This window comes from Kitasatospora sp. NPDC036934 (assembly GCF_055608425.1).
The window spans coordinates 114,356-159,487 of sequence record NZ_JBVJQR010000018.1 but is presented as its reverse complement, the minus strand read 5'-3'; the positions used below and the strand labels follow the sequence as shown (position 1 = coordinate 159,487).

At 73.6% G+C, this 45,132-nt stretch carries 29 protein-coding genes and 3 pseudogenes (1 of these 32 running past the window's edge); 14 read left to right on the top strand and 18 right to left on the bottom strand.

Translation table 11 applies throughout. From position 1 onward, the window contains the following. The 3 genes and pseudogenes from ACZ7BZ_RS26625 to ACZ7BZ_RS26615 all read right to left on the bottom strand — a co-directional run. A pseudogene (locus tag ACZ7BZ_RS26625) lies at nucleotides 1–273 on the bottom strand (DUF4232 domain-containing protein); the annotation flags it as partial. Between the two features lie 127 nt (nucleotides 274–400). Further along, nucleotides 401–3,127 carry an AfsR/SARP family transcriptional regulator gene (locus ACZ7BZ_RS26620; RefSeq protein WP_470360500.1) on the bottom strand — a complete coding sequence of 909 codons (2,727 nt, stop codon included), beginning with the start codon at nucleotides 3,125–3,127 and terminating at the stop codon, nucleotides 401–403. 864 nt (nucleotides 3,128–3,991) lie between these two features. Beyond that, nucleotides 3,992–4,096 (bottom strand): annotated as a pseudogene (locus ACZ7BZ_RS26615) (IS5/IS1182 family transposase); the annotation flags it as partial. Here ACZ7BZ_RS26615 and ACZ7BZ_RS26610 point away from each other — a divergent pair. After that, entirely contained in the window at nucleotides 4,051–4,410 is a 360-nt protein-coding gene (locus tag ACZ7BZ_RS26610) for a sensor histidine kinase (RefSeq protein WP_470360508.1), read from the top strand. The pseudogene ACZ7BZ_RS26615 and the gene ACZ7BZ_RS26610 sit on opposite strands and share 46 nt — an antisense overlap. After that, nucleotides 4,377–4,824: pseudogene (locus tag ACZ7BZ_RS26605) on the top strand (LuxR C-terminal-related transcriptional regulator); the annotation flags it as partial. The gene ACZ7BZ_RS26610 and the pseudogene ACZ7BZ_RS26605, both read left to right, overlap by 34 nt. 250 nt (nucleotides 4,825–5,074) lie before the next feature. On the opposite strand, the gene ACZ7BZ_RS26600 reads toward ACZ7BZ_RS26605, so the two are convergent. Next, nucleotides 5,075–6,355 carry a helix-turn-helix domain-containing protein gene (locus ACZ7BZ_RS26600; protein WP_470360499.1) on the bottom strand — a complete coding sequence of 427 codons (1,281 nt, stop codon included), beginning with the start codon at nucleotides 6,353–6,355 and terminating at the stop codon, nucleotides 5,075–5,077. Between the two features lie 266 nt (nucleotides 6,356–6,621). On the opposite strand from ACZ7BZ_RS26600, the gene ACZ7BZ_RS26595 reads away from it, so the two are divergent. After that, nucleotides 6,622–7,866: a L,D-transpeptidase gene (locus tag ACZ7BZ_RS26595; RefSeq protein WP_470360498.1), complete on the top strand. Its 1,245-nt coding sequence runs from the start codon at nucleotides 6,622–6,624 to the stop codon at nucleotides 7,864–7,866. Between the two features lie 607 nt (nucleotides 7,867–8,473). Here the strand turns inward: ACZ7BZ_RS26595 and ACZ7BZ_RS26590 are convergent. Further along, complete coding sequence (locus ACZ7BZ_RS26590) at nucleotides 8,474–11,257, bottom strand: ATP-binding protein (RefSeq protein WP_470360497.1); 2,784 nt, start codon at nucleotides 11,255–11,257, stop codon at nucleotides 8,474–8,476. A 1,006-nt stretch (nucleotides 11,258–12,263) separates the two neighbouring features. Between ACZ7BZ_RS26590 and ACZ7BZ_RS26585 the strand changes: the two genes are divergently transcribed. The 3 genes from ACZ7BZ_RS26585 (at nucleotide 12,264) to ACZ7BZ_RS26575 (ending at nucleotide 21,952) form a co-directional block, all read left to right on the top strand. Then, entirely contained in the window at nucleotides 12,264–13,181 is a 918-nt protein-coding gene (locus ACZ7BZ_RS26585; RefSeq protein WP_470360496.1) for a class I SAM-dependent methyltransferase, read from the top strand. A 213-nt stretch (nucleotides 13,182–13,394) separates the two neighbouring features. Next, nucleotides 13,395–21,077, top strand: a complete 7,683-nt coding sequence (locus tag ACZ7BZ_RS26580; protein WP_470360495.1) for an SDR family NAD(P)-dependent oxidoreductase — start codon at nucleotides 13,395–13,397, stop codon at nucleotides 21,075–21,077. Then, nucleotides 21,074–21,952, top strand: coding sequence for a thioesterase II family protein (locus ACZ7BZ_RS26575; RefSeq protein WP_470360494.1), 879 nt, complete (start codon nucleotides 21,074–21,076; stop codon nucleotides 21,950–21,952). Before ACZ7BZ_RS26580 ends, ACZ7BZ_RS26575 begins: the two co-directional genes overlap by 4 nt. A 138-nt stretch (nucleotides 21,953–22,090) precedes the next feature. Here ACZ7BZ_RS26575 and ACZ7BZ_RS26570 read toward each other — a convergent pair whose 3' ends face one another. The 3 genes from ACZ7BZ_RS26570 to ACZ7BZ_RS26560 all read right to left on the bottom strand — a co-directional run bounded on the left by ACZ7BZ_RS26570 (nucleotide 22,091) and on the right by ACZ7BZ_RS26560 (nucleotide 24,746). After that, nucleotides 22,091–22,471 carry a CBS domain-containing protein gene (locus ACZ7BZ_RS26570; RefSeq protein WP_470360493.1) on the bottom strand — a complete coding sequence of 127 codons (381 nt, stop codon included), beginning with the start codon at nucleotides 22,469–22,471 and terminating at the stop codon, nucleotides 22,091–22,093. Between the two features lie 195 nt (nucleotides 22,472–22,666). Continuing rightward, complete coding sequence (locus ACZ7BZ_RS26565; RefSeq protein WP_470360492.1) at nucleotides 22,667–24,202, bottom strand: DEAD/DEAH box helicase; 1,536 nt, start codon at nucleotides 24,200–24,202, stop codon at nucleotides 22,667–22,669. 340 nt (nucleotides 24,203–24,542) lie between these two features. Continuing rightward, nucleotides 24,543–24,746, bottom strand: coding sequence for a cold-shock protein (locus ACZ7BZ_RS26560; RefSeq protein ID WP_030918248.1), 204 nt, complete (start codon nucleotides 24,744–24,746; stop codon nucleotides 24,543–24,545). A gap of 501 nt (nucleotides 24,747–25,247) precedes the next feature. On the opposite strand from ACZ7BZ_RS26560, the gene ACZ7BZ_RS26555 reads away from it, so the two are divergent. Further along, nucleotides 25,248–25,475 carry a hypothetical protein gene (locus ACZ7BZ_RS26555; protein WP_380452792.1) on the top strand — a complete coding sequence of 76 codons (228 nt, stop codon included), beginning with the start codon at nucleotides 25,248–25,250 and terminating at the stop codon, nucleotides 25,473–25,475. A 198-nt stretch (nucleotides 25,476–25,673) separates the two neighbouring features. On the opposite strand, the gene ACZ7BZ_RS26550 is transcribed toward ACZ7BZ_RS26555, so the two are convergent. Beyond that, nucleotides 25,674–26,327 (bottom strand): pyridoxamine 5'-phosphate oxidase family protein, encoded by a 654-nt coding sequence (locus ACZ7BZ_RS26550; RefSeq protein WP_470360491.1) that lies wholly within the window; start codon nucleotides 26,325–26,327, stop codon nucleotides 25,674–25,676. Between the two features lie 27 nt (nucleotides 26,328–26,354). Continuing rightward, nucleotides 26,355–27,398, bottom strand: coding sequence for a zinc-dependent alcohol dehydrogenase family protein (locus tag ACZ7BZ_RS26545; RefSeq protein ID WP_470360490.1), 1,044 nt, complete (start codon nucleotides 27,396–27,398; stop codon nucleotides 26,355–26,357). A gap of 197 nt (nucleotides 27,399–27,595) precedes the next feature. Here ACZ7BZ_RS26545 and ACZ7BZ_RS26540 point away from each other — a divergent pair, with 197 nt between their 5' ends. Then, on the top strand, nucleotides 27,596–29,341 hold the full coding sequence (locus ACZ7BZ_RS26540; protein ID WP_470360489.1) for a sensor histidine kinase: 1,746 nt from the start codon (nucleotides 27,596–27,598) through the stop codon (nucleotides 29,339–29,341). A gap of 3 nt (nucleotides 29,342–29,344) precedes the next feature. Here ACZ7BZ_RS26540 and ACZ7BZ_RS26535 read toward each other — a convergent pair whose 3' ends face one another. The 5 genes from ACZ7BZ_RS26535 to ACZ7BZ_RS26515 form a co-directional block, all read right to left on the bottom strand. Next, nucleotides 29,345–30,322: an Acg family FMN-binding oxidoreductase gene (locus ACZ7BZ_RS26535; RefSeq protein ID WP_470360488.1), complete on the bottom strand. Its 978-nt coding sequence runs from the start codon at nucleotides 30,320–30,322 to the stop codon at nucleotides 29,345–29,347. 21 nt (nucleotides 30,323–30,343) lie between these two features. Continuing rightward, nucleotides 30,344–30,640, bottom strand: coding sequence for an SHOCT domain-containing protein (locus ACZ7BZ_RS26530; RefSeq protein ID WP_470360487.1), 297 nt, complete (start codon nucleotides 30,638–30,640; stop codon nucleotides 30,344–30,346). Between the two features lie 113 nt (nucleotides 30,641–30,753). Next, entirely contained in the window at nucleotides 30,754–31,431 is a 678-nt protein-coding gene (locus ACZ7BZ_RS26525) for a response regulator (RefSeq protein WP_470360486.1), read from the bottom strand. A 225-nt stretch (nucleotides 31,432–31,656) separates the two neighbouring features. Then, nucleotides 31,657–32,343, bottom strand: a complete 687-nt coding sequence (locus tag ACZ7BZ_RS26520; protein WP_470360485.1) for a CBS domain-containing protein — start codon at nucleotides 32,341–32,343, stop codon at nucleotides 31,657–31,659. A 6-nt stretch (nucleotides 32,344–32,349) separates the two neighbouring features. Then, on the bottom strand, nucleotides 32,350–35,073 hold the full coding sequence (locus ACZ7BZ_RS26515) for a bifunctional acetate--CoA ligase family protein/GNAT family N-acetyltransferase (RefSeq protein WP_470360484.1): 2,724 nt from the start codon (nucleotides 35,071–35,073) through the stop codon (nucleotides 32,350–32,352). Nucleotides 35,074–35,295: 222 nt separating this feature from the next. On the opposite strand from ACZ7BZ_RS26515, the gene ACZ7BZ_RS26510 reads away from it, so the two are divergent. Both ACZ7BZ_RS26510 and ACZ7BZ_RS26505 read left to right on the top strand, forming a co-directional pair. After that, a complete protein-coding gene (locus ACZ7BZ_RS26510; RefSeq protein ID WP_470360483.1) occupies nucleotides 35,296–37,656 on the top strand; it encodes a glycoside hydrolase family 65 protein in 2,361 nt (786 codons plus the stop codon). A gap of 40 nt (nucleotides 37,657–37,696) precedes the next feature. Continuing rightward, a complete protein-coding gene (locus tag ACZ7BZ_RS26505) occupies nucleotides 37,697–38,296 on the top strand; it encodes a cation efflux transmembrane domain-containing protein (RefSeq protein WP_470360482.1) in 600 nt (199 codons plus the stop codon). A 15-nt stretch (nucleotides 38,297–38,311) separates the two neighbouring features. On the opposite strand, the gene ACZ7BZ_RS26500 is transcribed toward ACZ7BZ_RS26505, so the two are convergent. Beyond that, nucleotides 38,312–38,926: an Rv1733c family protein gene (locus ACZ7BZ_RS26500; protein ID WP_470360481.1), complete on the bottom strand. Its 615-nt coding sequence runs from the start codon at nucleotides 38,924–38,926 to the stop codon at nucleotides 38,312–38,314. 204 nt (nucleotides 38,927–39,130) lie between these two features. Between ACZ7BZ_RS26500 and ACZ7BZ_RS26495 the strand changes: the two genes are divergently transcribed. Together ACZ7BZ_RS26495 and ACZ7BZ_RS26490 are read left to right on the top strand one after the other, a co-directional pair. Next, complete coding sequence (locus tag ACZ7BZ_RS26495; protein ID WP_470360480.1) at nucleotides 39,131–39,361, top strand: DUF1918 domain-containing protein; 231 nt, start codon at nucleotides 39,131–39,133, stop codon at nucleotides 39,359–39,361. A 173-nt stretch (nucleotides 39,362–39,534) separates the two neighbouring features. Further along, entirely contained in the window at nucleotides 39,535–40,800 is a 1,266-nt protein-coding gene (locus ACZ7BZ_RS26490) for an APC family permease (RefSeq protein ID WP_470360479.1), read from the top strand. Nucleotides 40,801–41,066: 266 nt separating this feature from the next. Here the strand turns inward: ACZ7BZ_RS26490 and ACZ7BZ_RS26485 are convergent, their stop codons facing one another. Then, nucleotides 41,067–42,053, bottom strand: a complete 987-nt coding sequence (locus ACZ7BZ_RS26485) for an Acg family FMN-binding oxidoreductase (protein WP_470360478.1) — start codon at nucleotides 42,051–42,053, stop codon at nucleotides 41,067–41,069. 208 nt (nucleotides 42,054–42,261) lie between these two features. Further along, entirely contained in the window at nucleotides 42,262–42,993 is a 732-nt protein-coding gene (locus ACZ7BZ_RS26480; RefSeq protein ID WP_470360477.1) for an SDR family NAD(P)-dependent oxidoreductase, read from the bottom strand. A gap of 95 nt (nucleotides 42,994–43,088) precedes the next feature. Here ACZ7BZ_RS26480 and ACZ7BZ_RS26475 point away from each other — a divergent pair, with 95 nt between their 5' ends. Both ACZ7BZ_RS26475 and ACZ7BZ_RS26470 read left to right on the top strand, forming a co-directional pair. After that, nucleotides 43,089–43,940: a LysR family transcriptional regulator gene (locus tag ACZ7BZ_RS26475; RefSeq protein WP_470360476.1), complete on the top strand. Its 852-nt coding sequence runs from the start codon at nucleotides 43,089–43,091 to the stop codon at nucleotides 43,938–43,940. A 121-nt stretch (nucleotides 43,941–44,061) separates the two neighbouring features. After that, a protein-coding gene (locus ACZ7BZ_RS26470; protein WP_470360475.1) for a cytochrome P450 family protein crosses the window boundary here: on the top strand, nucleotides 44,062–45,132 show its 5' portion. Its footprint extends 111 nt past the window's final position; 1,071 of the gene's 1,182 nt are visible here — the first part of the coding sequence; the start codon lies at nucleotides 44,062–44,064; the stop codon falls past the right edge of the window.

Sequence of the window (45,132 nt, the reverse complement as noted above, 5' to 3'; positions counted from 1 at the left end):
GCCGCCCCCGCCGGTACCGGCGGACGAACGGCCTCCACCGCTCGCGCTCGCCTTGCCCCCGGACGGCGCCGAGGCCGAGGTGGAGACCGGCGCCGGGGAGGCCGCAGCCGACGCCGGCGCCGAGGTGGAACCCGACGGGGCCGCCGCTGACGCGCCGGTGCCGGCGGCGCCGCTGCCCTGCGTGCCGCTGTCGTCGTTGCAGGCGGTCAGGGTCAGGGCGAGCGTGGCGACGGCGCCGACGGCGAGCAGGACGGGACGGACGGTGGTGCGCATGGCTGGTTCCCCCGGTTCACGTTCGTGGGTCGCGATCCTGCAAAAGATCGTTTCCCCTTACTCGAACGAGGGTGTTGCCGCACGCTGGCAGATCACTAACGTGCGCGCTGGCGCCACTAACGCACGGCTAACGCGACCGGATCCTGGCGTGCGCCGCCGCGTGCCGTCGCCGCAGTTCGGGCAGTGCGTCCTGGTCGGCGATGAGCAGCAGGGCATCGAGCGCGGTGACGGCGCCCGCGTCGAAACCGGTCCGCTCGGCCTCCAGCGCGGCCTGCGTGAGACGGTGCCGCCCGGCCGTGGTGTCGCCGAGCCCGGCCAGCGCCTCGCCCTGCCAGGTCCGCAGGAGCACGCGCCGGGCGACCGCCTCGTGCTCGGGGCCGAGGCCGAGCGCCACCTCAGCCGCCTCGTAGGCCTGTTGGTGACGGCCCGCGCCGAGGTGGATGCGGGCCAGGTGCTGGAGCGCGAGCATCCGGGTGTGCGCGTCGTCGACCTCGGTGGCGAGGGCGAGGGCTCGGGTGCAGGCCGTTTCGGCGGCGCAGGGTTCGTCGTCGGGGAGGACCGCGGCGAGGTTGACCAGGGCGGTGGCCTCGCCGAGCACGTCGCCTGCGCGGGCCGCGAGTTCGGGTGCGGCGCGCAGGTGCCGGAGGGCCTCGGCGGTGCGGCCCTCCTCGGCGAGCACCCAGCCGAGCAGGGTCAGGACCCGGGCCTGCGCAGAGGGGTCGGCGCAGGCGCGGGCGTCGGCGAGGGCGGCCTCCAGAGTGGGCACCCAGTCGGCGAGGACCCGCCAGACCACGAACGGCCACTGGGTCACGGCGATCCGCCAGGCCCGCTCGGGCCGGGCATCGGCGCGGGCCGCGGCGGCGATCAGGGCGAGATCGTCGCGTTCGGCGGCGAACCAGCCGAGCGCCTCCTCACGGCTGGTGAAGTCCCGCACTGCGGAAGGCTGATGAAAGTCATCGGGCTGCATGAAGGCGGGCTCCCCGCCAGGTTCCGCGGCTTCGGACGCGGACAGCGCGGTCGCCACGCAGTGGTCGTACAGGCGCAGCCGGGCCGCGGTGCGGGCGGCCGGGTCGTGACTCCGGCCGCGCGCGTAGAGCCGGACCAGGTCGTGCAGGACGTAGCAGCCGGGGGCGGTCTCGGTGAGCAGGTGCGCGGCGACCAGGCGGTCGAGGGCGCGGGCCGCATCCGGCGGGGTCGTGCCGGCGAGCGCGGCGGCGCTGAACCGGTCGACGTGTGTGCCCGGGTGATGGCCGAGCGCGGTGAACAGCTGCGCCGCGTCAGCGGGAAGGTGGGCGGTGGTGAGCCGCAGCGCGGAGGCGACACTGATGTCCTCGGCGGCGAGCAGCGCGAGCCGCTGGCGCTCGTCGGCGAGCCGGTCGGCGAGGGAGGCAAGGCCGAGGGCGGGGAGTTCCACGAGCCGGGCGGCGGCGACCCGCAGCGCGAGCGGCAGCCCACCGCACAACTCGGCCGTACGGCGGGCCGCTTGGGGCTCGGCGGCGGTGCGGTGCTCGCCGAGCACACGGGCGAGCAGAGCCACGCCGTCGTCGGTGCCGAGGACGTCGAGAGCGAGGACGCGGGCGGCGTCGGAGGCGACGAGACCGGCGAGGCGGGCCCGGCTGGTGACGACGGTGACGCAGCCGGGCCCCGTGGGCAGCAGCGGGCGGACCTGGGCGGAGGTACGGGCGTTGTCGAGGACGACGAGCAGCCGCAGTTCGGCGGTGAGCGAGCGGAACAGGGCACCGGCGGCGTCCGCCGACTCGGGCATCCGGCGCGGTGGAACGTCGAGAGCGGCGAGGAACTCCCGCAGCAGCTCGGCCGGTTCGGGGTCCGAGGTGTCGCTGAACCCGCGCAGGTCGGCGTAGAGCGTCCCGTCGGGGAAGTCGGAGCACCGGTCGGCCGCCCAGTGCACGGCCAGTGCGGTCTTGCCGACCCCGGCGGGCCCGGTGACCACGACGACCGGCCCGTCAGGTCCGGCCGCGGCCGCGGCCTCGGTCAGCGCGGCGCTCTCGGCGGTGCGGCCGTGGAATCCGCGCGGGGTACGAGGCAGCAGGTTGGGCCGGACCCGCACCGGCTCCGGGGCGGGTCGGGGCACGTCGGCCCGGGCCGCGGGGGCGCTGTCGGGGCCGAGGGCGAGGGTGAAGGCGGCGGTCAGCTCGACGCCCGGACGGACGCCGAGCTCGTCGGCGAGGACCTGGCGGGCGCGGTGGTAGGCGTCCAGGGCCTCCGAGGAACGCCCCGCGTGGTGCAACGCCTCGACCAGCCGGGCGGCCAGCGGCTCGCGCAGCGGATGGGCCCCGGTCTCCGGCCGCAACAGCTGGACAGCGCGCTCGTGTTCACCGCCCACGACGTACGTGTCGGCGAGCAGCTCGACCGCGGCGAGCCGCGCCTCGTCCAAGGTGTGCGCGGCGGAGCGCAGCAGCGGCGACGGGTAGGCGCCGGCCAGCGCGGGGCCCTGCCACAGGGCGAGCGCCTCGGTGAGCAGCGCGGCCCGGTCACCGGGGTCGGCGGCGCGGCGGGCCAGCGCCACCAGGCCCTCGAAGCGGTGGGCGTCGAGCAGAGTCTCCGGCAGTTCCAGGTGGTACGCGGCGCCGCGCGTACTCAGCTCGACGCCGTACGCCGATGCGCCGACGTCCGCCAACAGTGCCCGCAGGCGCGAGACATGGCCCTGGATCACGGTGCGGGCGTGCAAGGGGGGTTCGTCGTCCCACAGCGCCTCGGTGAGCGTGTCCACGGAGACCGCGACGTTGGCCCGCAGCAACAGCATCGCGAGCAGGCTGCGCCGCTTGGCGGGCCCGAGCGGCAACGGCCCGCCGCTCCCGCTGACCGACACGGGGCCGAGGACCTGGAACTCCATGAACCGAACCCTATCTCCCGGGGGCTACTGGGCATCGGGACGTCGAACCGGGCCGGTCGGCAGCGTAGCCGATGGCACGAGGGATCAGGGCCCGGCGGTGGCTTCGACGCACCGACCCGGGCGGCGCACCCAGTGGGTGTCGTGGCCGCCTCCGTCGCACATGTCGCGATCCTCGGCCCCCCGACGGTCAGCCAGTCCGCCCCGACGAGTTCCCCGGTCTGTTCAAGGCCTTCCACCAGTTCTGCGAGGACCGCGGCCAAGCCGCCCAGCGACGCGGATCCGTCGATTTCGTGGAGGAAAGCACGGCTCTGCTCTCGGACATGACGACCGGCCTGCCCACCCGCCCGGATGCTGCGCCTGCTCGCTGAACTCCCCGCTTGCTTCGACGAGCAACGAGCTGGGAGTCGAGAGCGGGGCCGGGGAACTTCGAGCGTTCATCAGCCTGCGGGGCCCGGCCGACCAGTACCGGGTCGGCCGACAGCGCGGCGGCACCGGGCGGCGGGAAGGCCGTGATCACGCCTCTGCGCGTGCCGACGGCGTAGCTCAGCAGGGTGGAGCAGGGCCCTGCCAGAGCGGAGTGGCGGGGAACCGGAGGCGAACGACCCCTCCCCCGTCGTCACCGGGCAGCCGGCCTTGGCACTGCTGGCTGTTCCCGGTTCGGTGTTCAACGACGGCGACCAGCGGGCTTCGGGTGCGGGCCATGAGGGCGGCGATCTCGATGGCGGTGTCGTCCGCGTCGGCCGCGGCTGGGGCAGGGGCGTCCTTGGGCAGGCACTCGCGCACCGGCAGGCCCCGGAGGCCTCGCAGAGCCGGTCGGCGTGCGCTTCGTCGATCACCGCGGCCAGGTTCGGATCCTCGAGCAGCGGCGAGGCGGTGGAAGGAGTTCTGCCGGGCGTGGGTGCGCTCGACGTGCCACCGCCGGATTGCCCGCCGAGGCCCTGGCCGACCTGCGCGACGTCCTCGGCGCCCTGCGCGACCCGGACGCGGCGCAGGGCGCGGCGCTCGCACCCGCGATACGAGACGTACGGGAGCTGGCCGCAGAGGCACGCGCGGCCGGGCAGCACGTGGAGCTGACCGTCGACGGCGTTCCCGAGCAAGCCCCCACGACCCACCGGCTGGCCGCGTACCGCATCGTCCAGGAGGCGCTGACCAACGTCCGCAAGCACGCGGGCGGCGCCGCGGTGACCGTACGGGTCGACTACCGGCCGCCCGCCACCCTGATCGACGTCACCAACACCCCCGGCGTCCCCGGCTACGAGCCCTACCCCACCCGCCCAAGGTGATCACCCTGACCACCTTCGACCTCGACGAGTACGTCTACAACGCGCTCGCCGCGGGAGCTGACGGGTTTCTGCTCAAGGACACCGATCCCGCCGAGATCCTGCGTGCCGTCCACCTGGTGGCAGCCGGCTCCGCCATGCTCCACCCCGCCGCGGCCCGCCGGCTCATCGACCGCTACCACGCCGGCACAGCCGAAGGCCACCGCCGCGCGGGCCCTACTGGAGGGGCTCACCCCCCGGGAGCTGGACGTGCTGGCCCTGGTCGCCGAGGGCGAGACCAACGCTGGCATCGCCACCCGCCTCGCGATGCGGGAAAGCACCGTCAGAGCCCACGTCAGCCGCATCCTCACTGCCCTGGGCGTCACCGACCGCGTCCAGGCCGCCCTCCTGGCCCGCGACGCGGGACTGCCCACCTGAGCGAGCGGGCAGGTACTGAAGGAGGTTGGGTCACTGACCTCATCGACGGCCGGTGACGGACTCACGGTCGCCGAAAGACCAGGACCTCGAAGATCCCGGAAGCTGCTCCTTGACCTGACCGTCAAGGCCGCTGCGCGCCCCGGAACAGCAGCGGGTCCGCCCGGGCCACGCACGGGGCGACTCGCCGAAGCGTCGGCCCGGCTCCGAGAGGGCGGACAGCGGGGCCCGGTGGCAGGACCCCGCTCGGCCGTCACTGCTGGAAGGGGCTGGGCTCCCACGCCTTCCCGCCGATCGGGTAGCTGTAGAGCGGTCGGCCCTTGACCGCGCTGGTGCGGAAGGGCTTTCCCGCGCCGGAGCCGATGGTCAGCGTGCCCTTGCGGTGGCCGCTGGTCCACTCCAGTTCCAGGTACCAACTGACGTCGTGGGAGGTGGTCTCGGCGGTCACCTCGATGACCTCCGGGTCGCGCTCGCTCACCTTGAGCGGCAGGCCGGTTCTGCCCTCGATCACGACCGGACGGGGGCGGGCCGCGTCCAGGTCGAGGTCGAAGGAGTGGACGTCGACTCCGCCCCCGCAGCCGTCAGCCATGGAGTAGGCGTTCCAAGGCAACGGGGCCGCGATCCGGGCGATGCGGACGTTGAGGGCGGTCAGCACCACGGTCTCGCTGCCGGTGCCCTGCACGGTGAGCTCGATCGACTGGTAGTGGCCGGGGACCGCGCCGACCTGGGAGACCCAGGCCGGGACATCCACCGGCGCTGGCGGGCGGGGGACTTCGGACGGCGGACGGTCGACCACGTACCGGTCGCACTCGGCGTCCCAGCGCGAGGGGTGGACCGCGACGGCGATCGGGGCGCTCGCGCCCGGGTCCGCGGCGCCGGTCGGCCCCGGCTGGGTCGCGCCCGCACTGGTGGAAGCGGCGGCGGAGTCGGGTCGGTCGGGCACGGAGGCGGGCGGACCGTCGGAGTGGGTCTCAAGGCCGGTGGCGACGGCCCCGATGGTGGCGAGCACCGCTGCGGCCGTCACGGCGGCGAGTGCGCCCCGGCGCACGCGCCGCCGCGGCGGTACGGCGGGGGCACGCTCCGAGGCGGCCGCGCCGGCCCCGGTGGCGCCCCCCGTGGCCGGTTCCTCCGCCGGTCCCGGCGCGTCAGGGGTGTCCGGCACCGTCCGCGCCACCGTGGCCGCTGACGGAGCCTCCGCCGCAGGTGCGGGCTCCGGTTCGGCCGCGGGGTCCGGTACGTGTGAGGGGGCGGGTGCGGAAGCCTGCCGGTTCGCCCGCACCGCGTGGGCGGTGTCCCACAGCCGGTAGAGCTCGGTGCGCTCCTCCGGAGTCGCCCGGCACAGCCGCGCGAGGCGCTCCAGCGGGGCGAACTCCACCGGCATCGCCTCCGCGTTGCAGTAACGGTGCAGGGCTGACGTGCTCACGTGCAGTCGCTTCGCCAGCGCGCCGTAACTGAGCCCCGACCGACTCTTCAGCTCCTGGAGCAGCCGCGCAACCTCGTCCGCTTCCCGCAAGTCCCCGGCCCCCTCTGGCACTGTTCCTCCCCCGGCTCGCGAAGCCCCTCGGCGGCGCCCCCGGCTCCGGCAGACAACCACGCCGCAGGCCCTCCCACGGTTCCCCCGAGGGCACCTCCGGAGCCGGCCGCGCCCTCCCCGAGCTTCGCGAACGCGTCCCAGGCAGGTTACGTCTTCCCAGTTCAAACCGGGTAACGGCGTCCCCGCGTCCCTGATCACCGTCCCACTGTTGCGGCCGGGACGAACCGGCGGACAGGCTGCCGGCGAAACACCGAGAGGGAGCACCTGTGAGCACTGTTCGGGCGGCCCGGGCCGCGATACCCACCAGCGACCGTCTCCACCGCGGCGCGGTGGCACTGGCGATGGGCGGAGTCCTGCTGATGACCGCGGCCTGCGGCGACGGTCAGGGCGGGGGCGGCGGTGACGCCGCGCCAGCCGGCACCGCCACCTCCGGAGCCGCTTCCGCGGGGGCGACGCCGAGGACGTCGGCCGCGATGCTGGACGTGGAGCCGAAGGACGGGACCCAAGGGGTCGCCCCGACCGCGCTCCGGGTGTCCGCCTCCCACGGCAAGCTCACCGCCGTCGACGTGACGGACAAGGACGGCAAGCCCGTCCAGGGCTCGATCTCCCCGGACGGCACCAGCTGGAAGCCCGCCGCCGCACTCGCCCCCGGCACGGCTTACACGGTGAACGCCCAGGCCACGGACGCCGACGGGCTGGTCGCCGCGGCCACCAGCGCCTTCACCACCGCCGCCCCCGGCAAGAAGATGTCGGCCAACGACAACATCGCCGACGGCCAGACCTACGGCGTCGGCATGATCGTGAAGGTGGACTTCAGCGGCAAGGTCGTGAACAAGGACGCCGTCGCCAAGGCGATCACCTTCGAGACCGACAGCGGCACCGAGGTGAAGGGCCACTGGTTCGGCGACAACCGGATCGACTTCCGCCCGGCCGAGTACTGGAAGCCGAACACCAAGGTCACCATCCACTACCGGCTGAAGAACGTCGAAGTCGCCCCAGGCGTGTGGGGCGACATCGACAAGGACGAGCCGTTCACCATCGGCCGCTCCCAGGTCTCCACCGCGGACGCCGCCACGCACCAGCTGACGATCGTGCGGGACGGCAAGTCCACCACCGTGCCCGCCACCCTCGGTGACGACCAGCACTCCTCCTGGGGCGGCACCATGGTCATCATGTCCAAGGAGCCGGTCACCCACATGAACTCCCAGACCGTCGGCCTGGGCAACGAGTACGACATCCCCGCCGTCCCGCACGCGATGCGGCTGACCAGGAGCGGCACCTACCTCCACGGGAACTACTGGTACAAGGGCGACCCGTTCGGCAAGGCCAACACCAGCCACGGCTGCGTCGCGCTCAAGGATGTGGAGGGCGGCAGCAACACCTCCCCCGCCGGATCGTTCTACAACAGCTCGCTGATCGGCGACGTCGTCAAGATCGTCAACACCAAGGAGAAGACCGTCGCCCCTGACAACGGCCTCGGCGGCTGGAACCTCCCCTGGGCCACCTGGTAGCCCGCTGGACGGCCTACCCCGGCACGGACGCGGGGCTCGTGCCCGGCCGCCGGACCCACAGGCTGGACGAACGCGTGCGAACGGGCGACGAGCCCGCTCCAGCGGCCAGCGGCGGGCCCTGTCACGGGTGGCCGCCCCCCGACCGTTCCGCCGGCGCAACTGGCTCCCGGGGCTGTGCACCACACCGCGGTCCGTACCGGTCCGCCCTCTGTCACCGCGCCAATCCCGGTCGGCGGACAACATGCTAGCCACGGCGACGGCCGGCACAAGAGGGCCATAGGGCCGCGCAGGAGGCTCCGCCGCGGCCGCTGGCCCCCGGCCGCGGCAGCGGACTTCGGCATGGGGCTTGACCTGGGCATATGACCGCGGGGCAGGCGAGACGGCGACAGGCGCCACCCCCCTTGGGCACGCACACGCCCGATGACCACCGTTCGTCGCTTCACGAGAGCATCGGAACCGTCCTGCTCCTCGGCGCGGGCACCGTCCGGGCCACGCCCCTTCTCCTGCACGCCGGGTCCAGCGTTTGGCCGTCCGGGCCGATGCAACGGAGCGAGGCCGGGGCCGCGCCGCCCGGCCCGCCCGGCTCGCGCATCGCTCGCGGGCTCGCTCAGCCGCCCGTCCCCGCGCTCAGAAGGTCGCGGGCCCGGGCCGCCAAGCCGTCGGCGCCGCAGTGGACGGCCAGTTCCAGGCCCCGGGTGAGCGTGCTGCGGGCAGCCGGGGCCGAGCCCAGCGCCTCGCCGAAGTCGACCAGGGCGATCGCGTGCTCGTAGCGGGCCGGCGAGCGCTCCAGGTGCCGCACCGCCTGCGCCAGCAGCTCGGCCGCGCGCGGCGCCTCGTGCACCGCGGCGCACAGCCGCAGGGCGCTGCCGACGGCCGAGTCCGTCCGGGACTCCCGGGCCCGGCGCACTCCCTCCTCGGCGAGGTCGCGGGCCCGCTCCGGCTGGTCGGGGGCCACCGCGCGCGCCAGGTGCCCCAGCCACGGCGCCCACACCGTGTTGCGCCATCCCCGCGCGTCCAGGGCCGCGCCGGCGGCCGTCAGCACCTCGACCGCGCCCGGCGCGTCGCCCCGGGCCAGTAGCAGGCGGCCGTACAGCGTGGGGGCGTCCGGCAGCACCATGACCGTCGGGTACGGCGGACCGAAGGCGTGCTCGCGGGCGAGCTCCAGGGCCTCCCCCAGCCTGCCGCGCGCGGCCAGGGTCTCGGCCAGCGCCCCGACCGCGTCCCAGTGCAGCGGGGTGTCCGGGCCGATCCGCCCGGCGGTGCGCAGGGCCCGGCGCAGGTAGTCCTCCGCCTCGGCGAGCGCGCCGCAGCGGAACCGCAGCATGCCGGTCAGCAGGTAGGCGAAGCCGAGGTGGCCGCCGCTCCAGCCGGCGACCTCGTAGGCGCGTACCGCCTCCGTGAACAGCTCCTCCGCCAGGTCGACGCGGTCGGCGTACAGGTAACTGAGGCCCAGGATCCCGGGCAGTTCGAAGCCCCAGGTGGTGTTGGTCCAGCCGAGGCTGCGGGGCAGCCGGCCCTGCGGCAGCGCGGAGTCGGCCAGCGCGAGCGCCTGCGCGCGGTCGGTGCCGCGCAGTGTGAGGTCCCAGCAGCGCAACACCGCCACCGCGTGGGCGAGGCCGTCGTGTTCGAACACGGCCTTCAGCGACACCGGCGCGTCCGCGTCCGCGCCGGTGTCGGCGTCGGTGTCGGCGTCGCTGAAGGCCAGTCCGACCGTGCCCAGCATCCGGTGGAACTCCGCCAGCCGCCGGGAGCGGCCGGGGCCGTCCTCGTCCTCGGACTGGAACGCACCGAACATGAAGTGGGCGACCTCCAGGCGCAGTCGCCCCGGCCCGGGCGGGGTGCGCGCGGCCTCCTCGGCGCACAGCGCGGCGGCCTCGCCGACCCGGTTGCTGTGGGCGAGGGCCTGGGCGAGCCGGAAGACCGCGTCCACCCGCAACCCGGGGGCCAGCCCGTACGGGTCGACGAGCGCCAGGCGCAGCTGGTTGACCGTGGTCGCGGGGTCGGTGAGCAGCGCCGAGCAGCCGAGCTCGTAGAGCACCGAGGCCCGGTCCTGGTCGGCGGGCGGCTCGCTGATGGCGCGGCGCAGGCAGCGCTGCGCGGCCTCGGGCGCGCCGATGGCCAGGTGTTCGCGGGCCGCCCGGCGCAGCTTGTCGACGATGGCGCCGTCGCCTTCGGGCAGGATCTCCAGCAGGTGCCGGGAGGCCGCCAACAGACCGAGGCCGGCGTTCTCGACCTCGACGGCGGCGACCCCGTGCATCCCGGTGCGGGTGGCCGGCGACATCGACTGGTAGACCGAGGTGGCGACCAACGGGTGGACGAACTCCAGCCGGCCCCCCGGTGCGCTGGTCAGCACCCGGTGCCGGCGCAGTTCCCGGACGGACTGGGCGGCGGCCTCCGGCCCCTGGGCGCAGATGGCGGCGGCGAGTCCGGGGCGGATGTCGGTGTCCAGTACCGACGCTGCCCAGGCGAAGCGCAGCGCGGTGGGGCCCAGTCGGTCCAGCCAGTGCCGCAGCGTCATCCCCCGGGCGGTGGCGGCGATCTCGCGCAGCAGACCGCTGCTCTCCTCGACCGGGTCGAGTCGCTGGTCGGCCACCTCGTGCAGCAGGGCGGCGGTCTCGTACGGGTTCCCGGCGGTGACCGCCCAGACGTGGCGGCAGAAGGCGTCCTCGGCCTGGGTGCCCAGGGCGGCCCGGACCAGGTGCGCGATCGAGGCGGGCTGGAGCGGGCGCAGTTCGTGCCGGCGGTCGGCCCGGTCGGTGAGGAGCCGTTGCAGGGCCAGCGTGTCGTCAGGGAACTCGTCACGGCAGGCGAGCACCACCAGGGCCGGCAGCTCCCGGGCTCGGACCGCGAAGCCGGCCAGCCAGCCCAGCGACTCCGGGTCGGCCCAGTGCAGGTCGTCGACCAGCACGGCCACCGGCGAGCGCAGCTGCACGAGGCGGGTGAGGACGAAGTCCAGTCCGTCCCGCACCCCCTGCGGATCAAGCTGCCCGCCGGGCGGCAGCAGTCCGGCCGCGGGGCCGACGACGTCCTCCCACGGCCCGAAGACCCGCGCCCGCTCGTCGTCGGACAGGGCCGACAGCACCGGCCGCACCAGCTGGCGCACCACGTGGAAAGGCTCGTGGCACTGCCGCTGCCCGCCCCGGGCGAACAGCACCGTGCAGCCCACGCGTTGCGCCGCCCGCCGCACCTCGGTCAGCACCGCGGTCTTGCCCAGCCCGGCCGCGCCGGTGTACAGCAGCAGCTCCCCGACGCCGGTACCGGCGGGCGCGGTGAGCGCCTCGATCGCCTGCGCCGCCGACCGGATCTCGGCCTCCCGCTCGTGCAGCGTCCCGCCGCCCTTCCCGGCCCCGGCCCCGGCCCCGTTGCCGTTCCCGGCCTTCCCCTCCGCCACCCGCCGCCTCCGATTCGCCCCGCCAGGGCAGCTGTTGCCCGGTCCGTCGTTGTCCGTCCCGCCGTCACAGAGGGCCGAGGCTACCGCCGAATGGCTGGATGCAGTGCGAACTTGACAGATAGTCAGTTCACGCCCCCTTCCCGCCGCCGCGCGAGCAGCGGCCTGCCGCAGAACCCGTCCGAGGACCCGTGCCGGACGGGCGAGCACCTCGGCCGGGCGACGCCCGGTGCTGATTGTCGCCAGACCTTCGACGTTGTGTCACGGGGCCGTAACCGGCGTTCACCTGGGAGGTTGCGTGTGTCAAGGTCGTTGCAGTCACCACCGATCGTCGTCCTCCGAGGGGCGGACCGGACAGTGCCGCCGGATGGGGGACGACGATGTCGAAAGCGATGAGGGGTATGCACGCCTGCGCACGAAGACCGGTTACCGCGCTCCTCGACGCCGGGCGGGCGCTGACCGTGTGCGGTCCCAAGGGCTCGGCCGACGCCTGAGCCCTGCCCTAAGTGCGCGGGGCCGGGGCGCGGACTTCCTCCTCCGACGGCTCGAATGCCACACGGTCGGTCCTCCAATGGGAGTACGACCTCCGCCTCGAACGCCGACGGCAACGCCGCCTCCCAGACGACGGACCCCGTGGGCGCGGGCGACCGCATCCTCAGCGGGATCGCCCTTGCCGAGTTCGGCTCCGCGCCATCGCGGGCGTGAAGCCGGAAGCGGACCGGCGGGAACGGTTGGAGACCGGTTTCCCGCCGCGTGCGGGGCATTCGTAGCGACCGGCCGCTCCGCCCCGAGAGCGCGCCGGGCGGCATCGGAACCGCGGCGCCTGTCGAGGACCCGGTGGATTCGGGTGTCGATGGCGGTGTTCCCGCGCAGGGCCGGCGTTGCGGTCGCCGCGGGGACGGGAACGGTCGGCGCGCCGGGCGCGGGTGCGGGCGGGAGCGGGAAGGGGCTTGCCCGCGGTACGGGTTGATCCCGGGTGAACCGGCCCGCAGCCCGCCGGGAGGCGGCCGTGCTCCTGCCGGCCCGCCGAGGAGTGGCTGCGACCAGAACGTCCGATACTCAGCCCAGGAGGGCCACGACCTTGACCAGATCCAATCCCACGACCGGGCGCGGGCCCGGATCCCAGGCGGCATCCGGCTACAAGGCCGGGGCCTTCGGCCATCAGAGGACCGGTGAGCAGGGTCGGCTGCGTGCGCTGGAGGACCTGTGGGACCCGTTCACCGAGCACTACCTGGAACAGGCAGGCGTGCCCGCCACGGCCCGCTGTCTGGAAGTCGGGGCAGGCGCTGGGTCGGTGGCCCGGATGCTGGCCCGGATCTGCCCGGACGGTGACGTCACCGCGACGGACATCGACACCCGTTTCTTCGAGGAACTCGCGGCCGAGGAGCGCATCACCGTCCTGAGCCACGACGTGACCCGGGACGGCTTTCCCGCCGGCTCCTTCGACGTGATCCACGCCCGGATGGTCCTGTGTCATCTGGCCGACCCCGCGAGGGCGTTGGCCGCCATGGCCGAGTGGCTGCGCCCCGGTGGACTTCTCCTGGTCGAGGATCTCGACCTGGGACCCGCCGATGCCTCTCCCCACCCGGTGATGCGTCAGGGTCTGCTCGTCGCCGAGCGTACCCTCGGGGTCTCCCAGGGCAGCGATCTCCGCCTGGGCCGACGGTTGCAGGCCCTGGTGACCGATGGCGGCTTCACCTTGGGCGGCATGGCGGTGCAGCCGGTGATGATCGGTGACGGCGGCTTCGCCGACGAGTTCTGGCGTCTGTCGTTCGCGCAACTCCGCGACTTCCAGGCCCGGAACGGCTCCCCGCTGGCCGAGGAGCTGGACGCGGCACTGTCCTTGATCGACCGACCGGACTTCACGGATCTCGGCATGCACGCCGTTTCCGTATGGGGTCGCAAGCCCGTGCAGCCGACCGGCTAGCCGCCCGGACAGCCGCTCGGCCCGACGACTCCGGGAGTGGACGCCGCGGCCCCGGTTCGCCCACCCCCTCGGCGCTTGAGCGCTGACCCGACACGCCCCGTCGTCGCCTCACCATCCCCGTGATTCGAACCCGTGCCGCTTATGTGGAGGGACCCCATGGCTGAACCCCGTCCATCCTCTCCGTACACGTCCTCCGACGTCGACCGTCCCCCTGTGCCCGCTGACGCGGTGGCCGTGATCGGGGTGGGCCTGCGTCTGCCGGGCGGCATCCACCGCCTGGACCAGCTCGGGCAGGCCCTGCACGAAGGACGCGACCTGGTCGGCCCCATGCCCCCGGACCGCTTCGACATCAGTGCACACCAAGCCCGTCGCTCGGGACGGCCGGGCAAGTTCAACTCCATCGCGGGCGGCTTCCTGCCCGAACCGGAGATCACCGGCTTCGACACCTCGTACTTCGGCATCACTCCCAAGGAAGCCTCCCGCATCGATCCGCAGCAGCGTCTGCTCCTCGAATGCGCGGTCGAAGCCCTCGACGACGCCGCCCTCGACATCCGCGCCTTGGCCGGCACCGAAACCGCCGTCGTCACCGGTGTCTCCAACCACGACTACGCCGACCTGCAGGCGCGCCGCCTGCGTTCGAGCAATCCCTACACCACGACCGGCGGACTCCTGTCGACCACGGCCAACCGGGTCTCGTACGAACTGGATCTGACCGGACCGTCCAGCGCCGTGGACAGCGCCTGCTCCTCCGGTCTGACCGCGCTGCACCAGGCGTGCGAGCACCTGCGCACCGGCCGCAGCCCGCTCGCCCTGGCAGGCGCCGTGAACCTGATGCTGGCGCCGGGCCCCTTCGTCGGCTACGCGCAGGCCGGAGTGCTCTCGCCGACGGGGCGCTGCCACCCCTTCGGAGCGGCGGCCGACGGCTTCGTACGCTCCGAGGGTGCCGTGATGCTCGTCCTGAAACCCCTGGCCGCCGCCCTCGCCGACGGCGACCGCGTGCATGCCGTCATCCTGGCCACCGCACTCAACTCCGACGGCCGCACCGTCGGCCTGTCCGCGCCGAGTTCACGCACCCAGGCCGCTCTGCTGCGCCGTGTGTACGCCGCCGCCGGCATCGACCCGCGCGACGTGTCCTATGTGGAGGCACACGGCACCGGCACCCTGGTCGGCGACCCCGTCGAGTGCGCGGCGCTGGGCGAGGTGCTCGGCAGCCGCCGTACCGACGCCCCGCTTCCGATCGGTTCGATCAAGTCCAACCTCGGGCACCTGGAAGCGGCGGCCGGGATGGCGGGAGTACTGAAGTCGCTGATCGTCATCAAGTCCCGTTCCATACCGAGGACTCTGCACGCCGATCCACCCAACCCGAAGATCGACTTCGACCGCCTCGGTCTGCAGCCGGTACTCGCCGCCCGTCCCGTTCCCGGCGACAGCCGTGTGGTGGTCGGCATCAACTCCTTCGGTATCGGTGGTGCCAACGCGCACGCCGTCCTGGCCGGACCGCCCGTGTTGTCGGCGCCACCGGCCCGGCCTGTCGGCACCGACGCCGACGCGCCGAGCGACACCGCCGTCGCCGCGCCGAGCGACGCCGACGCGCCGGTCGTCGGCACTGCGGCGCGGCCGGTGCCGGTCATCGTCTCCGCCCACACGGCCCAGGCGCTGACCGCCGCCCTGGAGTCCTGGGCGGAGCACTTCACCGCGATGGCCGCCGACTCCTCGCAGGGGCCCGACGCCCTGTACGACACCGCCTTCACCTCGTGCCGACGACGGACCCGGCGCCGCCACGGCATGGCGTTCTTCGCGACCGGTCCCGCCCAGGCCGCAGAGGTCCTGGCCCGGGCCGCACGGGGGCAGGAAGCCGCCACCGCCACCGAACGTCTGGTGAGCGGAGGCCGGATCGGCTTCGTCTTCTGCGGCAACGGATCGCAGTGGGCCGGCATGGGGGCCGAACTCCTCGGCCAGGACCGTGCGTTCACCAGCGAAGTCGAAGCCGTCAGCGACGAGCTCGGGCCCCTGCTCGGCTGGAGCGTGCTCAAGGAGATGGCCCGCGCCGATGCCTCCCGTTGGGACCGCACGGAAGTCGCGCAGCCGATGCTGTTCGCCGTGCAGGCGGGCCTGGTCGCCGCCTTGTCCGCCCGGGGCGTCGATCCGCACGCGGTCATGGGACACAGCGTCGGGGAAGTGGCCGCCGCGTACTGTGCGGGTGGCCTCACCCGGGCTCAAGCCTGCCGCGTCATCGCCGCCCGCAGCCTGGCCCAGGCCGCCACGGCGGGATCGGGAGGCATGGCCGCGGTGGGCCTGAGCGAACACGCCGCCGGGGAGAGGCTCAAGCAGGCTCAGCTGACCGGCCGCGTGGAGATCGCCGCGATCAACTCCGACCAGGACGTCACCCTCGCGGGCCCGCACGAGGACCTCGCGGCCCTCGGCGCCGCACTGGATTCCGACGGCGTCTTCTTCCGGGACCTGCGCCTCGACTACGCCTTCCACACCGAAGCCATGGAGCCCGTGCGTGACCAGTTGGCCCGTGCGCTGGAGTCCCTGGCCCCCGGGTCCTTCCGCATTCCGATGGTCTCCTCGGTGACCGGCCGCCTTGAGTCAGGGCAGGCGCTGGACGCGGGGTACTGGTGGGCCAACATCCGCCGCCCCGTCCGCTTCCACCAGGCCGCCACCGAACTGACGGCCGGGGACGCCGCCTGCGACGTCCTGGTCGAGGTCGGCCCCCACCCCGTGCTGACCGCCTACCTGCGGCGTGCCACCGCCGGCACCCCCGCTCCCGGCGTGGTCGTTCCCACGCTGTCCCGGACGTTCGCCACCGTGGACGCGCTGCAACAGACCGTGCTGCACGTACTCGCCGCCGGGGCGGCGGTGGACTGGGACAGCCACTTCCCCCGTCCCGGCACGGTGGCCGACCTGCCGGCGGTGGCGTGGCAGCGCGAGCGGCACTGGAACGGCGACGCGTCCTGGTGGCAGGAGGACGCCCCCGGTGAGGACGCCGCCGGTCCCCACCCCCTGCTCGGATCCCGCCAAGCCGGGCCGGAGGCCGCGTGGTTGAACCGTCTGGACGCCGACCGGCTGTCCTGGATGGAGGACCACCGGGTCGCGGACGCCGTCGTCTGGCCCGCCGCCGGCTTCGTGGAAATGGCGTTGGCCGCCGCACGGAGCCGACACGACGGACCACTCGAAATCACCGGCCTGTCCATCGACCGGGCCCTGACCCTCGACTGGAGCACCGACTCCGCGAGCCCCGTGGACGGGGACGACGTCCAGCTGGCCACCCACCTCTCCCAGGACGGCAGGCTCATCGTTCGAAGCCGCACGGGCGAACAGGACTGGACCGAGCACGTCCGCGCCGGCGTGCGGAGCCTGCTGCGCCCCCAGCGCCCCCCTCTGGACGTCGCGGCCCTGAAACGCCGGCTGCCGAACCGGCATCCCGCCCCGGAGCACTACGCAGCCGCCCAACGGGCCGCTCTCGACTACGGGCCGGCCTTCCGGACCGTCACCCACCTGCACACCGGGGCGGAGGAGACCGTAGGACACTACGAGTTCACCGCGTCGAGCCGCCCCGAGCCCGGAATCATCGCCCACCCCACGCTGGTGGACGGAGCCCTGCAGACCTGTCTGCCGCTGATGTTCACCGCGGACCGACCCGCCCCGTTCCTGCCCGCCCGCATCACCACCGTCCGCAGCTGGCGGACGCTGCCCTCCTCCGGCTTCAGTCACGTCACCCGCGCCACCGGCCCCGAAGGCCTGTGGGACATCGCCGTGTGCGACGACGACGGTGAGGTGTGCATGGAACTGCTCGGCTGCGAACTGCGACGCTTCGAAACCGTGACCGCCGAGGAGCAGGACCGGCTCACCGAAGTCCTGCGCGCGGTGCCCCTACCCGGCCAACCCGGGCCCGGCCGGAGCCCGCTGCCCGCCCCGCGGTCACTGCCGGAACTGGTCAGGAGGCAGAACGACGCCCGACTGGACCGGCTGCACCGGATCAGCGACGCGCTGCGGCCACGCCTGCTCGACGTCTGCGCCCACTTCACCGCCCGGGCCGTGCGCCACCTGCTCCCAGCCGCGAAGCACTCCTCGTTCGGCCTGGCCGACCTCATCGAGGCGGGAGTCAAGGCCAAGCACGCGCGGCTCCTCGACGTCCTGCTGCCCCAGGCCGTCAGTGCCGGCGTCCTCACCGCCACCGGGCCCGGCGTCTGGAGCAGCACGGCCGCACCACGCCCCGAGGCACTCTTCAGCCGTCTGCTCGAGGACTGTCCCGGCCAGTCCGTGACCGTCCTCGCCTACGGTGTGTGCGGGGACCGCCTCGCCGATGTCCTCACCGGTGACGCCGACCCCCTGGAGCTCCTCTTCTCCGACGCCGACAACCTCGCCCAACGGTTCTACGAGGCCAGCGCCTTCTTCGCCCCGCACACCCGTGCGCTCGTCGGGTGGATCCGCAGCATCGTCGCCGGCTGGCCCACCGACCGTCCGCTGCGCATCCTGGAGGTCGGTGCGGGCACCGGCGCCACCACCGCGGCCCTGCTGCCGCACCTGCCGCCGGAGCGGGTCCACTACACCTTCACCGACGTGTCACCCGCGTTCTTCCCCGCCGCCGAGAAGCGCTTCCACGCCTACGACTTCCTCACCCACCAGGTCCTGGACGCCGGCAGCGACCCCGTGGCCCAGGGCTTCGAACCAGGTGCCTACGACCTCGTCATCGCCTCGAACGTCCTGCACGCCACCGGCGACATCTCCCGCGCGCTGCGCGGCATGGCCACCCTGCTCGCGGACGGCGGCCACCTGATCGCCCTGGAGACCCACAGCACCGAACTCCTGGCTCCGGTGTTCGGCCTGCTGGACTCCTTCTGGCTCCCCACCGACCAGGACGTCCGGCCCGACGGTCCCCTGGTGCCCTACGACCGCTGGCCCGACCTGCTCGCCGACTGCGGCTTCGCGGCCACCGGACAGTACGACGACACCGCCGCCGACCGGCCCTACGTGTCCCTCGTCGTCGCGGAGCGCCGTGCCCGCGCCGTCCCCGACGGGGCAACGGACCGTACTCCTCCTGGCGCCTCGGGCGGGCGACGGGCCTCCGCAGCCGCGACGGCGCTCGACCACGCGACGCAGCGGACCTGGCTGCTGAGCACGCCTACCGCCGACGCCCCCACCGAGTTGGCGCACCGACTGACCAGGGCCCTGCTCACCGCATGCCCCCAGGGCCGCGTCCACCACGTCGCGGCGGCCGGCGGTGCGGACTCCTGGGCCCGCGAACTGACCGCTGCGGCGGACGGGGCCGAGGAACCCCGACCGGTGAGCGACGTGCTCCTCCTCGCCGAACCGGTCGGCGAAACAGGACCACGGCGACGCACCGCCCACGGCGTGCGGCAGCTCGCCGCGCTGCGTGACCTCACCCGGGCCTGGAGCCGGAGCGCGCGGTCGTGCGGAGGGAACCTGCGTGTCTGGATCATCGACGCCGACAGCCAGCAGCCACCCACCCCGCCGCCCTCGCCCCACGGCGCCCCCCTGTGGGGCGCCGCGCGGAGTCTGGCGAACGAACACCCCTCGCTGAGCGTACGTCGCATCGCCTTGACCGAGCCCGGCGACGACGACACGATCGAGCGCCTCCTGCACGAACTGCACCACCTCCACGGCAGCGCAGCGGCGCCGGGCAGCCCCGAGGAGTTCGTCGACGACGAGGTGGTCCTCACGCCGCGAGGGCGGTTCGCCACCCGGGTCACCACACTGCCCGCCACCGGGGCCGCATCCGGATCCGAACCCCACTACGCACTGCAGGTCGACGCCTCCGGACGAAACCCCGTCCTCACCTGGCGCTCCACCACCGCGCTCCACCCGGCCGAAGGACAGGTGCTCATCCGTACCGCGGCCGCGGCGCTGAACCACCACGACCTGCTCACCGCGACCGGCAGCAGTCCCCTGCCCGCAGCCCGGCGCCACGGATTCCTCGGCCTCGGCCTGGACTGCGCGGGCACCATCACCGCGGTCGGCCCCGGTGTCACCCGTCTCGCACCGGGCGACCGCGTCGCGGCCATGGCCCACACCGCTCTGGCCTCCCATGTCCTGGCTTCCAGCGATCACGTCGTACCGCTGCCCGACGCGATGGCGTTCACCGCGGCCGCCACCCTGCCCACCGCGTTCCTCACCGCGCACCACGCCCTCCAGCAGTGCGCGGGCCTCACCGAGGACGACACCGTCCTCGTGCACGGCGCCGCCGGGGGCGTCGGGCTGGCCGCCCTGCAACTCGCGCGGCACGCCGGCGCGCGCGTCATCGCCACAGCCGGCACCCCCGCCAAGCGGAGCATGCTGCGCCTGCTGGGCGTCGAGCACGTGCTGGACTCGCGCACCCTGGACTTCGCCGAACAGGTCGCGGACCTGACCGACGGCCGCGGCGTCGACGTCGTCCTCAACTCCCTGCCCGGGGAAGCCCGTCTGCGCAGCCTGCACCTGCTCGCCCCGCAGGGACGTTTCATCGAACTCGGTCGACGCGACGCGGAGCGGGACGATCCGCTGCCGGTTTCCCCGCCGGCCCGCAACGTCTCGTTCTTCGAGGTGGACACGCTGGACCTGCACGATCGGCGGGCGCCCGTGGTCCGGCGCCACTTCACCGCGCTGGCCGAAGCCGTCACCACCGGCCGCTGGATGCCGGTGCCCCATCACACGTTCCCCGCGGACCGCTTCGGGGAGGCGTTCAGCCTGCTGAGCCACGCCCGGCACATCGGGAGGATCGTCATCACCTTCGACGCCCCACCACCGGTCGTCGACTCAGCGCCCGCGAGCGCACTCGACGCCGACGCCGCCTTCGTCATCACCGGAGGCCTCGCGGGATTCGGTGCCGCCACGGCCCGTCACTTCGCCGCACGCGGCGCCCGCCACCTTCATCTCGTCGGCCGCCGAGGCGCCCGGACTCCCGGCGCGGCGAGACTGCTCGACGAGCTTCGCGCCATGAAGGTCGAGGTCACCGTGCACTGTGTCGACGTCACGCTGCCCGGCGCCCTCGATCCCGTGCGCGCCGCCCTGCGGGAACGGCGCCTGGGCGGTGTCGTGCACGCCGCCATGGTCCTCGCGGACGCTCCCTTCACCGACTGCACCGACACCCAGCTGGAGACCGTCCTCGCCCCCAAGATCGCCGGACTCCACGCACTCGACGCTCTCGCCGAAGAGCACGATCCCGACTTCTTCCTCGCCTACAGTTCGGTGGCCGCCCTCGACGGCAACATCCACCAGGCCCCCTATGTCGCCGCCAACGCTGCGATGGAAGCGCTGATCCGAGCCCGCCACCGAGGCGGCAGCCCCGCCCTCGCCGTTCAATGGGGCGTCATCGCGGACGCCGGATACGTCCACCGCACCGGACGCATCGACGAGATGGCCTCCTACGGCATGGCCCCCGTCGCCGCCACCGACGCGCTCACCGCGCTCGACCGGCTTCTCGACACCCGAACGGGACCGGTCGTCGCACTGGGCCGTTTCGACTGGGACAGCATCAGCCGCGTCCTGCCCGCTCTCAAAGCGCCCAGGACCGGCGCACTGCTCCGACAGCACCACGTGAGCACCGACCGCCCCACCTCCTTGCGCAGCGAGGTGGCCGTGCTGAGCGACGACGAGGCCATCGTCCTGATCGAGGACGAGGTCGCCGCGCTCGCCGCCGCCGTCCTGCACACCCCGGTCGACCGCCTGGACCGCACCAGCCGCCTCGACCTGCTCGGCATCGACTCCCTGATGTTCCTGGAACTCTCCGCGGCACTGCGCCAGCACCTCGGCTGCGACATCCCCACTCTGGAACTGATGGGCGCCGCCCACCTGCCCGACATCGCCAAGCGAGCCCTGTACCGCCTCCGGCAGCCGGGCCACGCCAACCCCACCAAGACCGTCACCGACCCGGAGCGGAGTGAACACGCGTGAACGCCCCTGCCGCGGGCAGCAGTTCGGCCCACCTGACCGCCGCCATCGACCAACCCGACTTCGTCGCACTGAGCCCGGCCACCGGTGACGGACACCTCCTGCGCCTCTACTGCATGCCGCCCGCGGGAACGAACGCCACCTACTTCCAGTCCTTCACCGCCCACCTGCCGACCACCGTCAGCCTGCACGCCCTGCAACTGCCCGGACGTGGACGCGCCATCGGCACGGCGGTGCACACCGACCCGCACCGCCTCGGACAGCTCCTCGCGGAGCGCATCCGTCAGGGCGACAACGGCCACCCGTACGCCGTGTTCGGCCACAGCGTGGGAGCCCTCGTCGCCTACGAGACCGTCAAGTGCCTCATTCGGCAGGGCCACCGCCCGCCCACCCTGCTCGCCCTGTCCGCCATGGCCGCCCCCCACCACCCCGAGTTCACCACAAGGGCTCCGGACGTCCTGCTCGGCGGCCGGGAGGGAATCGAGAAGCTCTTCGGCCGCCTGCCCGACCACGTCGGCCACGACCCCAGGGCACTGGTCAACACGTGGATCCCGATGCTCGCCGATCTTCTGCTCGCCCTGCAGTTCCCGCCCCACCAGGGACCACCGCTGGACACCCAACTCGCCCTCTACGGAGGCGAGGACGATCCCGTCATCTCCCCGGCGGCCTTGGCCGGCTGGAACGACATCAGTAGCCGACCGGCCACCCCACGCCTCTTCCCCGGCGATCACACCTACCCCCTCGACGACGTCGCGGCGCTCGGTTCCCGGCTCACCGTCGACCTCGTCACCTCCCTTCGGGGGTGGAAGTGTCCGATCGGCGGCTCCGGCTCACCTTCGGGGGAGTGTCCGGTCGCCGACCTCCGCGCTCCGCGGTGACGCGGGTGGGAGGTCCGGGGGGAGCCCGGTCCCGCCGGACCTCCCACAGGGACGGACCGGAGGGCGGCGCGCCACCACCCGGGGCCTGGAGCAGGGCGGGGGCAGCACCCGAGGACCGAGCACGACGCCGCACACGCCCTAGAAGCTGAGCAGCCCGATGACGTGGCCGTCGTGGTCCACGACGGGCCACGCGTCCAGGCCGCGGGCGAGCATGGCAGCGGCCGCGGTGGCGGCGGGCATGCCGGTGGTGGCGAACGGCTCGCGGTCGAAGACGATGTCGCGCACCGGGGTGCGCTCGGTGTACCAGGACCGGGCCTGGAACGGCGCCAGCTGCAGGCGGGTCAGCAACCCGGCGCAGCGGCCGTCCTCGTCGCGGACCAGCAGGTGGTCGGCGCCGGAGCTCTGCAGGATGTCCATCGCCGTGTCGACCATGACATCGTCGCTGATCTGCAGCTCCGGGTGTCGCATGAGGTCGCCGACCGTGGCGGTGGTCGCGGGGTGTTCGAGGGCGATGGTCATGGGCTGACTCCTTCGTCTCTCCCGCCGGGTCCGGCGGTGATCAGGGCACGGGCGGTGGGACGCCGGTGGCGGTCCGCCGGCGCGGGGCGCGGCACTGCTGACGAACCGCGCGTGCGGCCGTCGCGGGAAACCGCTGCCGCTGAGGCGGCGGACCGCGCGGGCCCGGTGCGCACCGCGCACCGGGCCCGACGGGTGCTACGCGGCGAGGCCGACGCGCTGTTGCGCGCGGCGGCGGCCGGAGGAGCCCCGGCTGCCGCGGCTGGAGGCTGCCCGGGTCTCGCCGGCGGTGGCGGTGGGGCGGCCGCGGCGGCCGCGGCCGGTGGACTGGCTACGGCGCGGCCGCTCGACGACGGGGTCGGCGATCACGGTGGGGATGCCGGTGGGCACCCGGGCGCCGGTGATGCGGGCCAGGTCCTCGTCGCCGGAGCTGACCCTGGTGGTGATGGGGGTGATGGCGGCCGTGGTCATCATGCGGGCCATCTCGCGGCGCTGGTTGGGCAGCACGAGGGTGACGACGGTGCCGGACTCCCCGGCCCGGGCGGTGCGCCCGCCCCGGTGCAGGTAGTCCTTGTGATCGGCGGGCGGGTCCAGGTTGACGACGAGGTCGAGACCGTCGACGTGGATGCCCCGGGCGGCGACGTTGGTGGCGATCAGCGCGGTGACCTGGCCGGTGCGGAACTGCTCCAGGGTGCGGGTGCGCTGGGGCTGGGACTTGCCGCCGTGCAGCGCCGCGGCCTTCACCCCGTTCGCGAGCAGCTCCTCCACCAGACGGTCCGCGCCGTGCTTGGTGTCGATGAACATGATCACCCCGCCGTCGCGGGAGGCGATGTGGGCGATCGTGGCGCTCTTGTCGAAGGCCTGCACGTGCAGCACGTGGTGCTCCATGGTGCTGACGGCTCCTGCGGAGGGGTCCACCGAGTGGGTGACCGGGTCCTTGAGGAAGCGCCGCACCAGACGGTCGACGTTGCGGTCCAGGGTCGCGGAGAACAGCATCGTCTGGCAGCCTTCGGCGACCTGCTCCAGGAGCTCGGTGACCTGCGGCAGGAAGCCCATGTCGGCCATCTGGTCGGCCTCGTCGAGCACCGTGATGCCGACGCCGTCCAGTTGGCAGTCGCCGCGCTGGATCAGGTCCTTGAGCCGACCGGGGGTGGCCACCACGACGTCCGCCCCGCGGTTCAGCGTCTGAGCCTGGCGACCGATCGACACGCCGCCCACCACGGTCGCCATCCGCAGGCGCACCGCGTGGGCGTAGGGGGTGAGGGCCTCGGTGACCTGTTGCGCGAGCTCACGGGTGGGGACCAGCACCAGCGCCAGCGGGCGGCGCGGCTCGGCCCTCCGCCCGGCGGTGCGGGCCAGGACGGCCAGGCCGAACGCGATGGTCTTGCCGGAGCCGGTCCGGCCCCGTCCGAGGACGTCGCGGCCGGCCAGCGAGTTCGGCAGCGTCGCGGCCTGGATCGGGAACGGCGCGGTGACGCCCTGGCGGGTCAGCACGGACAGCAGTGCCTTCGGCATGTCCAGCTCGTCGAACGCTTCGACGGGCGGCAGCGCCGGGGTGGTGCTCACCGGCATCGCGAACTCCCCCTGCGGGGAAGCACCCTGACGCGCGCCCCGACCCTCGGAGCGCCGACCGCCGGCAGGCCGGTCGCCGTAGAAGGAGCTGCCGCCGGAGCGGGAGCCCGCGCGGGAACGGGAGTTGGCGTTTCGGTACGAGGAGCGACTGGAGGAGTTCATCGACAACCTTCCTGGACGGCACGTCGCGGGGCGGCTCCGCGGCGCGCGGCGCCGGCAGGAGATCGCAAGTCAACGGGCCGAAGTGTGGGGAGCGGGGCGTGGACGGTGAAACCGTGCGGCACGTCACCTCAGGCCGGAGATCCTCGAACTGTGGGATGTCACGGCAGGGCGCCGATCCGGACGCGACGCTGTGCGTCTCGCGTGGGGATGGCCGCCGGCGGCGGAGCCAGGGGGCCTGAACGGCCGGGGATGTGCGTCGTGGCGCAATGCCGAGGGGCCCGCACCGTGCATGTACTCGGTGCGGGCCCCTCGCTGCTAGGCGGGTGCCTTGACAGATGAACTACAGCGGACGAATGTTCTCGGCCTGCGGGCCCTTCTGGCCCTGCGTGACGTCGAACTCGACCTTCTGGCCCTCGAGCAGCTCACGGAAGCCGTTGGCGTTGATGTTCGAGTAGTGGGCGAAGACGTCGGGGCCGCCACCCTCCTGCTCGATGAAGCCGAAGCCCTTCTCCGCGTTGAACCACTTCACAGTGCCATTAGCCATAAAGAAATCTCCTTCAAGGGGCTTTCCGAAGCACGCACAGCGCGGGCTTCGAGTCGCCGCGATGAGCACCCACCCGGGAAAGAACCGGGAAACGAAAATACGCCTGCGAAACATCAGCAGGCGCACACAAAATTCATGGGAACCACTACTGCAACCAAGGCGACTCTAGCAGACCAAGGCCCGCCGTGGCGGAATATTTCACCCCCGGTTCCGCGAGAGCCTGCCCCAGGGCATCGGACCCGAGCCGACAGGAGCCTTCAACACACCTGCAAACCAAGCCGATTGAGCACGCATCCGCACCCCTCGGCGCCGACGTCTCCCAGGAGGGCGTTTCCCGCGACCGGGAGCGCCACGGTTGCTCCACCAACCCCGCAAACTCGACTCACCGGGCCCGTCAGGTATTCCGGGGGCGCACCCGGACGGCGTACACGGCATTCCAACCCCAGAAATCGATCGCCGGAAAGACCCCGCGCCCGCCTTTTCCGGCGCATACTGGAGGGAATGACGAAATCTGCAGCAGTCCGCCGCCACCTGCCCACCAGCCCCTTCAAGGTCCGAGTGGAGGCGCCGCGCAAGCACTTCATCGTCGGCGACCGGGTCTCCCACGACAGGTACGGCCTCGGTCGGGCCATCGGCGTCGAGGGCGACAGCGACATCGCGGTCCTCGTCGACTTCGGATCACGGCAGGAACGCATCACCCCGCCGTACACCGCCATGTTCAAACTCTGACCGAGCGCGGCCCGGCGGACGGCCGAAATCGCCCGGTCGTCAACGACGCCGGCCCGCTGTCCGACGGACGACACCGTCGGACAGCGGGCCGGTCCGGGGTGGCGTCGGGGGCGCCCCGCGCCCCGATCGTCAGACGACTCGCTGACCGTGAAGGTGGTGCGGGGGCCTGACCAGGCGGTCGCCGGCACGGTGCAACGGTCACCCCGTGCCGATGCGGCGCCCGGTGATTCCGTCCGGCCGGACGCGCACCCACAGCGGGCGGGAACCGCCGGCCCAGGGGGTGGAGCCGGGAAGGGACGCGAGGTGCTCTTCTTCGCCCGGGGTGTCGACGTGGTGGGCCTCGCCGAGGATGAGGACGCTCCAGCCCTGGCTGCGGTGGTCGTCGATGTGGTCCACCTCGAAGGAGACCGGCGAGCCCTCCCCCGGGGCGGCGGGGCCCCGGGGAGCCGTGCGGTAGGCGATCGTCCGGGCGTCCACCACGTAGTTGACCGGGAGCACGACGGGCGCCGAGGATCCGGGCAGACCGATGCGGCCGATGCCGTGGGTGCCGAGCAGGTCCCAGCACTGCGGCTCGGTGAGGTGGAACAGGTGGGGGCGCGGGTCGGCGTCGGCCAGCCCCGGTGGGGCGTCGGGGCGTCGGCCCGACAGCAGCTCCGGCCAGGTCATCCCGAGCACGGCGGCCACCCGAACGAAGCCCGGCGGGTCGAACTCCGGTCCTGACTGCAGGAGTTGCCGCAGGTAGGCGGGCGACATGGCGGCCCGGTGGGCGAGCGCCCCTTCACTCATGCCGAGTTGGTCGCAGCGCCTGGCGACCCGGCTGGCGAGTTCGCCGGGATCGGGACGACTGGTCATGATGGCGACTCCTCCGAACACGGTCGGTCACGTCCGGAAGAGCGCGACCTTGAGCGCCCCGGTGCCGGCCGCGTCGGCGAAGACGTCGTACGCGTCCTGCATCTCGTCGAGGCCGAAGCGGTGGGTGACCAGCCCGGCGACGTCGAGTCGGCCGACGGCCAGCATGTCGAGCAGCAGCGGGGTGCTGTCGGTGTCGACGAGCCCGGTGGTGATGGTGACGTCGCGGATCCAGAGGTCCTCCAGGTGGAGCACCGCCGGCTTGCCGTGCACTCCCACGTTGGCCACCCGGCCGCCGGGGCGCACCAGGCGGGTGCAGAGTTCGAAGGACTCGGGGACGCCGACCGCCTCGATGGCGACGTCCACGCCGAGTCCGTCCCGGCTCAGGGTCCGGACGGCCTCCGCGGTGGCCTCGGCCACGGTCAGGGTCGTGTCGGCGCCGAAGCGCTCGGCGGCGTCCAGACGGTTCTGCGCGAGGTCGATCACGATGATGCGGGAGGGGCTGTACAGCCGGGCGGTGAGGATCGCGGCGAGCCCGATCGGCCCGGCACCGACGATCGCGACGGTGTCGCCCGGCCCGACCCGGCCGTTGCGGACGCCGACCTCGTAGGAGGTGGGCAGGATGTCGGCGAGCAGCAGCGCGTCCTCGTCCCGGACGCCGTCGGGCAGTTTGTACAGCGAGGTGTCGGCGAAGGGGGTGCGGACGTACTCGGCCTGGCAGCCGTCGATCAGGTGGCCGAGGATCCAGCCGCCACCGCCGGTGCACTGGCCGTAGCCCGCGGCGCGGCAGTAGGCGCAGCGCCCGCAGGCGGAGATGCACGAGACCAGCACCCGGTCGCCGGCCGTGACGGTGCGCACGCCCGGCCCGGTCTCAGTGACGGTGCCGACGGCCTCGTGGCCCAGGATGCGGCCTTCGGTGACCTCGGGGACGTCGCCCTTGAGGATGTGCAGGTCGGTGCCGCAGATGGTGACCGCGTCCACCCGGACGACGGCGTCCTCCGGGTCGCGGACGGTCGGGTCGGGGACGTCGCGCCAGGTGCGGCGGCCGGGTCCGTGGTAGGTGAGCGCTTTCATGCTGCGGTCACTCCTCTCCGAGAGCGGAGCGGGCGGTTCCGCTCGCTACCAGCCTTCTCCGTGGCCGTGGCCGCCGCCAATGGGTCCGGTGGGTGCCCTCACTGGGCCGATGGGCCCCTTCGTGCGCCCGACGGACCGTGGCAGACGCGCCTACCCTGGTCAAGTGAGCAGCGGGGGCCGAGCCGCGGAGGATCCCCTTGGGCAGCGCATCGGAGTCCAGTGCATCGGAGACCAGCGCATCGGAGACGGCCGCCCCCGTACCGAAGCTGCGACTGGACGAACTCCTGGAAGAGCTCCAAGCCCGCCTGGACACCGCCCGCGGCACCCGGGACCGGGTGCACAGCCTGCTGGAGGCGGTGCTGGCGGTCGGCCGCGACCTGGAGCTGACCCAGGCGCTGCAACACATCGTGGAGGCGGCCGTCACCCTGGTGGACGCCAAGTACGGCGCGCTCGGCGTGATCGGCGAGGACCAGCGGCTCTCGCAGTTCATCCCGGTCGGGGTCACCGACGATCAGGTGAAGCTGATCGGCGACCTGCCCTCGGGGCACGGCATCCTCGGCGAGCTGATCCGCCACCCCGAGCCGCTGCGGCTCAGCCGGATCTCCGACCACCCGGCCTCCTACGGCTTCCCGGCCCGCCACCCTCCGATGCGCAGCTTCCTGGGGGTGCCGATCCGGATCCGGGACAAGGTGTTCGGCAACCTCTACCTGACCGAGAAGCGCGGCGGCGGCGACTTCGACGCCGAGGACGAGTCGGTGCTCGCCACCCTGGCCGTCGCCGCCGGGGTGGCCATCGACAACGCCCGGCTGTACGACCGGGCCCGCCAGCGGCAGCGCTGGCTGAAGGCGAGTGCGGACGTGACCAGCAGCCTGCTGTCGGGCAGCGCGGAGCAGGAGGTGCTGGACCTGCTGCTCGCCCGCGCGGCCGAGCTCGCCGGCGCCGACCTCGCCGCCGTGGCCGTACCGCTGCCGGAGACCGGCGAGCTGGAGGTGCGGATCGCCGTCGGCCTCGACGAGCGGGAGCACCGGGGTCTGGTGCTCCCGGTCGAGGGCTCGTTCATGGGCGCGGCCTTCCGCACCGGCGGGCTCGTGGTCAGCCCCGATGTCCAGAAGGACCCGAGGATCACGGTCGGCCCGCCACGGTGGAAAGGTCTGGGCCCGGCCGTCGCGGTACCCGTGGGCACCGCCGAGCGCGGTATCCGGGGCGTACTGCTGCTGGCCAGGGCGGCCGGGTCGCCGCTGTTCGAGGAGGGCGAGTCGGGGCCGCTCCTGGGCTTCGCCGGCCAGGCAGCGGTGGCGATGGAGCTCGCGGAGCGGCGCCGGGACTCCGAGCAGGTCGCGTTGTTGAAGGAGCGCGACCGGATCGCCCGCGATCTGCACGACCTGGCCATCCAGCGCCTCTTCGCCACCGGGATGACGCTGCAAGGCGCGACCCGCTTCATCGAGCATCCCGAGGCCACCGAGCGCGTCCTGCGGGCGATCGACGACCTGGACGAGACGGCCAAGACCATCCGCGCCACGATCTTCGGCCTGCGCCTGCGCGAGCGCGGCCCTGCCGCGGTCGGCCTGCGCACCCGCGTCGTCGAGGTCGTGGAGCGCGCCACCCGCTCCCTCGGCTTCGCCCCGGCGCTGCGGATGACCGGCCTGCTCGATGTCGGCGTGCCCGCCGACATCGCGGACGCGGCCGTCGCCGTCCTGGAGGAGGCCCTGTCCAACGCCGCCCGCCATGCCGGAGCCGACGCGGTGGAGGTCACCGTGGCCGCCGGCGAGGAGCTGACCGTGACGGTCGCCGACGACGGGGCCGGCCTCCCCGAGGGTGGCCGCCGCAGCGGCCTCGCCAACCTCGCCGACCGGGCCACCGCCCTGGGCGGTACCTTCACCGCTCGTACCCGCCCTGAGGGCGGTACGGCGCTGGTCTGGCGGGTCCCCGTGCCCGAAGGCTAGGGCCTAGGGGTCCGTCACCGCACCGGGGGCCAGGCGGGGTGTCGGGGCACCCTCGGGGCCGTAACCGAGGCGGAGCAGGATCTGCACGTAGCCGGGGCCGTGGTGCGGGTCGCGGGCTTCCCAGCGCAGGTAGGGCCATTCCATGGCCTGGTGCAGCAAGGAGGCCCGGACGCCTTGGACGGTGGCGGCGAGCAGGACGTGTTCCAGGGCGAGGCCGGCACGCAACCAGTCCTGCGGGGTGTCGTGCTCAGTGGTGAGGACCGCGATGCGGGGCTCGGCTTCGAAGAGGGCGGGGGCCTGGTGCTCGGCGGCGTGGATGGCGGAGAAGTCGCGCATCGGCAGGTGGCCGGTCAGGTCCTGCGGGCCGAGTGCGCTGACCGGGATGCCGTAGGGCGGTGCCTCGCCCGTGCGGATCCAGTTGCGGCTCTCGGTGCGCTGGGCGTCGTCCGTGATGTTGCGGCGTTCGGCCTCTGCGGTGAGGTGCAGCAGCCGGGCGGTCTCCGTGTGGCCGGGCAGGAGGAGTACGGCGTCCTCGGCGAGCGCGGCGGTGGCCAGTTCGTCGAGGACGGTCGGCGGGACCGGCTTGCCGGTGAACGGCGTGCGGATGGAGTGGCGGCGCCAGATCGCCTCGTAGAGCTTCTCCGCACCCGGGGCCGGTGCTGCGGCAGGGGTGTCGAGCCGGACGGCGGCGAACAGTTCGGGGTCGGCCGGATCGGGCAGCAGGCGCACGTCGGGCGCCCAGCCCAGGTGGCGGGCGGCGACCCGCAGGTTGAGCACGGCCGCGCCGACGGAGATGTGCAGGGCCCGGCCCTGCGGGTCCGCAGCCGGGACGGCCCGGCTGCGGTCGGCCCGGACCTCCAGGTCCGAGGTGTCCGGCTGGAGCCGGAACCGCCAGGGCTGGCTGTTGTGGATCGAGGGTGCGGCCACCGCCGCGGAGACGAGCTTCTCCAACGCGACGGCGTCGAGGGCGAGAGTGGACATGACCGGCTCCTCAGTGCGTCGTCAGCCGGAGGCGGGCGGATCGCCGCCGCCGCGCAGGGTGTCCAGACGGGTGCGGTACTCGTCGGGGTCGATCTCGCCGCGGGCCAGGCGTTCGGCGAGCAGCTGTTCCGGGGTCGGCCGCTGAGACGGTGGCGCGGCAGGCGGGCTCGGTACAGCCGGGTCGTGCGGGGTCGTCCGGCCCAGGTGCCGGACCAGGGCGACCACGCCGAGGACGACGAGCGCCCAGAAGAGCAGCATGCTCACGGTCATCAGGCCGATGCCCCAACCGTTCATGCCGTGATCGTTCCAGTACATCATCGCCGTCTCCTCAGCCGTGACGGGAGGTCGATCACCTCCACCGTGCGGCCGGGGACCGACGAGCCGCTTGGGCCGTTCGGCTCTACCTCCGGGCCCGCTCGGACCGTGGCGGCTCAGTGCGGGCGCTGGTGGTGCTGCTCGGGCTGTTCGGCGTGGGCCGCGAGGACGGCGGCTTGGAGGCGGCGCTCGACACCCAGCTTGGCGAGCAGGCGCGAGACGTGGTTCTTCACGGTCTTCTCGGCGAGGTAGAGCTCCTGACCGATCTGGCGGTTCGTCTTGCCCTCGCCGACCAGTGCAAGGATCTCCCGTTCCCGCGGGGTGAGCCCGGCGAGTGCGGCGTCGGTCTCGTCCTCCTCGTGGTGGCGCAGGCTCTCCATCAGCTTGTGGGTGGTGGCCGGGTCGAGCATGGACTGGCCGGAGGCCACCGTCCGGACCGCGCTGACCAGGTCGGCGCCCTTGACCTGCTTGAGCACGTAACCGGCCGCTCCGGCCATGATCGCGTCGAGCAGGGCGTCGTCGTCGTCGAAGGAGGTCAGCATCAGGCAGGCCAGACCGGGCATCCGGTCGCGCAGCTCGCGGCAGACGGTCACACCGTCGCCGTCCGGGAGCCGCACGTCGAGCACGGCGACGTCCGGGCGTAGCGCGGGCACCCGGGCCAGGGCCTGGGCGCAGCTGCCGGCCTCGCCGACGACCTCGATGTCGGCCTCGGCCTCCAGGAGGTCGCGGACGCCCCTGCGGACCACCTCGTGGTCATCCAGCAGGAACACCCGTACGGGCTGGGGCGTGTCCATGGCGTGCTCCCTGGGGTGCGCTCGGTGACACCACCGATTCTGCGCGTCCGCGTCGAGCCGCGCACCGCGTCGGGTGCGCGGGACGACGGCCACCGGGCAGTGGGCGCCGGCAGTGGGCGCCCGTGGATCACCACCCTGGTGACCGGGCCCGGGGGGTGCCCGGTGCGGTCGAGCACCAGAAGCGCGGCCGAGGCTGCGGCGGCCACGATCCCGGCACGTGCGTGCTCAGCGGCCGGGCGCCGGACCGATGTCGTCCTCGTCCCACGTGAGGTGGTCGGCGAGGCCGTTGAGGCCGTCGATGCGGGCGAGTTGGAGGATCAGGGAGGCGGCGTCGCCACGCGTGCGGGTGCGGCCGGTGAGCGCGAGCAGGCCGCGTTCGCAGCGGACGTGCAGGGAGCCGGGAACGACTCCGCTGCCGGGTGTGAGGGCGAGGGCGAGGGCCTCGGAGCGGATGGCCTCGTCCTCGCGGCGCAGGGCGTCGAGCAGGTCGTGGGTGGAGAGCAGACCCGCCAGCCGGCCGTCGGCGTCCACCACCGGCAGGTGGTGCAGGGCGTGTTCGGTGAGCAGGGCCGCCGCCTCGGTGACGCTCGTGTCCTCGGTGACGGTGACCACCGGGGTGGCCATCAGGTGGCGGGCGGGCAGTTCCTGCTCGGGGTCCTCCTCGGCGTAGGCGGCGAGCAGGTCGGACGCGGCGATCACCCCGGTCACGGTGCCGTCGTCGGACACGACCGGCACGATGCCCCGCCGGGAGGCGCTCAGTACGGCGGCGACGGTGGCGAAGTCGGTGCCGGGGGTGACGGCGACGCCGGGCCCGCTCATGCAGTCGCGGACCGCCGTGCGGCCGGGTGACCGTACGGGTTCGGAGGCGGGGAAGGTGTCGGCCTCCGTGCCGTCGAGGATGCTGTGCTTCATGGCGGTTCACTCCGCTTCGGCGGCCGCCGGGCGCCGCAGCCGCCGCAAGTAGGGGTCGAAGGACGGCCGGCGTTCGAGGCGGACCCGGGCGTCCACGCAGAGCGCGCCGTCGGCGCGGACGATGACGGGATTGAGATCGGCCTCGACGAGCTCGGGGAAGTCGTCGGCCAGCCGGGACAGCCGCGTGAGGACGGACCGTACGGCGGCGAGGTCGACGGGAGGCGCTCCGCCATTGCCCAACAGCAGGGGTGCGCCGCGCAGTTCGGTGACCATGGTGGTCAGGTCGCGCTCGCTGAGCGGGGCGAGCCGGGCCACCCGGTCGGCCAGCACGTCGGCGGCGGTCCCGCCGAGGCCGAGGACGACCAGCGGGCCGAAGACCTGGTCCTGGACGACACCCGCGAGCAGCTCCAGGCCGGGTGCGGCCATCGGCTGGACCACCGCTCCGGCCAGTTCGGCACCGAATCGACGGGTGAACTCCCGGTAGGCGGAACGTACTTCGGCATCCGCGCCCAGGCCGGTGCGGACGGCGCCGGCGGCGCTCTTGTGCACCTGTCCCGGCCAGTAGGCCTTCAGGGCCACCTTCCCCTCGTGCCCGAGCCCGCGCAGGCCGGCCGCGGCGACGGACGCCGCGTGTTCGTCGCGGGCCCACACCGAGGTGGTCAGCGGCAGGCCGTACGCCTCCAGCAGGTCGGCGGTGGAGAGCGGGTCGAGCCAGCCGCCCTCGGGGTGGGCGGTCAGGTAGCCGTCGACCAGGCTGCGGGCGCTGCGCGGGTCGCAATCCGGTGCGTCGGCGGGCTCGACGGGCGGCTCGGCGAGCCGGCGGGCACGCTCCCGGGCGTGGGCGAGGGCGCGGGCGGCGGCAAGGGTGTCGGAGTAGGCCGGGAGCATGCCGCCGTCGGCGCAGGTGCGGTAGCGGACGGGGACCTGCTGGTCCAGCAGCACGGCGGCGATCGGGACGCGGCGCCGGGCCGGGCCCTCCAGCAGGGCGTGTACCGGGTCACGGTCGGGGGTGGTGCCCAGCGCCGTCGGCACCAGGCACACCAGGATCGCGTCGATGGCCACCTCGTGCTCCAACGCCCTTAGGAAATGGGTGAGTTCGACGGGAGTCACCACCGCTGTGGTGTCCACCGGGTTACGGACGGAGGCGCCCGGCGGGAGCAGCTTCCCCAGCTCGGCCGGGAGTTCCGGAAGCACCAGCCCGGCCTCGACACAGGCGTCCGCGGCCAGGATGCCGATGCCGCCCGCGTTGGACACCACGGCCACCGCGCCGCGCGGGGCGGGCAGCGGCTGGGCGTGCAACAGGGCGGCGGCCTCGACCAGCTCCTCGATGCTGCGGGTCGCCGTGATGCCGGCCTGCCGGAACAGTGCCTCCCGGGTGACGGTGGGGGTGGCGGCGGCCGCGGTGTGCGAGGCGGCGCCCCGACGGCCGGCGGTGGAGCGCCCGGCGTCGACAGTGAGCACCGGGATGGTGCGGGTGACGCGGCGGGCGGTCCGGGCGAAGGCACGCGGGCCGCCGAAGGACTCCAAGTGGAGCAGCGCGAGGTCGGTGCGGCCGTCCGCCTCCCACCACTGGAGCAGGTCGTTGCCGCTGACGTCGTACTTGTCGCCGAGCGAGACGAAGCTCGACACCCCGATGCCCAGCCAGGCCAGCCGCTGCAGCAGGGCGATCCCCACGCCGCCGCTCTGCACCGCGACCCCGGCGCTGCCGGCCCTGGGGAAGGCGCCACCGAACTCGGCGTCCAACCGGACGGCGGGATCGGTCTGGGCCAGGCCCAGGCTGTTCGGCCCGACCAGGCGCATGCTGTGCCGGCGGCAGGCCCTCATCAGCCCACGGGCCTCCTCCGCCCCGAGCCCGGAGGTGAGCACCACCAGCGCCCGCACCCCGGCGGCACCGCACTCCTCGGCCGCCCCGGGGACGGCTCCCGCCGGCACGGCCAGCACGGCGAGGTCCGGCACGGCGGGCAGCGCACGGACGGACGGGTACGCGGGCTCGCCGTCGATCTCGTCGGCGTGCGGGTTCACCGCCCAGACCGCACCCGCGAAGCCACCGTGCCGGATCTTCCCGAGAACGGTCCGCCCGACCGAGCCCGACCGTCTGGACGCCCCGACCACCGCGACCGAGGCCGGGCGCAGCAGGGTTGCCATACTCGCGACGTCGGCCCGGCGTCCGCGTTCCTCCACTGCCGAGCGGTAGCGCTCGTCACCCTCGTCCAGCGGTACCCGGATCCTGACCTCGCCCTGGGTGTAGCGGCGCTGCACGGGTAGCCCGAGGTCGGCGAAGACCCGGTGGACCGCCCGGTTGCCGAACAGCGTGTCGGCTTCGAAGAAGCGGATTCCGGCGGCCCGGGCGGCGTGCACCAGGTGTTCCAGCAGCAGGGTCGCGACGCCCCGGTGGTGCCAGCGGTCGGCCACCGCGAGGGCCAGCTCCGCGGTCTCCGGGGGCTCGTCCAGCAGCTCGCAGTCCGCCTCGCCGACCAGTTCCTCCCCGACCCAGGCACCGAGCGCCAGCAGGCCGGTCTGCGGCGACCCGCACAGCCGGTCGGCGGTTTGCTTCGGCGCGTTGCGGCTCACCCCGAAGAAGCGCATCCGGCGGCTCTCCTCGGACATCCCGGCACCGTGCAGGCCAAGCACCGCTTGGTGGTCGCCCGGCCCGAGCGGCCGGAGCTCCACCGTGGTGCCGTCGGCCAACAGGGCCTCTGCAGTGGTGTGCGGCGGGTGGACGGTGGACATGGCGCCTCCTCGGCCGTCGCCGTTCTACCCCTCCATCCTCCGCGCCGGCGCCGCTCGCCACGAGGGCCGACCGGCCCCGCCCGGCACGCTGGTCAGCCCGGCGCGGAGCGGTGCACGGACCGGGCGGCGAGCGGCTCGGCGGCGTCGTGCGCAGACTGGAGGAAGGCCATTCGGCACGGAGGTCACCTCGTGGCACCAGACCCGCCGGCGGGGTATCCCGACATGCCGGACCCGTGGACGCTCCGCTACCAGGGCTACGACCCCGGTGGGGAGGGGCTGCGCGAGGCGCTGTGCGCCGTCGGCAACGGCTACCTGGTCAGCCGGGGGGCCGCGCCGGAGTCCGTCGCGGACGGCGTCCACTACCCGGGGACGTACCTGGCCGGCTGCTACGACCGGGCAGAGTCGACCGTCGCGGGCCTCACCGTCTCCAACGAGGACCTGGTCAACAGCCCGAACTGGCTGCCGCTGACCTTCCGCCCGCCCGGCGGCGCCTGGTTCACCGGCCCCGCGGCCGAACAGACCCTGGAACTGGATCTGCGCCGGGGCGTACTGACCCGCAGGGCGCTGGTGGTCGACGGGCTGGGCCGGCGGACCGGGCTGGTGCAGCGCCGCCTCGCCAGCCAGGCCCAGCCGCACCTGCTCGCGCTGGAGAGCACGTTCACTCCGGAGAACTGGTCCGGGCCGCTGGAGGTCCGCTCGGGCCTGGACGGCTGCGTCACCAACAGCGGCGTCGCCCGCTACCGGGGGCTGACCGAGCACCACCTCCGACCGGCCGGTCAGGGAGTGGACGAGGACGGGCTGCTGTGGCTGGAAGCGTCCGCCGCCAACTCGCCTCTGCGGATCGCGCTCTGCGCCCGGACGAGCGGCGACCCGACGAAGGTGTCGACCGAGGGCCGCACGGGTTGGGCGGCTCATGTCCTGACCCTGGACGCCGAACGCGGCCGGCCGGTCACGGTGGAGAAGACCGTGGCGGTCTACACCTCCCGCGACCGGTCGATCGAGACCCCACTGCGCGCCTGCCGTCTCCTCGCCGCCGAGGCGGGCGACTTCGAGCAGCTGCTGGCCGAACACGCCCTACGCTGGGACGAGTTGTGGCGCCGCTGCCGGATCGAGGCCGACTTCGACGGCCTCGGCCCGCTGCACCTGAACCTGTTCCACCTGCTCCAGACCTACTCCGAGCACTCCGTCGACCTGGACGTCGGCATCCCGGCCCGCGGGCTGCACGGCGAGGCGTACCGGGGACACGTCTTCTGGGACGAGCTGTTCGTCCTGCGGCTGCTCAACCTGCGCTTCCCGGAGCTGGCCCGCGCTGTGCTCCGCTACCGCCACCGCCGCCTCGACGTCGCCCGCCGCCAGGCCCGGGAGGTGGGCCTGCGAGGGGCGATGTACCCGTGGCAGAGCGCGAGCGACGGCCGCGAGGAGTCGCAGCAGTTGCACCTCAACCCGCTGTCCGGCCGCTGGCTCCCCGACCACAGCCACCTCCAGCGGCACGTGGGCTCCGCCGTCGCGTACAACATCTGGCAGTACTACCAGGCCACCGACGACCGGGGCTTCCTCGCCTCGGCGGGCGCCGAGACGCTGCTGGAGATCGCTCGCTTCTGGTCCTCCGCCGCCACGTACGACCGGGACCGGGAACGCTGGTCGATCCGCGGGGTGCTCGGCCCCGACGAGTACCACGACGCCTACCCGTGGGCGAACCGGCCGGGCCTGGACGACAACGCGTACACCAACGTACTGGCGTCCTGGGTGCTGGCCCGCGCCCAGGACGCCCTGGACGTCCTACCCGGCTACCGACGGGACGAGCTGCGCGAGCGCCTGGCCCTCGACGACGCGGAGCTCGACCGCTGGCAGGACGTCAGCCGCCACCTCCACGTCCCCTTCCACGAGGGCGTGTTGAGCCAGTTCGACGGCTACGAGCGGCTCACCGAGCTCGACTGGGAGGCCCGCCGGCGCCGCTACCCCGACCTGCGCCGGCTGGACCGCATCCTGGAGGCCGAAGGGGACACGGTCAACCGCTACAAGGTCTCCAAACAGGCCGACGCGCTGATGCTCTGGTACCTCTTCTCCGCCCGCGAGGTCCGCGACCTGCTGCGCCGTCTCGGGTACCCGGCGCACCACGAACTGCTCCGTCGCACCACCGCCTACTACCTCCGGCGCACCGTCCACGGCTCCACGCTCAGCTCGGTGGTGCACGCCTGGGTGCTCACCCGCTCCGACCGCCGCGCCTCCTGGCGCCACTTCCGCGACACCCTGGTCGCGGACCTGCGGGACAGCCAGCACGGAACCACCTCCGAGGGCGTCCACCTGGGCGCGATGGCGGGCGCGGTCGACCTGCTGCAGCGCTGCTACACCGGCCTGGAGGTCCGCGAGGACGCCCTCTGGCTCGACCCCCACCTCCCCTCCGCGCTCGGCCGGCTGGAGCTGGACCTTCGCTACCGGGGCCACTGGGGCCTCACGATCACCGTCGACCGCCGGACCGTCACGGTCGGCCTGCGCCAGGACCGCCAGGAACCCGTCCGCATCCGCCTGCGCGGAACCGAGGCGACGATCCGCCCCGGAGAGTCCCGGCGCTTCCACCTCTGACGCCCTCGGCGGCAGTGTCCGGCTCTGGAAGAATCCGGCCGTGACCGACATCAACCAGAGCCTCCGCCACGCCCTGCTCCGCCGGGGATTCGCCCTCGAGTACACGACGCTTGGCTGGAACGTGATCGGCATCGTGGTCCTCGCGGTCGCCGCGATCGACGCCCGCTCGGTCGCGCTGGCCGGCTTCGGCCTGGACTCCCTGATCGAGATCGGCGCCTCCACCGTCGTGCTCTGGGAGCTGTCCGGCAGCGGCGAGGAACGGCAACGGCGGGCGCTGAGACTGATCGGGGCCGGCTTCGCGCTGCTCGGGCTCTACCTGCTCGCGCAGTCCACGACCGTCCTGGTCAGCGGGTTCCACCCGCACCACTCCCCCCTCGGCATCGCCTGGACGGCCGTCACCGCCGCCGTCATGTTCGCCCTCGCCCGTGGCAAGGCGCGCACCGGCGCCGCCCTGGACAACGCCGTCCTCAGGGCCGAGGGCCGGGTCACCCTCATCGACGGCCTGCTCGCCGCGGCGGTCCTGCTCGGCTTGGTCCTCAACAGCACCCTCGGCTGGTGGTGGGCGGACCCCGCGGCCGGCTACGTACTCGTCTACTACGCCGCCCGCGAGGTCCGCGAGATCTTCTTCGGCGACCACTGAACCAGCCGGCCGCCGTCACCGGCGCCCGGACCAGCGCGGCTCCACCTGCTCCCAGGAGGCCTCCCAGCCCTGCTCCGCCCGCCGGTCCAGCGCGTGGCGGCGCAGCGCGACGGCGCCCTCCGCGCCGAAGCCGAGCACGATCACCGTGCCGAGGCCGACCAGGGCGGCGTCCGTGATGATCAGGTCGGTCGGCTTGGGCCCGCCGACGGGGTTCCCGGCGTCGTTCAGGCTGACCCGGACGGGCGTCCCGACGAGGGTGCCCTCCGGTACGGGCACGCTCCCGGTGCCGGGCCCGACCGGGTAGGTCCAGCCGGCCGGGGCGTGCTCCCGCACTCCGGTACGCGAAGTACCCGACAGTGCGGCGCCCGTGGTGACGGCGGTGACGATGTGCTGGTGCCGCGCGGTCTGCTGCGCCGTGTGGGTCTCCACCCGGTAGACGAGCAGGGCCGCGACCACGGCCGTGACCAGGGTGGCCAGCATGGCCACCGCCAGTCCGGCCACCAGGCGGCTGTACGCCTGGTCGAGCGGGCGGCAGAGCGGATTGTGATCCCGGCCGGTGGCCCGGCGGACGTGCCCGCGCAGGGAGGTGCGCGAGGCGGGGTGCCTGTGTGTGGTGGCTGCGGCGGACATGACGCGCCTCCTCGGTGCCGGGGGTCGCTTCTGCTCCCACCGATCAGTCTTCCGAGCCCGCCGCGGCTCCCCGAGGGCCGGACGGGCCCGGCTGCCGGGTCCGTCCGGCCCCTGCCAGGGCCCCCGTCCGGTGGTGCCATGGAGGTACGAACGGCCAGGGCAAGGCCCCGGCCCCGATCCCGGGAGGACGGTATGAAAGCCGCCGTGGGAGACCGCATCATCGTCCAGGGCACCCGGCCGGGTGCGGCCCGCCGGGACGGCGAGATCGTCGGCCTGCACCACCCGGACGGCAGCCCGCCGTACGACGTGCGCTGGTCGGACGACGACCGGGTGACCGAGTACTTCCCCGGGCCGGACACCCGGATCCACCACCTCGGTCACGACTCCGAGGACACCGGGACCGCACCGGTCGCTCCGCACCTCTTCGCCGACTGACCGGCCACCACTACGACCTGGTCGTCGAACCCGAGGACTTCGTCGTCGAGGACAACGACGGACCGCCGCGCGCCGGCGAACCCGACCGCGCCCGATGACGGGATCGGACTCCCGCGGCCTCGCTCGCGTATGGTGCACCGGAATCGGAACCGGTGAGGGAGAGGTACAGGTCGATGAGCACCTCGGCGCGGACGGCCGGGCCACAGGAACTGCGACGGCACCTGGGCGTGTTCGATGCCGTGGTGATCGGGCTGGGGTCGATGATCGGCGCGGGCATCTTCGCCGCGCTCGCGCCCGCCGCGGGGGCAGCCGGGTCCGGGCTGCTGATCGGACTGGCGTTGGCCGGCCTCGTCGCGTACTGCAACGCGACCTCCTCCGCACGGCTGGCTGCCCGCTATCCGCAGTCTGGCGGCACCTACGTGTACGGGCGGGAGCGTCTCGGCGAGTTCTGGGGGTACCTGGCCGGGTGGGGGTTCGTCGTCGGCAAGACCGCCTCCTGCGCGGCGATGGCACTCACCGTCGGCTCCTACGTCTGGCCCGCGCAGGCCCACGCCGTGGCGGTCGCGGCGGTGGTGGCGCTGACCGCGGTCGACTACGTCGGTGTGCAGAAGGCTGCCTGGCTGACCAGGGCGATCGTCGCCGTCGTGCTGGCCGTGCTCGCCGCCGTGGTGACCGCCTGTCTGACCAGCGGCGCCGCCGACACCGGCCACTGGGCGGTCGGCGCCGACGCCGGCTTCCACGGGGTGCTACAGGCCGCCGGCCTGCTGTTCTTCGCCTTCGCCGGGTACGCCCGCATCGCGACCCTCGGCGAGGAGGTCCGCGACCCACAGCGCACGATCCCCCGCGCGATCTCGGTCGCGCTCGGCGTCACCCTGGTCGTGTACGCCGTCGTCGCGCTCTCCGTCCTCGCCGTGCTCGGCCCCGAGCAGCTGGCCCACACCCCGGCGCCGCTCGCCGAGGCGGTCCGCGCGGCCGGCGCACCGGGCCTCGCCCCGGTGGTACGCGCCGGCGCGGCGGTGGCCGCCCTCGGCTCACTGCTCGCGCTGATCCTCGGCGTCTCGCGCACCACCCTGGCGATGGCCCGCGACCGGCACCTGCCCCACCGACTCGCCGCCGTCCACCCGCGCTTCGCAGTACCGCACCGCGCCGAACTCGCCGTCGGCACCGTCGTCGCAGCCCTGGCGGCCGTCGCGGACGTGCGCGGCGCGATCGGCTTCTCCTCCTTCGGAGTACTCGCCTACTACGCCGTCGCCAACGCCTCCGCCTGGACGCTCACCCCCGAGGAGGGGCGCCCGCCGAGGATCGTGCCCGTCGTCGGCACGGTCGGCTGCCTCGCCCTGGCCTTCGCCCTGCCGGCGTACTCGGTGGTGTGGGGCGCCGTGGTCATCGCGCTCGGCGCCGCCGCCTACGGCCTGCGCAAGGCGCTCGCCCGCGCCTGACCACGACCGCCCGGTGCGGCGGACATCGCCCGGTCCGGCAGACGAGGCTGAACGGACCTGCCGCGGCAACCGACCGGGCCGGTGCCCGGGGGCGTGCGCCTCTGCGTCGCCCTGCTCGACTCGGTCGGCACGCGCTGCGCGCAGCACGCCACTGCTCGGTGGTCATCGTCCGCCCGCAGTGAGGCTGCCCGCAGTGAGGCTGCCCGCGGTGCGGCCACCGGCGGGCCGGGCCGCTCGGGCGGCCCCGTCAGTCGTCCACCTCGTCGTCAGTCGTCCACCTCGTCGAGGACCTCCCCCACCGGGCGGCGCGGGCTGGCCGCACCGGGCGGGCCGTATCCGAGGCGCAGCACCAGCTGGACGTGTCCGGGCCCCTCGACGGGGTCGCGCAGGCGCCAGCGGGTTTCGGGGATCTCGATGGCCTGGTGCAGGACGGAGGCGCGCAGGCCGTGGACGGTGGCGAGCAACCAGACCCGCTCCATCGCCTGCCCGGTCCGCAGCCAGTCGGCCTGGTGGTCGAAGTGGGTGGCGAGGGTGGCGAGTTGGGGAAGGGCCTCGAAGCGTTCGGCCGGGGTGCTGTGGCGCGGCGGGTGGCCGGTGAAGCCGCGCATCGGGACGCGGGCGTCGCGGTCGTGCGAACCGAGGGCGGCGAGCGGGATGCCGTCGTAGGACGGTTCCAGGCGCAGCCAGTTGCGGGTCTCGGCCTCGCGGGTGACGTCGGCGGCGATGTGGGCCTCGGCCTCGGCGGTCAGGGCGAGCACCCGGCGTACGCCGTACTCCTCCAGCATGGTGAGCGTGGCGCCTTCGTCCTGGGCTGCCGTGATGAGGTCGGCGACCAGCGCCTCGGGAACGTCCCGGTTGGTGAAGGGCTGGCGGCTGGAGTGGCGCCGGGCGACGGCCGGGTAGAGGTCCGCGCCGAAGGGCTGCGGTGTGCGGGTGGGTGCGGACAGGTCGAGCACGGCGCGCGGCTGTGCGTCCTCGCCTCCCGGAAGGAGGTGGACGACGGCCTCGCGGCCGAGGTGGGCGGCGGCCACGCGCAGGTTGAACAGGGCGGCGCCGATCGAGATGTGCATCGCCCTGCGGTCCGGGTCGGCGGCCGGGACGGCCCGGCTCGGGTCGGCGTGCACCTCCAGGCCGAGCAGGTCGGGCGTGGGGCGGAAGCGCCATGGCTGGCTGTTGTGCAGTGAGGGCGCCGCACCGCCGGCTTCGGCCAGCAGGCGGAGGTCCGCGGTGGTGAGGGCGGTTTCGGTGGTCATGGTGGTTCACTCCCTGCCGGCGGGGAGCGCCGGTGATCCGAGCATCCACCGGAGCGAGGCAACGGTCGAGGGCCCAACGGCCCTGACCGCTTCGGCCGGACGGCACTGAGTGCTGAGAGCGTGCACCTCATCGGACGGCCGGGGCCGGCAGCTCGATGTGCCCGGTGCGAAGGCGGACCCCCGCGCGATCGAGCGACCGCCGTGCACTTCACCACGGCACTACGCCGGCGTCCTCGAAGAACTGGCCCGTCGGGCCGTCGTCGGGCAGGGTCGCGAGTTTGATGGCGATGGCCGCGCCCTGTTCGGGGGTGCGCACGCCCCGGAAGCCGTTGAGGTCGGTCGCGACGTAGCCGGGGCAGCCGGCGTTGATCAGGATGTTCGTACCGCTCAGCTCCCGGGCGTACTGGAGGGTGACGGCGTTCAGGAACGTCTTCGACGGCGAGTACGCCACGGCCACCGGACCTGTGCTCAGCTCACCGGCGGTCCCTGACTGCCGGGTGAGGGAGCCGACACTGCTGGACATGTTGACGATCCGCGGTGAGGCCGATCGGCGCAGCAGCGGCATCATCGCGTTGGTGACACGGATGACGCCGATGACGTTGGTCTCCACGACCGTGCGGATGGTGGCGGGGGCGACCCGGGTGGGCTCCTGGGGCATGCCGCCGGTGATGGCGGCGTTGTTGACGAGCACGTCGAGGCGCCCGGCCTGTTCCTCGATCAGCCGTGCGGCGGCTGTCGCGCTCGCGTCGTCGGTCACGTCCAGCGGCACGCCGAAGGCGTCGACGCCGGCCGCGCGCAGTCTCTCCACCGCGGCCCTGCGGCGCTGCTCGTCGCGGGCGCCGACACCGACGCTCCAGCCGAGGGCGCCCAGACCCGCGGCGATCTCGTAGCCGATTCCCTTGTTCGCACCGGTGACCAGCGCAATCGTTCGTTCGCTCATGGGAACCATGCTGCTCTCGGACCCCGGCGGGGGTCCAAGACCGATCGGGTGGGCGACGATACCTTCCAGGTATCGATCCGGAGTACCGTGGCGGGATGGAGACCAGGGAACTGCGCTACTTCGTCGCCGTCGCCGAGGAGTTGCACTTCGGGCGCGCGGCGCAGCGGCTCGGGATCGCACAGCCGCCACTGTCACGGGCGATCCAGCAGCTCGAACGCCGACTCGGGGCAGCGCTGCTGGATCGGACCAGCCGCACCGTCACGCTGACCGAAGCCGGCTCGGTGCTGCTGGTCGAGGGCCGGGCGGCCCTCGACGCGGTCGAAGCGGCCGAGCGCCGGACCCGCCGCGCCGCCCTTTCCCCGACCGGCCGTCCCGGCCTGGTCCTGGTCACGAAGGCCAGCGCGTCCCGCGAACTGCTGGCGGAACTGCTGGACGCGTACGCCGCCGAACCCGGCGCGGTCTCCGTCGAGGTCATCCTGTGCGGCCCGGCCGAGCAGGAACGATTTCTGCGCGAGGGCCGGGCCGACGTGGCGCTACTGCACCGGCCGTTCGACTCGACGGCCGGGTTCCACACCGAGGAACTCAGCACGGAGGGCCAGGTCGTGGTCCTGCCGGCCGGGCATCCGCTCACCGTCCGGCCCCATGTGCACATGGCCGACATCACCGGGCTGCCCGGCCTGCCTCTGCCGCGCTGGCCCGACCCCGACGGCAGCTACCCACCCGGCCCCGGCCCGCAGGTCCGCGACCACGCGCAGTTGTTGCAGCTCGTCGCGCTCGGCCGTGCCTGCGCGGTCTCCCCGGAGTCGTGCCGAGCTCAACTGCACGGTGACCTCGCCGCCGTGCCCGTGCTGGACGCGCCGAAGGTCACCACCGTGATCGCCTGGCCGCCGCACAGTCGGTCCAGAGCCGTCGCCGACCTCGTCCGGACCGCGACCCGTCTGCGGTAGTTCCGATGCGCCGGGCGCGTTCCGGCACACCCGAAGCGGAACACGGGAGTGCTGCTCCCGATCCGGCATCGTCCGACCCGTACGACAGCCCCCTGACTCCCGAGCCCGCGAACGGATGACCATGAACAGCCCCTTCCAGGACCCCGACTTCCTCCGGGATCCGTACCCGACGTATGCGGCACTCCGGCGCAACGGGGCCGTGCAGAAGCTCCCGGGCAGCGGGCACCGGGCCGGCTACGTGGTGACCGGCTACGCCGAGGCGAAGCAGGCACTCGCCCACCCGGGACTGTCGAAGGACACGAATCGCTTCTTCGCCGGCAAGGAGACCGGCCGCGCTCTCCACCCCGCCGTCTCGCAGAACATGCTGGCCACGGATCCGCCGGACCACACCAGGCTGCGACGGCTGGTCACCAAGGCGTTCACCTCCGGTGCCGTCGACCGTCTGCGCCCGTACATCGTCGACCTGGCCGAGACCCTGATCGACTCGTGGGTGCCCGGGGAGGAGGTCGACGTCATCGACGGACTCGCCGTCCCGCTCCCCGTCACGGTGATCTGCCGGCTCCTCGGCGTCCCGGGCGCCGACCGGGACCGCGTTCGGACGTGGTCGACGGACCTGTTCGCAGCCGGCGACAACCAGCGGATCGACGCAGCATCCCACGCCCTGGCCGACTACCTGGCCGAGCTGGTCGCCTCCAAGCGCCGCGCGCCGGACGACGCGCTGCTGTCCGCCCTGGCCACCGTCCGCGACGGCGACGGCGACCACCTGACCGAGCAGGAGCTTGTCTCGTTGGCGGTGCTGCTCCTGGTCGCCGGGCACGAGACCACCACCGCCGCGATCGGCAACGCCGTCCTGGCGCTGCTCCAGCACCCCCACCAGCTGGAGCTGCTGCGCTCGGACCCGAACAGAATCGAGAGCGCGGTCGACGAGCTTCTTCGCTACGACTCCGCGGTCGCCGTCGCCACCTGGCGCTGGGCTCCCGAACCGGTCCGGGTGGGCGAGACGGACGTTCCGGCGGGCAGCCCGGTGTCCGTCAGCCCGGGCGCCGCCAACCGCGACCCCGCCCGCTTCCCGGAGCCGAACCGGCTCGACCTCGAACGAGAGGGCGCGCATGCGCACCTGGCCTTCGGCCACGGCATCCACCGGTGCCTCGGCGCACCGCTCGCTCACGCCGAGGTGGCAACTGCGCTGCGT

Coding starts and splice junctions, on each gene's coding strand:
- ACZ7BZ_RS26620 (WP_470360500.1), bottom strand. CDS start 3,127: ATGGAGTTCCAGGTCCTCGGCCCCGTGTCGGTCAGCGGGAGCGGCGGG.
- ACZ7BZ_RS26570 (WP_470360493.1), bottom strand. CDS start 22,471: ATGACCATCGCCCTCGAACACCCCGCGACCACCGCCACGGTCGGCGAC.
- ACZ7BZ_RS26565 (WP_470360492.1), bottom strand. CDS start 24,202: ATGAACTCCTCCAGTCGCTCCTCGTACCGAAACGCCAACTCCCGTTCC.
- ACZ7BZ_RS26560 (WP_030918248.1), bottom strand. CDS start 24,746: ATGGCTAATGGCACTGTGAAGTGGTTCAACGCGGAGAAGGGCTTCGGC.
- ACZ7BZ_RS26555 (WP_380452792.1), top strand. CDS start 25,248: ATGACGAAATCTGCAGCAGTCCGCCGCCACCTGCCCACCAGCCCCTTC.
- ACZ7BZ_RS26550 (WP_470360491.1), bottom strand. CDS start 26,327: ATGACCAGTCGTCCCGATCCCGGCGAACTCGCCAGCCGGGTCGCCAGG.
- ACZ7BZ_RS26545 (WP_470360490.1), bottom strand. CDS start 27,398: ATGAAAGCGCTCACCTACCACGGACCCGGCCGCCGCACCTGGCGCGAC.
- ACZ7BZ_RS26535 (WP_470360488.1), bottom strand. CDS start 30,322: ATGTCCACTCTCGCCCTCGACGCCGTCGCGTTGGAGAAGCTCGTCTCC.
- ACZ7BZ_RS26530 (WP_470360487.1), bottom strand. CDS start 30,640: ATGATGTACTGGAACGATCACGGCATGAACGGTTGGGGCATCGGCCTG.
- ACZ7BZ_RS26525 (WP_470360486.1), bottom strand. CDS start 31,431: ATGGACACGCCCCAGCCCGTACGGGTGTTCCTGCTGGATGACCACGAG.
- ACZ7BZ_RS26520 (WP_470360485.1), bottom strand. CDS start 32,343: ATGAAGCACAGCATCCTCGACGGCACGGAGGCCGACACCTTCCCCGCC.
- ACZ7BZ_RS26515 (WP_470360484.1), bottom strand. CDS start 35,073: ATGTCCACCGTCCACCCGCCGCACACCACTGCAGAGGCCCTGTTGGCC.
- ACZ7BZ_RS26510 (WP_470360483.1), top strand. CDS start 35,296: ATGCCGGACCCGTGGACGCTCCGCTACCAGGGCTACGACCCCGGTGGG.
- ACZ7BZ_RS26500 (WP_470360481.1), bottom strand. CDS start 38,926: ATGTCCGCCGCAGCCACCACACACAGGCACCCCGCCTCGCGCACCTCC.
- ACZ7BZ_RS26490 (WP_470360479.1), top strand. CDS start 39,535: ATGAGCACCTCGGCGCGGACGGCCGGGCCACAGGAACTGCGACGGCAC.
- ACZ7BZ_RS26485 (WP_470360478.1), bottom strand. CDS start 42,053: ATGACCACCGAAACCGCCCTCACCACCGCGGACCTCCGCCTGCTGGCC.
- ACZ7BZ_RS26480 (WP_470360477.1), bottom strand. CDS start 42,993: ATGAGCGAACGAACGATTGCGCTGGTCACCGGTGCGAACAAGGGAATC.
- ACZ7BZ_RS26475 (WP_470360476.1), top strand. CDS start 43,089: ATGGAGACCAGGGAACTGCGCTACTTCGTCGCCGTCGCCGAGGAGTTG.